This window comes from Sphaerisporangium fuscum, from assembly GCF_018531465.1.
GTDB classification, from domain to species: domain Bacteria; phylum Actinomycetota; class Actinomycetes; order Streptosporangiales; family Streptosporangiaceae; genus Sphaerisporangium; species Sphaerisporangium fuscum.
On the sequence record NZ_JAHDTF010000026.1, the window covers coordinates 111,244 to 167,952 of the forward strand.

A 56,709-nucleotide genomic window follows, 5' to 3' on the forward strand; every position below is an offset into this window, starting at 1 on the left:
GGCGACCCCTTCGTCGCGCTTGGACTGTGTGCGAAGGCCACCAGTCGCATCAGGCTGGGCATCGGCGTGACCTCACCGGCGCTGCGCTCGGCCCCTGCCGCCGCGAGCGGGCTCGCCAGCCTCAACGCCCTGGCGCCCGGCCGGATCATCTGCGGGATCGGCACCGGGAACACCGCCCGGCGCACGCTGGGCATGCGGCCGACCACAGCGGCCACGATGGAGAACTTCATCGCCGCACTGCAGAACCTGTGCACCGGACGCACCATCGAGTACCGCGAAGGTGACCGAGTCCGCGACGTCCGATTTCTGCACACCAAGGGGCACGTGAACACGGCCGAACCGATCGAGTTCGTCGTGGCCGCGCTGTCAGGACCGAAGGCCGCCGCCGTCGCCGGCCGCCGCGGCACCGGCCTGATCTCCTTCGGCCTGCTTGACCCCACCGCCTGGCACGCGCTGCACGACGCCCGCCGCCACGCCGCACGCGACACGCCACGCGACCCCGACTCCCGCACGGACTCCTACCTGGTCACCGCGCTGTACGTACTCGACCAGGACGAGGACCCCCACGGCGACGCGGCCCGGGACGCGACCGGCCACATCGTCCTGTCGCTGCTGGCCTTCGCCGCCGACGCACGCGCTTTCTCCGAGCGGCTCGGCCCCGAGGAACGCGAGGCGGTGCGGCGGCTCCTCGACCGGCGCGGCACCACCGCCATCGCACCCGACCGGCACACCAAGCTCTACCCCAACTACCTCGAACGCATCGCACCGGAGGACCGTGACCTGGTCCTGCCCTCACTGATGAACACCCTGGCCCTGGTCGGCACCCGCGACGACCTCCGCGCCCGCATCGCCACCCTGGAACAGGCCGGCATCGACGAACTGCTCATCCAGCCGGTGATCGACCCACCCACCGAGATGGCTCAGCTCGTGAAACTCCTCACCTGAACGGACCCGCCGGCCGTGCGCACGCGGTTCACCGACGACAAGACCTGGCCGTCGTAGTCGTCGCGCCCTCGCAGGTCCATCGGTTGCGTGCGGAGTTGTCGGGCTCTGGCCCGCCTTTTCCGCGCTCAACGCAGACGTCCTGGGTGTGCTCGCGCGGACTTGTGGCGCCGGCGCGTTGCCGGGCTCCAGCACTTCCAGAGGGAGGCGAAACCCTGGACGGTCTCCGAGCAGATGGGTCAGAGACGCTCCTCGAACGATGGGGGACCGGTTCTGTCCGGCGCCGCTTGTAGGTTCTGGTGGCATGACTCGGACCACGCCGCCGCGCCCGGTGGACATCGCGGCTGTCTTCCCTGAGATCGCGCCGCTGGCCCGGACCGCCACGCGCCTTCATCCGCGGCCTGGAACGCCCGACGTGCGCTCCAGCTCGATCGGTGGTCCCCTGCTTTGGCCCTCCGACGAACCTTGGCCGGTGTGCGAGGAGCCGCACGAGAACGAAGGCGACTTCACCCGGCTGGACAGCGAGCGGCGCCGCAGGCACATCTTCTCGGCTGCCTGGGGGCGGGCGTTCACCCCGGCGGAAAGGGCCGAACTCGACCGCGATGAAGAGTTCGCCGACCCCGATACCCCCACCACCATGCTCGCCGTCGCTCAACTCTTCCTGCGGGACGTGCCCGACCTGGTGGGACCGCCCGGGGCCGACGTCCTCCAGATCCTGTGGTGTCCCCGAGACCATGACCCCTTCTACTGTCCCGCGGTGATGCTGCGCTGGCGCCGTTCGGCCGACGTCACCGACGTACTCAGCGAGCAGCCTGAGCCCGTGGTGATGGAGTACGAGTACCTGCCCGAGCCGTGCGTCCTGCATCCGGAGCAGGTCGTCGAGTATCCCTACGACGAGGTGCTCGCCGACGACCTCAGGGAGCGGATTCGGATGTGGGAGGAATCCGGCGAGGATCGGTATTACCGCGAGCTTGCGATCGCCGATGGCTGGAAGGTCGGCGGTTACGCCGGCTGGTACCTCAGTGGCCCGGTGCCATTGGTCTGCGAGTGCGGTGCCGAGATGGAACTGCTCGTGAAGATCGCCAGCGGAGAGTGGGGCGGCGCGGAGATCTGGCGACCTCAGGAGGATGCTGAGGAGGGAGAGCTCCCCGAGCCCCCGAGCCGATCCAACCCGCCGCAGATCACGATCGGCCGCGGATATTCGCTATGGGTTTTCACCTGCCCGGCCTCCTTCAAGCACCCGCACGGGGTGAGCATGCAATAGGGGCAGTCGGTCCGCAGATATCGCCCGAACGTCACGAGGCTGTCGGCAAGGTGATTCCGGACGCCGAAAGGTTCGCGTGGGCCACGCCGCCCGAGCCGCCCGGCACCTGGGCGGCCGCATCAGCACACGAGCTGTCCTACACCGCGCGCAAGCACGTCACGCCGGCCGGGCTGAACAGGGCCAGTCGTTCCCGGTCCCCGGGCTCGGTCGCAGCACGCGGAACCGAGGTCCGGGCCCTCATTGGGGCGGCGGGACCACGAGAGTCACGGGTCCCGCCGCCGGCCAGGGCTACCAGTGATCCCAGTGAACGACCTCGAGGACCGGGACCCGACGGGCGGGTTTGAACTGTGTGCCGATCGTCCAGGCGATGGGGATCAGCGCGCATTGCACGGTCGTCTCGTACGGCAGGCCGAGGAGCGTGGCCGCCTGGCGTTCATAGTTGAGGTGCGGGGTGGTCCAGACGGTGCCGAGCCCTCGGCTGCGTGCGGCCAGCATGAAGCTCCACACGGCGGGCAGTACCGAGCCCCAGGTTCCGGCCTGTGTCGCCGGATCGTCGAGCTCGGCCCGCGATCCGACCTGAATACAAGGCACCAGCAGGACGGGTACCTGGTCGAGGATGTCGACGAGATGGTGCAGGCTGTCGGCGATCGCGTGCCAGCCGGCCTCGGCGGTGTAATCGTGGCGGCTGGGGCCGTCATGAGGTCGCGGAGCCGCGGGGCTGGCCAGGCCGCGTCGCCATAGGTCGGCCAGAACGCGTCGTTGGGCGGGGTCGGTGACGAAGAGGAAGTCCCAGCGTTGCCGGTTGCGGCCGCTGGGCGCCTGCTGGGCCAGGCGGGTGCAGTCGAGGAGCACTTCGCGCGGGACCGGCCTGCTCACATCCAGCCTGCGCCGGACCGCGCGGGTGGTGCTGAGTAGTTCGTCTGGGGTGAGGTCCAGCGAGGGGTGGTGTGGTTCAGGCTGGGACATCGTTGCTCCTGAGGGGATTGTGGCGGTCGCGTTCGGGGTTGACGAGCAGGGCGAACAGCACTCCGGCGACGGCGAGCAGGATGCCGCTGAGCAGGAAGGCGGTGGTGTAGCCGGCCTCGGGGGTGGCGGCGCGGTCCAGGAGCCATCCGGTGATGATGGGGCTGGCGATGCCCGCGGTGACACTGAGCCCGGAGAAGACGCCGAGAAATCCGGCGCGCTGAGCGGGTGGCACGAGTTCGGCCACGGCCGGGTTGGCGAAGGTGTTGACGGTGACGGAGATGCCGTAGCCGAGCATCAAAAGGGCGATGGCGGGAAGCGGCGTGTGGATCAGCGGCAGGCAGGTCAGCAGGATGCCGGCGCCGGTGAGGCAGGCTCCGCCGAGCAGGCCGCGGGCCCTTCTGGAGGTGACGCCGGTGCGGAGCAGCCGGTCGGTGACCGCTCCGGTGGTGACCAGTGCCACGATGCCGAGCGCGCTGGGCAGCCCGAACAGCGACCCGGCCGCCTTCGCTGAGAAGCCCAGTGCGTTCTCGAAGTAGGAGGGCAGCCAGGTGAAGATGATGGCGGCGAGCGCGTTCTGGGCGAAGTAGGCGAGGAAGCAGCCGACGAAGGTGCGGTTGAGCAGCGCGCGGCGCCAAGGGATGCGGGCGGTGTGGCCGGGCTGCGGCTGGTCGCCCCGGGCGGGGGCGGCGCCGTAGGGTCCTTGCCGCCCGGCGACCAGCCAGAGCAGCGACCAAGCCAGCGCGAGCGCTCCGACAGTGACAAAGCCTGCACGCCAGCCGAATCCGATGATGATCAGAGTCAGCACGGGCGCGAGGGCGATCTTGGCGACGGCGGCGCCCGCGGTGTAGAGCGCTTGAGGCAGCCCGCGCCGCTCGTTGGGGAACCATGAGTACAGCACGGTCATGGACAGCGGGTTGGCCGGTCCTTCCGCGGCTCCGACGACGATCCTGCTCGCGTACAGCATGCCGCCGGTGGCGGCGACGACGGCGGGCACCTGGCCGATCGCCCACAGCAGGCCGCAGACCAGCAGGACCCACCGTGGCGCGATGCGCTGCGCGGCGAAGCTGACGGCGATGCAGGTGAGGCCGAACAGTACGTAGGAGGCGCTGCCCAGAGTGCCGAACCCGGCGGCCGACATGCCGAGTTCAGCGCTCATCGGCTTGGCGACCAGGCCCAGCAGGGCTTTGTCAAGGAACACCACGACCGAGGAGAGCACCAGGACGGCGGTGATGCCCCAAGCGCGTGCCTTGTGGCGGGGTGATGACGGGGGAAGGGCGGCGCCGTACGGCGCGAGGCTTTCGTTGACTGTCACGGCTGTTGGCTTGCCTTTCTGCGGGGGGTGGAGGGTGATCAGGGAAGGGCGGCCAGCCATTGCATGAGGGTGTGGTTGATCTCGTCGGGCTGTTCCTGGTGGATGAAGTGGCCCGCGTCAGGGTGCTGCACGATCCGGCTGTGGCCGTCCGGCAGGCACAGCCGCTCCACCTTGGCGCGTTCCGGGTGGCGGTGGAAGGCCAGCACCGGTTGGCGGCGCCTGCGCAGGACGGGTTCGGCTTGGGGACGAAAGCGCAGGCTGCTGGGGCCGAAGGCGCTGTGGCGGAAGGTTTGAGCGCGTAGCCATGACGGTCGTGTCAGGACCTCCAGCAGGTGCCAGGTGCGCAGATGCTCCGGGGTGGCGGGGGTGTGGAAACGGTCGCTGATGAGGTCCTGTGCGATCTGGTCGGCGTCCGGTCCCTCCAGGTCGTCGGCCAGGCGGGTCATCCACTCCCGCTCACTGGGATCGCCGGCGTAGTCGGGGTCGACCAGTGCCAGGGCTTGGACCAGGTCGGGGTGGCGGGTGGCCAGGACGGTGGACACCGAACAGCCCATCGAATGGGCGAGCAGGACGACCGGCGTCAGATCGGCGTGCCGGATCAGGGCCGCCAGGTCCTCGGCGTGGTCGCCGAGGTCGTAGCCCGATGACGGGGCGCTGGAGCGTCCGTGTCCGCGCAGGTCCACGGCCACGGTGCGGTAGTGGGTCCGCAGGGCGGGGATCTGGTGGATCCAACCTTCGGCCGCGCCCCACAGGCCGTGCACGAGGAGCAGGTTGAGCGGCGGACCTGGGTGGGTGGCGGGCGGATATTCGGCGTAGAACAGGCGCACGCCGCGGCGTTCGAAGTAGGGCACGATTGCTCTTTCGGTACGTTGGTCGTCAGGCCGATGGTGCGAGCTGGGCACCACCGCACACGTGCAGGATCTCGCCGGTGATGAAGGCGGCCCGCTCGCCGGCCAGGAAGGCGACGGCATCGGCCACGTCCTGAGGGTGGGCCAGCCGGCCGAGCGGGGTCATCGCCAGGTGACGGGCCGCGAACTGCTCGAATTCTTCTTCGGTACGACTTGCCCTGGTCAAGGGGGTCTCCACCACACTGGGTGCCACGGCGTTGACCGTGACGCCGAGCGGGCCCAGTTCGACGGCGAGGGTCCGGGTCAGGCCGACCATGGCCGCCTTGGAGGTGACGTACGCTGTGGGGCCACCTCCTAGCCAGGTGCGGGAGCTCACGTTGACCACGCGGCCCCCGCCATGACGCTGCCACCAGGGCCGCATCGCCTGGCAGAGCAGCATCGGCCCGCGCACGTTGACCGCCATCGTCGTGTCCCAGGCGTCGGGGGTCTGCCCGGACAGCGGCAGGCGCGGATTGATGGCGGCGTTGTTGACCAGGCAGTCCAGACGCCGCCCCGCGCGTTCCAGCCGGGCGATCTGCTCGCGGACCGCATCGGGGTCGCTCACGTCCACCCGGTACCCGGCGGCGTTCGTGCCGCTGGAGGCCGACAGGCGCCTGGCCGCCTGCGTCACGGCGGCTTCGTCGATGTCGAAGAGTGTCACCGCGAAACCGTCGGCGGCCAGCTGGGCGGCGATGGCCTGGCCCAGGACGCCCGCCCCTCCGGTGACGATCGCCCCTTTCGCGCTCACGCCCGCTCTCCCGTCGTCGGCTCGAACGTGGCGTGGCCGCGCAGGTAGGCGGCGTTGAAGGCGAGGGCCTCGTGCGGTGGCCGATCGGTGCTGAAGTCCTCCACCGACACCCACCCGCGGTAGCCGGAGCTTTCGAGCAGCCGCAGGATCGCGGGCACGTCGAGCACGCCGTCGTTCATCGGCGTCCAGCGATGCCGCCACGGGCCGCCGCCCTCGGCACGTTCGAAGGCGGCGTTCTTGAGGTGCACGTGGGCCAGGTGCTCGCCAAGGATCTGCAAGGCCAGCCGGGGATCCTCCGACCCCTCCACCACGGTGTTGCCGGGATCGTAGATCACCCCCACCAGGTGCGGAGGAAGCTCTTTCACGACCTGCTTGGCCAGCGCGGCACTGGGACAGATCGTCCGCTGGTGCATCTCCAGCAGCGCCTGCACGCCGAAGCGGCCGGCCAGCTCCGCGACCTCGCCGAAGAACGCGATGGCCTGGCCGAGTGCCTGATGGAACCCGCCGTCCGTGGTGGGCGGCGCCCACAGGCGGATCCGCGGCGTGCCCGCCTCGGCGGCCAAGATCATCAACTGCTCGACCCCCCGCGAGTCGCCGACCTGGACGTAGCCGCTCAGCCCGATGACGGCCAGGCCCACTCGGTCACAGAGCTTGCGCGCGTGGCGGATGTCGTCTCGTCGCGGGCGCAGGGTGCAGCGGTTGTTACGCAGGAAGTGCGCCGGTCCTTGAGAACCGGTCTCGACGGCGACCCGCCATTCGATTCCGGCATACCCGGCTGCGGCCGCCGCCTCGGTCGCCTGGTGCGGCGTCAGCTCCGGCAGGCAGGCCGAACATACGCCAAGCCTCATCTTGCTCCTCGAAGAACGCAGCATGGAGAGCTGCTCACTGTTCCGCGTCACCATCGGTGATGGTCGTCGACACCAGTACAGGGCCGAAGACACGCCGCAGTCCAAGTCCTTCTGAGCACGCGTACTATGTCCCGCAGGTATAGCTCACTCGCCGGGTGAGGAGGGGCCGTGGAACTTCGGCACCTGCGCTACTTCGCCGCGGTGGCGGAGGAGGGCTCGTTCTACCAGGCCGCTCAGCGTCTGCTGGTCTCGCAACCGTCGCTGAGCCGGCAGATCATGGATCTGGAACGGCGGCTCGGCCAGCGGTTGTTCGAACGCACCTCCCGGGGGGTGCGGCTGACGCCGAGCGGACAGGCGCTGCTGCAGCACGCCCGGCAGATTCTGGGTCTCGCCGCGACCACGCAGGAGATCGTTTCGGAAGCCGCCCGGGCACGGCAGGTGGTCTCCGTCGGCGTGCCGCCCGCCACACCCGGTTCCTGGCTGTCCTCGGTGGTCGAGGCGGTGGACACGGTGCTGCCCCACGCCGAGCTGAACTACGTGGAGGCCACGAGCTTCGACCAACTGCGTCTGCTCCACGAGGGCAGGCTCGATCTGTGCTTGGTCCATCAGCAGCCGCCCGGCCACTACGCCTCGTGGCTGTTGCGCCGGGAGATCCTCGGGCTGGCGGTGCGGCCCGGCCATCCGCTGGCCGGCGAGCCTGACTACCGGATCGGCGATCTGCACGCACTGCGGGTGCTCGTGCACGCCCGTGAACGCGAGCCCGCCCGTGAGAGTGTCACGGCGGCCGTACTGGCCATCGGCGTCCGGCCGTACTGGCAGTTCGCTCAGTTCACCGAGCACGTCCTGGCCTGCGCGCAGGCGACGCGGTCCGATGCGGCGCTGGTCGCCTCGCACGTCGCCGCGCTGAAGCTGCCCGGCTGGCGCTGGCGGCCCGTCCAGGAACTACCCCAAGCCGTGATGACGACGTGGCTGGTGTGTCAGCGGCCCACGCGGGCCGTGGTGGAGGAGGTGGCCGGCGTCCTACGGTCCGTGCCGGCCTGACCAGGCGTGATCGTGCCTGTGCTCTGGTGAGGCCTACCAGGCCGCACCTGGGTCAGGGCGGCCTGGTAAGGCCCGCTCACCAGCGGTCCCAGTGCAGGACCTCCTGGCGCGGGATACGGGGGGCGGGCTTGAAGTCGGTGCCTATGGTGAAGGCCAGCGGGATGAACGCCGCCAGCATGACCTCCTCGTACGGCACGCCGAGCACCTTGGCCAGCTCGCGTTCGAGCGGCCCCTGCGCGGTGGTCCACACCGTGCCCAGGCCACGCGCCCGGGCGGCCAGCATGAAACTCCATACGGCCGGAAGGATCGAGCCCCACGCCCCCGCCTGGACGGCCACCGAGGCGCGGTCGGTGCGTCCCTCCACGCCCGGGATGACGAACGCGGGCACCCGGTGGATGTTGTCGGCCAGGTGGCGCAGGCCGTCGAAGACCCGCTCGGTGGAGCCGGAGTGGTAGTTCATCCGCCGTACGTCGCGTTCGGTCAGCGGCTGCCCGGTGGCCAGCGGCAGGGCGCGCAGGAAGATGTCGGCCACGGCCCGCCGCTGCTCGGGCTCGGTCACGACCATGAAGTGCCAGCGCTGCCGGTTGCGTCCGGTCGGTGCCTGCACGGCCAGGTCCACGCACTCCTCGATCAGCTCACGCGGCACCGGGCGGGTGAGGTCGAGGCGCTTGCGCACGGCGCGGGTGGTGCTCAGCAGTTCGTCGGGGGTGAGGTTCAGTGTCATGACGTGTCTCCTTCAGGTGGTGGGGGCGGGTACGGGTGTGGAGCGGCGGGGGCGCAGGCCGAAGGCGGCGGTGAGGGCGCCGAGCAGAGAGAAGCCGCCCGCGACCAGGAAGGCGATCCGGTATCCGGTCAGCGTGGAGCCGCCGAGCGTCATCATTGCCGCCAGCACCGCCACGCCGATGCCGGCGCCGATCTGGACGGCGGAGGTGATCAGTCCCGAGGCCAGCCCCTGCCGCTCGTCGGGTAGGCCGGCGACGGCGGCGATGTTGAGACTGGGGAAGGACAGCCCGTTGCCGATGCCGTGCACGACCAGCGCGGGCAGCAGCACGGTGACGTAGTCGCCGGTGGCCCCGGCCCGCAGGAACAACAGGATGCCCGCGCCCTGGACCAGCATCCCGGCGGCGGCCACCCGCCCCAGGCCGTACCGGTTGATCAGCCTGCCGGCCAGGTTGGCGGTGATGACGATGGCAAGGCCCATCGGGACGATTCCGAGCCCGGTGGCCAGCGCGGTGTAGCCGAGCACCTGCTGCAGATAGAGGACGGCGACGAACTGCCAGCCGATCGTCGCGCACGCCCAGGCCAGCGCCGCGAGGTTGGCGGCGCCCACGGTGCCGGACCTGAACACCTCCAGCGGGACCAGCGGTGCGGACCGCCGGCGCTCGATGAGGATGAAGGCGCCCAGGAGCAGCACGGCCGTGACACCGGCTGGCCAGTTCCGCTCCGTCAGCGCGAACACCGCCATCAGCACGCCGCCGGTGACCGCGAGCGCGCCGGCGGCGTCGAACCCTTCGCGCGCCCCGGGCGGCCGAACGCCGCGTGGCAGCACCGCCGGCGCCGTGGCCAGCACGAGCAGGGCGATCGGGACCGGCAGGAAGAACACCAGCCGCCAGCTGATCTCGGTCAGCAGGCCGGAGGCGATCAGCCCGGCGGTGTATCCGGTCGCCCCGGCCAGCGAGTAGACGCCCAGCGCCCGGTTGCGCTGCGGCCCTTCGGCGAAGGTGGTGGTGATGAGCGACAGCGCCGCGGGCGCGGTGAGCGCCGCCGCCACCCCCTTGATCACCCGGGTGGCCACCAGCGGCCATCCAGCCGACAGGAGCCCCCCGGCCAGGCTCGCCGCCGCGAACACCGCCAGCGAGAGCAGGAACACCCGCCGGCGGCCGAACAGGTCGGCGATGCGCCCGCCCAGCAGCAGGAAGCCGCCGTAGGCGACCGCGTAGCCGGACATCAGCCACTGCAGGGTGCTCTCCGGCAGCGACAGATCACGCCCGATGGCGGGCAGGGCCACTCCCATCAACGACAGGTCCATCGAATCCAGGAACACCGCGGCGCACAGCAATGCCAGGGCCACCTGTTGGCGGCGGTCGGGTCGGGTCACGATCACACTCCATCTGCTTGTAAACAATTGGCGGACAGACGATCGGGACCGTATGCCTGCAAATCATCTTCTGTCAAACAGTCTGCGGGGAGATGGAGTTGCGGTAGACTGACGGCCGAACGCAACAGGGAGAGTGATGGCGACAACGACCAGAACGACGGACCGCGGGACGGCGTACTTCCCGCGACTCGCCGCCGAGCGGTTGGACATCGCGCTGTGCCGGGCCTCGGCCGCCGTGGCCCGTGCCGCCGACGTTCATGCCTCCGGGGAAGGGCTCGGAGTCGGGCAGCACCTCGTGCTCCAGATGCTCGACGCCGTCGGCCCCTGCTCTCAGCAGACGCTCAGCGAGGAACTCCGGATCGACCGCAGCGTGATGGTCGGCATCTGTGACGACCTGGAGCAGGCGGGTTACGTCCGCAGGGAACGCAACCCCCGCGACCGGCGCTCCTACGCCGTCACCATCACCGACTCGGGCCGCCGACGGCTCGCCGAGGCTCAAGCCTTGATCCCGGCCTTCCTCGAGGACACCTTCCAGGTCCTCACCCCCGACGAGCGCGGCCAGTTGAGCGCGATCCTCGCCAAACTCCTGCAGGCTGAAGTCAGCGGCCCCCGCTGACCCCCCATTTCAGGGGCCCATGCGCAGGATGTGGCGCCCGCGGTCCGATCTCGTGCTACCCGCCGGGCTCCCAGTGCGCAAGCATCAGCGGATCACCTTCGGTCCGTGGGCGCCGTGCGAGACCGAGCTCCACGTCCGGCAGGGTGGGCAGGGCGTCCGCGTCGTGGCAGGCCATGTCCGGTTCGAGGTTGGCGGGGATGAGCGCCGCGGCGCCGAGCCCGTACCGCGGCGAGCACACCGACCAGGCTGTTGCTCTCGAACGCCACCCGCCAGCGCCGATCGGTCCGTTCCAGCGTTTGTGCGCCAGTAGGAGCCGGGGCTGCGCTGTGACGACGATCTCGGCGAGGTGACGGCCAGGACACGCGGCTGGTACGAGCCCGTCCCGGCGCTGCTGGCCGCCACGCCGCCCGAAGTGGTGCTGTGCCACGACATCTCCGACTGGACCCGCTGCCCTCCTACACCAAGGGCCGCATCGCGCTGCTCGGCGACGCTCGATGTGGTCGACCAGGACCTGCGGCAACGCCAGGAGACGGGGAAGGGGAGGCGCATACTGCTGCTCGGCACCGGCGACCCGCACATCGTGGACTACCTGGCCCTGGCCAAGGAGGTCTTTCCGACCTTCGACGACGAGGTGGAGGCCGAGTCCCCGCCTGCCGGCGAGGTGCGCGCCAATCGCCTGCGGCTCGAATTCTCCCCTCGGTAAGTTGACGGCGGCCTGTTCCAGCTGTACGGAAGCGCTGAGCGGCCACACCGGTTCTCAACATCCGCCTGGACGCCTGCGATCATCCGGTTCACTCCCACCGCGTCGCGCACCCGAGACAACGGTCACTGTTGACGATCGTGTTCCCTGATCGCCGCCTCCACCAGGGCGCGGGCGGCCCAGGTCATGGCGTCCTGCTCGGCCTGGGGGTCGAGTCCGCGGACGTCGCGCAGGGCTATCTGCGCCTCCCAGCCGACCACCATGGTCAACGCGGAGATGAGGCGCTGGTAGGACTGCTCGCTGAGGGTGTCGCGCAGGGGGGCGCAGGCTTTGTCCAGCCATTCGAGCCGGCGTTGGCTGCGGCGTGGGCCGATGGGCTCAGGGGCGCCGTTCAGGGGCGGGTCGACGGTCAAGCGGATCATGCGGCGTCCCAGGGGTAGCGATTGTGGCGAGTGCTTCAGGAGCGTCCGGATGAGGGCGTCGACTCGGCCTGCCGGGTCGTCGGCGAGCGCGGGATCGACCAGCGCCGCCTCGACCGGTGGCTCGTTGAGCGCGCCGGCCGTCGCGTCGATGAGCAGCTGGTCCAGGGCCGGGAAGTACATGTAGATCGTGCGTCGCGACACGTCCGCGGCGGCCGCGATCTCGTCGACGGATGGCGTCGCTCCGCCGGCGCTGAGGCGTACCGCCGCATCCACGATCGCCTTGCGGGTGCGGCGGCGCTGCGCCTCCCGGCCGCCGCTGCGGGCTGGTGTGTCAGTCGTCATCAGGCTGCTGTCCCTCCTCGGTCCGTTGGTCACCGCCGTGTTGACGGCGTTTTCGGCACGAGTATATCGTTGTGCATCAGTTGCACATCAGTGCAATAAGCGCACACGACGGCAGTCCTTGCACTGTCGTAACGATGAAGACAAGAACACACCGGAACCAGGAGCTGACATGAGAGTGCTGGTGGCAGGAGCGACCGGAGCGATGGGCAAGCAGCTGGTGCCCCGTCTGGTCGGCGCGGGGCACGAGGTCTTCGCCATGACGCGGAACGAGTCGAGCAAGGCCAGGCTGTCCGAGCAGGGCGCGGTGCCGATCGTCGCCGACGCGCTCGATCGCGGCCAGGTCGAGGCGGCCGTGCGCGAGGCGAAGCCGGATGTGCTCGTCCATCAGCTGACCGCCATCGGACACATCGACACACGCCATTTCGATCGCAGTTTCGCCGCCACCGACCGGCTGCGGATCGAGGGCACCGACAATCTCCTCGCGGCAGGGCGCGCGGCAGGTGTGCGGCGGTTCGTGGCGGCGAGCAACGGAGCGTTCACTTATGCCAGGACGGGCGGGCCGGTCAAGACCGAAGAGGACCGGCTGGACCCGTCGCCGGTCAGGCAGATGGCCCCGATGATCGCCGCGATCCGGCATCTGGAGAAGGCCGTGCTGGACGCCGACTGGACCGAGGGGATCGTGCTTCGCTACGGCGCGTTCTACGGGCCGGGCACCTCCATGGAGCCGGGTTCCCAGCAGCTCGAGGCGATCCGCAAGCGCAAGTTCCCGATCGTCGGCGACGGCGGCGGGGTGTGGTCGTTCATCCACATCGCCGACGCGGCTGAGGCGACGGTCGCGGCGATCGAGAACGGCGCCCGCGGTGTCTACAACATCGTCGACGACGACCCCGCCCCGGTCGCCGAGTGGCTGCCGGAGCTGGCCCGCAAGCTGGGCGCCAAGAAGCCGATGCGCGTGCCGCGGTTCGTCGGGCGGCTGGCCGCCGGGGAGGCCGGCGTCGTGCTGATGACCGAGCTCCGCGGCGCGTCGAACGCCAAGGCCAAGCGCGAGCTGGGCTGGCGCCCGGCACACCCGACCTGGCGGCAGGGCCTCCAGGTGTCATGACTGCAGGCCGATCCTGGCAGCGCTTCGTCCTCGACCTCGGATACCGAGGGTCTGCCGCTCGGGCTCGATCACGCCCGCGACGCGCTCCTGCCCTCCGGCGGATCGACCGGCCGCTGGAACGCGCCGCGGGTCTCGGCCACGGGAGCGACCTCCTGCGGGCTCCACGCCCTCGACCATGCCGGGCGTGATCAGAAACGGTTCGGCCGACCATGGCCGACGTGAGACTCCTCGCCTCGGCCGAGGCACGCAGCGGGGCGGCGCCTGGCGGGCCGTGGTCCGGACCAGTAGGCCCGCCATCCCGCACCGCGCCCAGATCGACGTCCGCTCACCGCAGCCGAGTCTCCTGCGGGACGCCCCGGGTGTCAGCGGCCGAACCGAGCAGCCCGTAGGCGACGGTGACCGGCAGGTCGCGTGAACGATGAACGCTGCGGTAGCGCAGTCCTCACGATCCCCCTCGGCGAGCGGCTTCGCCGCGTCCGTCGTCACGTCGAGTGGCTCGCCGGCATCTCTGTGCGTCATGACGCCGCGTCAGCCAACCGTACGGCACACACCTCCACGACACCGACCCCCTCGGAGAGGAGCCAGACCATGAACGAACCCACCACCCAGAAGGTGGCGATGATTACCGGGGCGAACAAGGGCATCGGCCGCGCGACCGCCGAGCAGCTCGCCAGGCTGGGCATGACGGTCCTGGTCGGGGCCAGAGACCTGCGGCGCGGTGAGGAAGCCGCTGCGGCGCTGCGCGCGGCGGGCGGCGATGCCCACGCGGTGACCCTGGATGTCACCGACCCGGCCACCGTACGGGAGGCCGCGAGGTGGATCGAGGAGCGCTTCGGTCACCTTGACGTGCTGGTCAACAACGCCGGCATCACCGGCTCCGGGCAGGTCTCGCCGGAACATGCCCATGACCAAGTCCCAAGCTCGGTCGACCTGGACATGGTCCGGGCGGTGTTCGAGACCAACGTCTTCGGAGCGATCGTGGTGATCAACGCCATGCTGCCGCTGCTGCGGCGGTCACGAGCGCCGCGAATCGTCAACGTCAGCAGTCACGCCGCGTCGCTGACCCTCACCAGCGACCCGAACGGCCCCTTCGAAGCACTGCCGCCCTCGGCCGCGTACACGCCGTCAAAGACCGCGCTGAACGCGCTGACCGTGCAGTATGCCAATGAGCTGCGCAAGGACGGAATCCTTGTCAACGCCGCCGCTCCGGGCTATGTCGACACCGACAGCAACGACCACACCGGCCACCTCACCCCCGCGCAGGGCGCCGCGGTCGTGGTGCGCCTGGCGACGCTGGGAGCGGACGGCCCGACCGCCGGGTTCTTCAGCCAGGACGGCCCGCTGCCCTGGTAGCGGTCAGGCGGAGAGATCTGGGCTCGAAGAGAACCTGAACAGGACGATTCCAAGATCACTGCGGGGCCGTCGCGATCAGAGCGGCCCGGGTCGGGCCGAGAACGGCCGCCGGGCGCGCCGGCGCACCCCGACGGCTTCGGTGCCGGGCACGTCCGGCCACGGGACGCGTGCCGCGGCGCGGAACACGTGATGCCAGGGAGGGACGGGGCCGGCGGCCGCGATGTAGTGGCGCAGCAGCCCGGCCGCCGCCCGGGCGTCGGAGAGGGCCTCGTGGTGGCCGTCCAGCGGGACGCCGGCCGCGGCGCAGCAGTCGGGCAGCGTGCGCGGGTCGCCGCGCAGGAAGTGCGCCGCCCACGACATCGTGCAGACCCCCTCCCTGTGGTCCACCGGCCGGTCCACGCCCGCGCGGGCGAACTCGTAGGTGAGGAACCGGGCGTCGAACGGCAGGTTGTGCCCCGCCACGATCCGCCCGCGCAGCAGCCCGGCGACGGTCCCCGCGATCCGCTCGAACGTCGGCGCCAGGAGGGCCTCCTCGGCGGTGATGCCGTGGACGTCCTCGGGGCCGACGCCGCGCTCGGGGTTGACGAGAGTGGCCCACTCGCCGGTGACCTCGCCCGCCGGGTCGAGATGCACGACGGCGATCTCGATGACGCGGTGGTCCTCCGAGGTGCGGAATCCGGTCGTCTCGACGTCGACCACCGCGTACCCCGGACCGCGGGCGTCCGCCGCCCCGGGATGTACCGGTGATCGCGCGAGGGGAACCGTGCGGCGTGCCGGGGATCTTGAACCCATGGGCGGAACCTACGGGGAAGGCCTGCGTGGTGACACTCGCCCTGACGGTTAGAGGTTGCTTCTCGCCGCGGCCGCCTTTCAGGCCGACAACTTACATAGTCTTGACAATTCGGATTGTCGGTGAGACCGTTTAATCACGGAAGAACGGTCGCCTTCCCGAGCGGGACGGGCCCTCGGTGACGGCTGGAAGGAGGAGTACGAAGCGTTGAACAGAGGCTGGGACATGTATCTGCACACACTCGACCAGTACCTGACCCATTTCCCGGGGCAGTTCGCGCTGGTCATCTTCACCGCGCGACCACAGGTCGGCGGGAGCGGCCCCGCGTGGAGCGTCCTGCATCAAGGGCTCGGGCTGACCGGCGAGGTGGTGCAGGGCGATCGTGTCCGGCTGACCCCGGAGGGCTTCGACCCGATCGAGGGCGTCGCCGACTACGTCGTTCCCGGCTTCCTCGGCGTCCGCACCGGCAACGGGCTCTACCGGTTCATCCAGGGGGTCAACGACACCATCGTCGTCGGCCACCACATCTTCTCCAACGAGGTCGACCCCAGGAAGGCCGAACAGGCCTGGCAGGACTGGCTCACCAAGCTGTTCGGCTGACACCCCGACCGGTCGCCCGCCCCCGGTCCCGGTCCGCTCACCACTCGCGCGCTGGATCGCGAGGCCACCCCGCAGGAAAGGACGGCGCGCGCCGGCCGGCCGGAACGCCAGTGAAGGTCACCATGGGAATGGACGATAGAACGCACTCACGACACGAAGATCACGGCAATGCTGCCGACACCGACTCCCAGGCGGTCGAGCCGCGCGGCCGCCTGGGCCCCCAACCCCACCACGGCCCAGCAGGTGCCGGGACGAACGGGGAAAAGCGCGACCCCCGATCCGCCTCGAGCCCGGGAGGGAACGGGGCGCACGAGCCCCATGACACCCCGGCTCCGGGCGGCAACGGGAGCAACGGAGCGCGCGACGAAGGTGAGCGCGACCCGGACGACCCCCGGGGGCCGGAGGGCAACGGGACCAACGGCAACGGCAAGGGAGAGGAACCGGGGTCGGGCAAGTCGTTCCTGCTCGGCCTCGCCTGGTGGCCCTGACGCTCAGACGACGGCCGCCCGGACGCAGAGCACGTCGGGCAGATGGGAGGCCACCCGGCTCCACGAGTCGCCTTCGTCCCGGCTGGCGTAGACCTCACCCGAGCGGGTGCCGAAGTAGACGCCGGCCGGGTCGGCGTCGTCGGCGCACATCGCGTCGCGCAGCACCGACGGGTAGAACGGCTCCGCCGGCAGGCCGTCGGACAGGGCCTCCCAGGTGCCGCCGGCGTCCTGCGAGCGGTAGACCCGGCAGCGCCGGTCGGCCGGGAAGCGCATCGAGTCGGCGACGAGCGGGAAGTTGTAGATCACGCCGGCACGCCGCGGATGGGCGACCATGGGGAAGCCGAAGTCGCTGGGCAGGCCGTCGGCGATGGAGTCCCAGTGGCCGCCGCCGTCGTCGGAGCGGTAGACGCCGTGGTGGTTCTGGGCGTACAGCCGGTCGGGGTTCACCGCGTCACGGCCGACCTTGTGCACGCACTGCCCGAACTCGGGGAACCGGTCGGGCATGAAGGTCGCCTGGATGCCGGCGTTGTCGGCCTTCCACGAGGCCCCGCCGTCGGCGCTGCGGTAGACGCCCCCGGCCGACATGGCCACCAGGAGCTCGGACGGGTTGCGCGGGTGGGGGAGGACGGTGTGGACGGCCTGGCCCCCGAACCCCGGCTGCCAGTGAGGGCGATGGGGGTGGTCCCACAGGGCCCGCACCATCTCGAAGGTGACACCGCCGTCGTCGGAGACGAACAGCGCCGAAGGCTCGGTGCCGGCCCACACCCGGCCGGGGACGACGGGATCGGGAACCAGCTGCCACACCCGCTCCAGCGCCGCGCCGGTGTCGGCCGGGAAGGCCACGGGCCGCCGCTCGGGCTCCTGCCAGGTGGCGCCGAGGTCGTCGCTGAAGGCCACGCTCGGCCCGAAGTGGGAGCTGGTCACTCCGGCGATCAGACGGGGTGTGCCGCCCCGCTTGTCGACGCACAGGCCGTAGACGCCCGTCATCGGGAAGTGAGGGCCGCTGATCCGCCACGACCGGCGGTCGTCGCTGAGGGCGAGGAACAGCCCCTTGGCGGTCCCCAGGGCCAAAAGGACGGTCATCGAGATCCTTCCCACTGCGCTCGGCACGGTCGACGCGGGCCAGTATCCATCCGGCCCCGCCGCCGAGGAAGGGTTGGCGCCCAGCTTTTTTGAAACATTTGTTTGGATGTCGACGAGGTCATCGACATCGTCTCCATGAGAGCGTGCCGAGTTCGGATGCTCGCGCCGCGTGCCGGTCCCGCCCGCCGTACAGCGGGCAGGACCGGCGGTGCGGTCAGGGAAGGCTGAGGGTGAGACGGGCGACGCGGCCCTGCTCGCCGGCCGCCCAGCAGCTCAGGTCGGGTGTGCAGGCGACCGTGTCGAAGGGTCCGCCGTCGAACTTCTGCCACTTCCTGCCGCCCGAGAGGGTCACGTCGCTTCCGGCAGGGCCGACCGCGATGGCGGCGAAGGGCAGGTGCGGGAGCCAGGCGACGCCCGAGCGGTAGGCCTCCGGCGGTGTCGCGGAGGGCTCCCAGGTCGTGGCGCCGTCCTTCGTGACCGCCGCAGCCGAGGGGGAGGCCTGGTCGGGACGGTAGTCGCCGCCCACGGCGATGCCCTGGCGCGGGTCGCGGAACGCCAGCGCGAACACGCCGCGGGCCGGGTCGCCGGCGGGTACCGGGGTGTCGGAGACGGTCCAGGTCAGGCCCCGGTCGCGGGAGTGGAACACGCGTGAGCGCTCGCCGCCTCCGGTCGCCAGCCACGCGTCGCGGCCGCCGACGGTGACCAGGCACTGGCCGCTCGCGGCGAACCCCGCCTCGCCCGGCAGTGCCTCGGGCATCCCGGCGGAGGGCAGGACGTGCCAGCTGCGACCGCCGTCGTCGGTGGCCAGGATGCGGAACTTCCCGTCGACCGGGTCGCTCATCGCCAGCCCGTGGCGGCGGTCGAAGAAGGCCATGCAGTCGTAGAACGCCCGGGGGTCGTCGTTGCGGAAGGTCTGTGCCCAGCTCCGGCCGCCGTCCTCGGTGCGGTAGACGCGGGAGTCGTCGCCCTCGCCGATCGACATGATCACCGCGGTACGGGAGTCGAAGGCCTCGATGTCGCGGAACTGCAGGCCGGAGGTGCCGGGCGGGGCGACGCTGCTCCAGGTGCGCCCGCCGTCGCCCGTGCGCAGCACGGTGCCGAGGCTGCCGGAGGTCCACGCCACGTCCCGGTTCACGGGTGACAGGCCGCGCAGGCGCGCCTCGACGCCGGTCGGCTTGAGGTCCCACGTCAGGGCCGGGGCCGCGGGCGCCGGCTGGGCGAGGGCGGGGGCGGCGGTCGCCAGGACGCCGACGGCCGACAGCATGCTCAGTGCGGTTCGCAGAATCATGCGTGGCAACGTAGCCAAACAGATCAGTTGAGTCCATGGTGCCCGGATCGCCGGGGTTGCGTGCGAACTCGTTGACAGTTGTACCAACCAAGCGCATGCTTCGGAAGCGGCGCATGGGCGCGAGGCGCCATCGCGGGGTTCCCCCGAACATCTCCCGGCGAGGTCTCACCGGCCTCGTGACAGCCCACGCACGTCGAAGGGATCCACCATGGCCGTCCCGTCCGGAACGTCCTCCGCCCCCGCCCGCTACAGCCGCCGCACCGTGCTGCGCGGCGCCGCCGTCACCGGCGCGGCCCTGCTCGCCGGCGGGGCGCTCGGCGGCCTCGCCCACGCCGACTCCGAGTACGACGTCGTGGTGGTCGGCGCCGGCGCGGCGGGCATGACGGCCGCGCTGACCGCCGCCAGGCGTGGGCTGCGCGCGCTGGTCGTCGAGAAGGCCCCCACCTTCGGCGGCTCGGCCGCGCGGTCGGGGTCGGGGATCTGGGTGCCGTGCAACGAGGTCCTCCTGGCGGCCGGCGTGCCGGACACACCGGACAAGGCCGCCGCCTACCTCGCCCGCGTCGTCGGGAGCGAGATCCCCGCCGCGCGGCAGGCGGCGTACCTGGCGAACGGCCCCGCCATGATCTCGTTCGTCATGCGGAACAGCCCGCTGCGGTTCCGCTGGATGGAGGGGTACTCCGACTACTATCCCGAGCTGCCCGGCGGCATGCCCAACGGCCGCTCCATCGAGCCCGACCAGTTCGACGGCAACCTCCTCGGCGCCGAGCTCGCCCACCTCAACCCCTCCTACATGGCCACCCCCGACGGCCTGGTCGTCTTCAGCGCCGACTACAAATGGCTCACGCTCACCGCGGTCAACGCCAAGGGCCTGGCGGTCTCGGCGGCGTGCCTGGCCAGGGGCACCGAGGCCGCGCTGCGCGGCCAGAAACCGCTCACCATGGGCCAGGCCCTGGCGGGCGGCCTGCGGGCGGGACTGCTCGCGGCGGGCGTGCCCGTGTGGCTGAACACCCCCCTGGTGGACCTGCGCGTCGAGGCCGGGCGCGTGACCGGCGTCGTGGTCTCCTCCGGCGGGCAGCAGGTGACGGCCGGAGCCCGGCGCGGCGTCGTCGTCGCCACCGGCGGCTTCGAGCACAACGCCGACATGCGCCAGGAGTACCAGCGCCAGCCCATCGGGACGGCCTGGACGGTGGGAGCCAAGGAGAACACCGGCGACGGGATCCGGGCGGGCGGCCGCGCCGGCGCCGCGCTGGACCTGATGGACGACGCGTGGTGGGGGCCCGCCATCCCCCTGCCCGACCAGCCGTACTTCTGCCTGGCCGAACGCACCCTGCCCGGTTCGATCATGGTGAACGGCCAGGGCGCGCGCTTCGTCAACGAGGCCGCCCCCTACAGCGACGTGGTGCACGTGATGTACTCGCTCAACACCCCGTCGTCGCCGCACATCCCCGCCTGGCTCATCACCGACCAGAACTACCGCGACCGCTACCTGTTCAAGGACATCGCCCCGCTGCTGCCCCTGCCCGACTCCTGGTTCGCGAGCGGCGCCGCCTTCAAGGCGCTCACCCTCGACGAACTGGCGCGCAGGATCGGAGTGCCGCCCGCGGCGCTGCAGTCGACCGTGACGAGGTTCAACGGGTTCGCGCTGACCGGCAAGGACCTGGACTTCCACCGCGGCGACAGCGCGTACGACCACTACTACACCGACCCCGCTGTCAAGCCGAACTCCTGCCTGGCCCCGCTGTGGCTGCCGCCCTTCTACGCGTTCAAGATCGTCCCAGGCGACCTCGGCACGAAGGGCGGCATACGGACCGACGCCCGGGCACGCGCGCTGCGGGCCGACGGCACGGTGATCCCGGGCCTGTACGCGGCGGGCAACGCCAGCGGGGCCGTCATGGGGCACAGTTACGCGGGCGCCGGGTCCACCATCGGACCGGCCATGACCTTCGGCTACGTCGCCGCCAACGAGATCGCCGGCTCCGGGGGTGCCTGACGCCCTTCCGGTGGAGAGGTGGGGATAGCGGACGGTGAGCATCACATAGCTCTGAGGAGTATTGACCGGGCGGTCAATCAGGAAGACCGTCGAAGTCCACGAACCTCTCCCATGGCTGGAGGCAGGGATGGACCTCACCAAATCGTGGGCCGACGTCGTCGCGTTCCTCGCCGGGGCGGCGGCGGTGCTCGCGCCGTTCTTCTGGGCGGGCGGCTCCCACGCCGCCGCCCAGCCGCTGCTCGTGCTCGGCGCTCTCCTGCTGGTCTCGGCGCTCTGGACGCTGCTCGGAGCCGGCGGTGCCGCCTCCTGGGTCACCGCGGCCTTCGGTGCCCTGCTGCTGGTCTCGCCCTGGGCGTTCGGCTTCGACGGGGACGGCGCGGCCGCCTGGACGGCGTGGATCGCCGGGGCCGTGACGGTTATCGTCGGGCTGTGGACGGCCCTCCAGACCCGCAGCGGTGTTCTCACGAGAGCGTGATCAAACCCCCCGCATGGTCGCGGGGCGCCCCCCCGCGGCCCGCGCCCCGCGGCGCCCCCGGCCACCCCGCCCCACGGCTTAGGGCGCCCGGAGCCGTCGAGCCCGCCGCCGGTGGCACCCGGCGGCGGCTCGCGGTGGAGGGCGCCGGCGACGCCCGTACGCGGATCCTCGACGCCGCGGAAGAGCTGTTCGCCGGGAGCGGGTACGACGGCACCGCCACCGCCGAGATCGCCAAACAGGCGGACGTGCCGAAGGGGCTGGTCTTCCACTACTTCCCCCGCAAGATCGACGTGTTGATCACCCTGGTCGACGAGCGCATCGGGATCGAGGAGTTCGGGGACGCGCCCGTCGAGGCGCTGCCGGACGACCCCGCGGGCGCCCTCGCGCGGCTCGCACGCCGTGTCCCGCTGCACGCGTCCCCGGCGATGCGGCGCATCCTGTTCCGCGAGGCCGACACCCACGGCTCCGTACGCGACAGGCTCCGGCACCTCAACGCCGAGATCATCCGGCGGGCCCACTTCGCACTCGAACTCACCATGCCGGGCGCGCGCGGCGACGCCGCCCGCCTGGAAGCCGCCGCCGCCACCTTCGCCGCCGTGCTCCTCTACCAGGAGAATCTGTGCCTGCTGACCGGCCACCACATCGACGCCGACCTCGTGGCGGACCTCATCGTCAGAGCCCTCACCTGACCGTCCGGCCCGGCAGGTGGGCGGTCGCGGTATCCGGGCCTGCCCGTGGCGCGGTCTCGTCGTCGGAGCCCTCGTGTAACCGTTGAGTTCCCCGGTGACCGTTCGGTCGCGGGGCTCATCGTGGGAGCTTTGACATGACCGTCGGGCACTGGGCGGCCTTCCGGGTTTCGCCAGTCGCGGTCTCTGCGGCTCGCTGTCGGAGTTTCCACGTAACCGGCGAGCGGCGGACCAGGCCCGTCCGGGCTTTCCCACGCGGCCTGCGAAGGCGGTGAACGGGGCCGGCGTTGTACCTATGCCATATTCCCCCCTGCGCCCTCGCTCACGAACTCGGCGTCCGATGTGTCCGTCTTTGTGCGGTGAGCACCGGGTCCTGCCGCCTGAGGGTCTATGGGGCGTTCGTTCGGAATTTGGCGCCGGCACGGATGTCGCCGATTCCACGTCCATCCACAGATCGCCCGGCCGCCCGAGGTTATCCACAGGCGAGGCCGGAGGCGGCCACGAGGTCGCGATCTTCGTGTATCCATGTCTGTGATCGATAGTGTGTTCGCACAGAGATCCGCCGCATGTCGCGGCGGCGTGCGGCGAGAGGGCGGTGGGAGCCGTCCTCGCGCCGTCACGGGGCGCTGATCGCCGACCGAGGTCGTTTCTCCGAGCGACCTCACGGCCGCCGGGGGAGTGGGGATGACGGAGAGAGCTGTCACGGGAGGGTCGCGGGCGTTCGGCCTCGACGCGCTCGCGGTGAGCGACCGCTTCAGGTTGTTCAACTTCACCCGGCGCGACGACCACCTGGTCTACCTCTGGGTGCTGCGCGCCATGGACCGCCTGCGGGCCGTCCACCAGCTCCAGGCGCATCCCGACGACGTCGCCCGGGTGCTCGCCGAGCTCGGCGCGACGTACGAAGACGCTCCACAGGCCGACGACAACCTTCGCTCGCGCCTCGACGCCCTCGCCGAGGACGGCGTGGTGCACCGGCTCGAGGACGCCTCCCGCGCGGGCAGCCTCGTCAGATACCGCAACCGGCAGTCGGTCTACCAGTTCAGCGAGCTCGGCTACCAGGCGTTCACCGCAGTCGAAGAGGTCCTCGCCGCCCGCCTGCAGGACGCCAACCTCTCACGGCTGGTGTTCTCCGACATCCTCGAAGACCTCAAGGCGCTGGCGGCCGCCAACCGCTCGAGCCACGGCGAGCAGGTGTGGCGCCGGCTGTCCCGCCTCGACACGGTGATGGAGGACATGGCGCGTCGTTCGGCCCGCTTCCACCTCACGCTGGCCGAGATCACGCGGTCCACCGACGCCTCGCCCGAGACCTTCCTGCGCCACAAGAACACCTTGCTCGCCCACATGACCGACTTCATGGCCGAGCTCGACCGCTACCTTCCCCGGCTCGACAAGGCGGTGCGCGAGGTCGAGCAGACAGGGGTCGAGACGATGCTCGGCCGCGCCGCGGCGGCCGACGAGCGGCTGTTCATGGGATACGACGAGCGCCTGGAGGACTGGCGGCGCCGCTGGCAGGTGCTGCGCGCGTGGTTCGCGGCCGACGGCGGCGAGTCGTCCCGGGCCGCGCAGCTGCGCGCCGCCACCCGCACCGGCGTGTCGGGTGTCATCGCCTTGCTCAGGCAGATCGCCGAGGCCCAGCGCGGCGGCGTCAACCGGTCCACCCAGCTGCGCCACCTGGCCGAATGGGTCTTCAACACGCCCGACGAGGGGGCCGCCCACGCCCTGATGACCGCCGCGTTCAACGCCCGCACCGCCCGTCACCTGGGCGGCGCCCACGACGACGCCGAGGTCATCTCCGTCCGCTCCACCTGGTGGGACTCCCCGGGCGTCGAGATCTCGGTGCCGCTGTTCCGCCGGGGCAAGGCTCCCACGCCCGGCGTCCCGCAACCCGTCCGAGGGCGCGCCGGCATCCGCGGCGAGCTGCGCCGACGCCAGGCGTCCCGGCGAACGGCCGAGCGTGAGGCCGCCTACGGCCTCATGGAAGCGGGAGTCCACGGGCGTGTCCTCGACGAGGCCGAGACGCGGGTGGTGCTGAGGCTCCTCACCCGGGCGATGGAGTCCCGCACCATCGTCGCGGGGCGCCTGAGGCCTGCCTCGGGCGGGAACGAGCTGATCACCGTCCGCCTCGTCCCGGCGCCCGGCGGCAGCACGGTCCGCACCGTCCACGGCGCCCTCCACCTACCGGGCCTGAGGCTCGACCTCCAGCCGTCCACCAACGCCAGAGCACCCCTGTGGAACTCCCCACCGAACCCCCAGGCGGCCCCAGGTGAGCCCTCGCGCCGTTCCGAGAGCGCAGGGGGTGTCCCTGCCGGCCCTCGGCCGGGGGAGCCGTCTCCCGAGCTGAAGGGTGCCGCCGCTGGGGCCCGGCCGGGGGAGTCGTCGCGGGATTCCGGGGTGGCCGTCGAGGGTGTCCCTGCCGGTCCTCGGCCGGGGGAGCCGTCTCCCGGGCTGAAGGGTGCCGCCGCTGGGGCCCGGCCGGGGGAGTCGACTCGCGGGGGCAAGGGGGCCGCTGCCGGCGTCCGGGGCGTGGGAGAGCCGCCGTCCGGTTCGGGAGCGAACGGCGTCGGTGATCTGGGTGTGGAGGCGTCGGCCGATGAGGGAGGAGACCGATGAGGGAGCGTGGAGCGGCCGCCGGGGTGCTGCCGAGCGACCTTGGGTCCTACCAGCAGGCGGTGCGGCTCGCCCTGACCAACGACCTCATCACGCAGACCAGGCCCCGGCCGGGCGCCCTGGAGCAAGTCCTGCAGTGGGCCGACCAGCTCACCCACGACTTCCGTGAGCTGTTCGGCTACACCGTGATCGCGACGACGCGGCAGGTCCGGGTGGTGCGCCGCCTCGACGCGTTCGACGACACCCAGCGGCTGCTGTTCGCCAAGAAGGGCAAGTCCTTCGACCGGCGTCGCCTGGCATATCTGTGCCTGGTGCTCGCGCTGTTCCAGCGGTCCCGCGTGGAGATCAGCCTGGCCGACCTCGTGCGGGCCTTCGCGCCGACCGCCAACGCCATCGACGGGCTCGGATTCGACCCCACCGTCACGGCCCACAAGGCGGCGGTCGTCGACTGCCTCGACTGGCTCGTCGAACGCGGCGCGCTGCGGGTGTCCGACGGCTCGCTGGACGCGTGGGCCCACGACACCGAGCACGGCGACGCCCTGTTCGACATCGACCACGACATCTGCGCGATCCTGTTCAAACCCGCCCGGCCCGTGCAACACCTGACCAGCGCGGCGGGCCTGCTCGAAGGCGGCGAGTCACGGGACCGCCCCGACGACGTCGCACGTCGGGCGCGGCGCGCCCTCGTCGAACACCCCGTCGTCTACTTCGCCCAGGTCGAGCCCGAGGTCGCCGACGCCCTGCGCCGGCCCGACCTCACCGCCGACCTGGCGCGGCTCACCGGTCTCGCCGTGGAGTGCCGGGCCGAAGGCGTACTGCTCGCCGACGAGGGAGGGCGCTTCACCGACAAGCCCTTCCCGGGGCGCGGCGGCGCGGTCAACCGCGCGGCCGGCCTGCTCCTGGCCAAGATGGCCGACCTGCTCGAAGATCCCGACGAGCGTGCCACGGTGACGTTCCTGGAGCCGCCCGGCGACGCCGACGACCAGCGTGACCTGCTGGCGCGCATCGACTCCGCGCTCCCACAGGCCGGGGTCGTCCGTGAGCTGGCGTGGGCACCATCCGCCGTCCGGCCTCCCGGCCCCGGTGGCGCCTCGCCGCCGCAGGTCGCGCTGGTGGAGTGGTCGCGGCTGACCGCGATGATGGGCGAGTTGTACGAAGAGCTGGGGGCGGCATCCTTCTCCAGCGCCTGGCAGCACGATCCCGATGGGCTGCTGGACGCCGCGGTGACGCTTCTGGCCGAGCTGCGCCTCGCACGGCGGCATCCCGGCGGGGTGCTGCTGCTCCCGGCCTTCGCCCGCTACCGCAACATCACACTGGCGCTGCCCGACAGGCGTCACAATCAAGGCCAGCTCGGCCTGCAGCTCTCGTCGTCTCTACCGGAGGACTCCCCTTCATGACACCCGCACCCGGCCGCTTCAAACCGTCCCGCGCAGGTGTGATCAATATCTGGGACTACAGCGACGAGGAGTTCGTCTTCGCCGACGGACGACTGGTGCTGCGCGGCCACAACGGTTCCGGCAAGACCAAGGCCCTGGAGGTGCTGTTCCCCTTCGTGCTCGACGGGGTGAGCGACGCCCGGCGCCTCGACCCCTTCAGCGGCGAGAACCGCACCATGAAGTCCAACCTGCTGTACCGCGGCGAGGAGGCCGGGTACGGCTACGTGTGGATGGAGTTCGTCCGCGACGGCGTCCCGGGTGCCACCGCGAGCACGGAGATCCACGGCGAGGACCACGGCCACCCGTCCACGCAGAACGGCGAGCTGAACGGGGCCGATCGCGGTGTCCCCGCCGAGGACGGTGAGCTGGGTGGGGCCGATCGCGGTGTCCCCGCGGAAGGGAGTGAGCCGGGTGGGGCCGGCCGCGCTCTCCCCGGCGCAGCGGATCGCGCTCCCCGCGCGCAGGGCGCTGAGCTGGGCGGAGTAGGTCGCGACCTGCGCGCGCGGAACGGTGAGCCGGGCGGGGTCCATCGAGACCTAAATGTGAACGACGGTGAGCCGAGCCCCGAGGCCGGGGACGGTCACGATGCGCCGGGAGAGGTGGGGCGGGAGGAGCCCGAGGCGGTCACGCTGATCATCGGGCTGCGCGCCCACCGGCACCGCGACGGCGTGACCTCGTCGTTCTTCGTCACCGCCAAGCGCGTGGGTGTCGACTTCGGCCTGCTGTCCGCCGACTCCAGGCCCCTCACCGAGAAGCAGCTCAAGGCGGTGCTCGAACCCGGAGCCCGGTTCAAGACCGCCACCGACTACCGCGCCGCCGTCGACGCCCGCCTGTTCGGGCTCGGCAAGGAGCGCTACGCCCAGTTGCTCGACCTGCTGCTCGCGCTGCGCCGCCCGCTGCTGGCCAAGGACCTCGACCCGGTCAAGGTCTCCGACACCCTCAGCGCCGGGCTCAGCCCGGTCGACCCGGTGCTCGTCGAACAGGCCGCGCGCGACTTCGAGAACCTCGCCGCCGTGCAGCGGCTGTTCGACGACCTGAGCCTCGCCGACGGCGCGGTCAAGGAGTTCCTCGTCCACTACACCGCGTACCTGCGGGCCCACATCCGCCACCAGATCGACCGGATCGCCGAGCGCGTCGAGGGCGCCGCCGGCTCCGCCGACCGCATTCGCCAGGCGGCCGCGGAGCTGCGCCGCGCACAGTCGGCACGCGAGGAGGCCAAGCAGCACCAGGAGGCCGCCGAGACCGAGCTCGACCGCTACGACGGCAGGCTCGCCGTCCTGAAGCAGCACGACGCCTACAAGGCCGCCGGAGAGCTCGACGGGCTCCGCCGCCGCATCGCCGACGAGAGCGCCGCCATCGCCAGGGAGCGCAAGCGCCTCGACCAGGGGCGCGGCCACATCACGAAGCTCGGCGCCGAGGCCGCCAAGGTCACCGAGCGTCTCGAGGACGCGCGTGCGAAGGCCGACCGCCATCTCAACGAGCTCGCCGACGCGGCGGGCAGGGCCGGCGTCGCCGAAGGCGGCGAGATCCTCGGCGCGACCGCCGAGGAGGGCGTCACGCTCGCCCGGGCACGGGTGACGGCCCGGCGCGGCGACGTCGAGGCGGTCCGCGCGCGCATCGCCGAGCTGGCGGCCACGGAGGCCAAGCGCGCACGGGCCGAGACCGCGGTCGACGACGCCGACCGCGCCGTCACGACGGGCGAAGCCAAGCTGTCGCAGGCCGAGGACGGCCTCGGCCAGGCGCGCCGTTCCACCCTGGAGGCGCTCGAGCAGTGGGCCCGTCGCTGGATCATGGCGGGGGAGCATGCCGTGCTCACCGACGGCGACCTCGTCGTCATGACAGAGACCCTCGAGACGGCCGGGGAGCCGGGCGCCCGCAGCCTGCCCGAGGTGTTCGGCGAGCTCACCGAGGAGCGCCTCGCCCAGGTCATCGAGACCAAGGCCCGCGTCGAAGCCGAAGACTCCCGCGTCGGGGCCCTCGTCCGAGAGTTGCGTGCCGCACGCAAAGCCGTCGCGGCCGAACGCGACGACGCGCCGCCGGGGGACGAGGCTCGTGAAACGGCCCGCGAGGGGCGTCCCGGCGCGCCGCTGTGGCGGCTCGTGCGCTTCGCCGACGACGTCGGCGACGGCACCGCGGCAGGGGTCGAGGGCGCGCTGTACGGCGCGGGGCTGCTCACCGCCTGGATCCACCCCGACCCCGGGCTCACCACGGCGGCGCTGGAGGCGGGCGAGGCCGACGGATACCTCGTCGCGCTGCCCGAGGAACGGCGCCCCCGGGGACGCACCCTCGCCGACGTCCTCGTCGCCGAGGACCAGGAGATGGTCGCGTCGTCGGTCGTCGAGGCCGTCCTCCGCTCCGTGGCCCTCGACGACGACGTGACCGGGGCGGTCCATGCGAGCCCGGTGGTCAGCGAGGACGCGCGGTTCGGCTACGGCCCCCATCTCGGCGCCCTTCCCAAGCCCTCAGCCGAGTACATCGGCGCCACCAACCGCGCCACCCGCCGCCGCCTGCGCATCGCCGAATACGACCGGCTCATCGCCGGGCACGAGGAGACCCGCGAGGCGCTCACCGAGGAGACCGAACGCCTCAACGCGCTGGTCGCCGACTTCCGGCGTGCCCGTAAGGAGCTTCCCGAGACCAAGGCGATCGTCACGGCGGCGCGCGCGGTGGCCGACCAGGCGAGCAGGCTGGCGGTGGCTCGGTCGGCGTTGGAGACGGCCCGCAAGTCCCTCGACGTCGTGGTGGCCGAGGTCGGGGCGGCCGGCAGGCGCCTTCGCCAGACCGCCGCCGAGCTGTCCATGCCACGTGACCCCCGGGAGGTCGACGCGGTCGCCCAGGCGCTCGACGACGTGCTGCGCGCGGCCGAGGCGCTGCGCACCGAGCGCGAGAAGGCGGCCACGGCCGAGAGCGACCTCGCCGACCGGCAGGAGACGATCGGGCGGCTGACCGAGGAGCAGGCCGAGGGCGAGATGGTGCTCGGCGAACGTCAGGCGGCCCACGCGGTGCTGGTCGAACGGCTGGAGACGCTGGAACGCACCTTCGACGCCGATCTGAAGGAAGTGCTCCAGCAGATCTCCGAGACCGAACGGCTCATCGCCCAGGCGCGCAGGGCCCGCTACGACCAGGAGAAGATCGCGGCGAAGGAGCGTGAGGCCGAGGTCGTGGCCGGCAAGGACCTCGAACACGGCCGGGAGTCCCTCACGGCGGCGTTCGCGAGCCTGTCGGAGCAGATCGCCGAGTTCGTCCCCTACACCCAGGCCGATCTGCGGCCTCTGGCCGGCGTCGCCGACCTCAGCCCCTGGCCTCTGCAGGACGACCCGCACGGTCCGGAGCAGGCGGGCAAGATCGTCGCCGACCTCATGATCGCAGAGACGCCGCCCGACCCGCTGGAGGCCGTCCGGTCGACCCTCCCGGCCGGTGCGCTGGCGATCATCGACGCGTACGACGCCGCCACCCAGGGAGGGCGGGCGGTGACCCCCTCCACCCTGAAGACGACCCTCGACCGGCTGTCCAACGCCCTGCGCGACTTCCAGGCGGCGCTGGAGAAGTGCCAGGAGGACTATCGGCTCGACTGGGAGCCGGGTGCCGTGCTGACCGTCCACGTGATCGACGCGGACGGGCGGGCCCCCGTCTCGGCGTTCGCGCGCAACGTCGCCGAGCGCGCGGAGGAGCAGGGGGTGCTGCTCGAGGAGCGCGAGCGCACGGTCCTCGAAGACGAGCTGCTGACCGGCCTGGCCCAGCAGATCCACTCGCGGGTCCTCGCCGCCAAGGACCTCGTGCGCGGCATGAACGCCGACACCCGCTCCAAGCCCATGTCGTCGGGCACCACCATCGGCATCCGCTGGGTGCAGTCCGACAAGATCGACGACCGGCAGCGCGCCGTGGCGGCGCTGCTGGTGCGCGACGCCGCGGCGCTCGGCCGGCAGGGGCTCACCGTGCTCCGCGGGCACCTACGGCAGATGATCAGGGACTACCGGGGCAGGAATTCCCGGGCCACCTACAAGGAGGCGCTCGGCGCTGTTCTCGACTACCGCTCGTGGTACACCTTCGAGCTGCTGATGGCCCGGCGGGGCGAGCCGGAGGCGCGCCTGACGCGGGCGAAACACTCGCAGATGTCCGGTGGGGAGAAGTCCGCCTCGATCCACCTGCCGCTGTTCGCCGCCGCCAACGCCCTCTACTCCTCCGGGCGCGCGTCCTGTCCTCGCATGATCGCGCTCGACGAGGCCTTCGCCGGCATCGACGACAACTACAAACCCGAGCTCCTGGGGCTCACCGTGCAGTTCGACCTCGACCTGTTCATGACGGGCCACGATCTGTGGTGCACGTATCCCACCATGCCCATGATCGCGCACTACGACCTGCTCCACGACAGCGAGCTGCGGACGGTGTCCACGATCCTGGCCCTGTGGGACGGCGCCCAGGTGTTCGACGCCGACGCCGGATACTCCGGCAACGACGAGCTGGTCAGGGAACTCCTCGGCTTCACCCCCCGCCGCCACCTCCCACCCGGCACCCTCCCCGACACTCTTCTCACCTCTCCCGACGACGATGACGACCTCGAGGAGCTGGAGATCCCCATGTGAAGCATTCGAACGTGATGCGGCCGGGCGAATGAGGCCCGGCCGGTCAGGGACGGCAGAGTCGGCCGGCTGCGGCAGCACGTCTTCCAGCCGCCCAGGCGTCCATCGCGGCCGAGCGGGCGGCCCGCACAGGAGCCGGAAACCGGGGCGGGATCCTGCGCGTACGGTCGGAGCCGCTTGGAGAATGCCGGAGGATGGCGGCGTGCCGGCCTCGCGCGGTGTCGGGACCGGTGGTGAGAAACGGGAGGTGGCGGCGCGTCGCCCTTGCGGGATGACCCCGGCATCAGAGCCGGACGCTCGTCGTCGACCCCGTGGGGGTGGGCCCACGAGGTCGAGGGGATCCGCGTGCGGTTGTCGGAGTTCGACGTACTCCACCCGCACACCTTGATCACCTGCACTCCCCATCAATGCAAGATCGACGTAGCTGACTTGCTGTGCGGCGGGAGCGTTCAGAACAGGGCTTGATCCCGATCGGCGGCCGCTTCTGCGACCCTCTCGACGACAGCCAGGACCTGCTGATGCCTCGACGGTCCTCGGTGGCCGGCCGGCGTTGGTTGGCGGGATCGGTCGAAGTGCGTCATTCGATCGGCCGCCGCTCCTGCGACCCTCTCGACGACAGCCAGGACCTGCTGATGCCTCGACGGTCCTCGGTGGCTGGCCGGCGATGGTTAGCGGGGTCGGTCGAAGTGCGTCATCCGATCGACACGCATCCCGTCGCTCCCGTCCAGCGGTGTCCGTCTCGAACCTTCATCGAAGTTGGGGTCGAGTGGCGGGGGAGTGGTGGCCGGTCAGACGCGGCGTGCGCCGATGATCTTCATCCAGTTGTCGCAGTTGCCGCAGGCACTGCGGGGCTGCCAGATCCTTTTGTCCCAGTTCCACGTCTCGGCGTGGAAGTACAGGTTCTTGCCGTGGACGTCGGTCATGAGCTGCGCCTTGATCGCGTAAAGGTACTTGTTCATCGCGTCGACCTCGGCGCAGTTGTCCACTGTCCACGCCTCGCCCTGCCCGGTCCTGGCGAGGAGCGATTCCATGATCGGATGCTTCCCGTTGGCGGGGAGGTACGGATACGCGCCGCTCGTTCCGGTGAAAGTCTGCTGCGTGGCGATGTCGGCCAGGCCGGCGACCACCGTGCCCAGCCCGCCCTGTGTCTTGGTCGCCTTCTGGGCCTCGGTGCGGGCGGTGGCGATGAAACGCTGGATGGCTTCATCGGCCTTGCGCCTGTTGGCCTCGGCGACCACCTTGGCCTTTTCCTCCAGATACCACGCGAACCCGCCGTTCCAGTCATTTTCGGCGACCCACGTGACAAAGGCCGTTCGCGCTTCCGTCTCGGATTGCGTCTTGTTCACGAGGGCGCTCTCCAGCGCGCCGAGCTTCTTCCACACCGCCTCGGCGGCTTCCCTGAGCTCGCTGCTGAGCTTCAGCGTCTTGATCCACTGGCCGAGCTCGATGCGGGTCGCGCTGGCCCACTCCTTGACCTTCGTCGTGGGTACCGCTTCTTCGGCGGGGTTGTGCGAGGCGTGCGTCGTCTCTGCCATCGTGCTTCCTTCGTCGGGGGTCTTCGCCCGTGGTGGCGGGGGCCTCGACTACGGTCGCCGGGGGCCGTCTACGTCGGATTGCCGCGTGATCCGGATCCGATTGCCGGCGTGCTCACGGCGATTACGGCGCGGCCTCAAGCGGAAATCGTCCCTGAGAAATCAGGACGGCACGACGGCAGCTCGCCGGAGCCGCGCGCGATCAGGCAGGGGGGGCAGGGAGGCGTTCGGCGGAGCCGTCTCGCCGGACAGCCGGTGAAACAGGCGTTCGGCGGCGACCACTCCGAGGTTCGCCGGGTCTTGGCCGGCCGCTTCGGCGATGGCCCGTCGCACGAACAGCGACTGCGGGGACCGCCGTCCGTCACCGGAGCATCCGGACCGCGTCGGTGGCAAACGCATGGATCGACGGGGCCATCACCGAACTCATCCACCGCATCGCCTGGTGCGCTTCCCATCCCGTCGGCCGTACCGGCTGTGCGCGTCCCATCCCGTCGGCCGTACCGGCTCACCCCGCACTCGCTGCGACGCTCTTTCGCCCTCTTTCGGTTGACGCCGGCGCCGCCCTTCGTGACCTGCGAGACGCCATGGGCCACGCCAGCCCAGGCACCACACGCACGGCTACGACCAGGCCCGCCACCCCTCGAACGCCAGCCCGCCACCCCTCGAACGCCAGCCCGCCACCCCTCGAACGCCAGCCCGCCACCCCTCGAACGCCACCCCGCCACCCCTCGAACGCCATCCGCCAGCCGCGACCGTCAAGGCGGCGATCGCAGGGCGTCATCGGCCACCTGGGATCACTTCCAGGAGGTAGCCGACGATGTCGTTGAAGGCGCGAAGTGTCATAAGTGCGGATTTGTCCTGGTCCAGCAGGGCGCGGAACTCGCCAGCCAGCTGTTCGACGGCGTGATCCCTCGTGCCGTTCCCCGTACCGGCGGCCAGTGCGGCCAGCCGCCTGTGCAAGGCCTCCTCCCGCAAGGTGTCGCCCTTGCCGAGGATGCGGACGGCGCGGTCCCGAGCCACGGGCCACACCGAGGTGGTGCTGGCCTTTATCAAGATCTCGGCCGCTCTGCGCGGAGCCTCGTCCGTCACCGGCAGCCCGCGTCCACTCCTCACCGTCGCGGACGCAGATTTCCCCGTCGTGGTCAGGGCTGGGGATGCTCCCGTGGCGGTCGGAGACGGAGGTGTTCCAGGCTCTGCTACGGGCGGAGATGCCCCGGTCCGACGTGGAGATGCCCCGGTCCGACGTGGAGATGCCCCGGTCCGACGTGGAGATGCCCCGGTCTGAGGTGAAGGTGCTGCGGTCTGAGGTGGAGATGTTTCTGTCCGAGGTGAAGGTGCCTCGGTCCGGGGTGGAGATGTTGCCGTCGCCATCGCGGACAGAGGTGTTGTCGTCGCCGTCGCGGACATCTCCGCCCCCGTCTCCGTCGAAGGTGGAGGTGACCCTGTCGCCGTCGCCGACGGAGATCTCTCCCGTTGCCGTAGCGGGCCCTCCGGGGACGACCATGCCGGGTAGCGGCGTCCGGACAGTCGGTTGACCGTGAGGAGGACGGCGGCGGTGGCGGTTACCGCGGTCATGAGGACGGACAGCTGCCCAGGCGTACGCAGGAACCCGAGAGCGACGATGAGCGTCGTCGCGCCGCCGGGTGGGTGCCACACGTCACCGAGCCGCATGCCCGCGCAGGCGAGCACCAAGGCCACGGTGACGGCGGTCACCCGGTGCCCGTCGGGATGGGACAGATCGGGCGGCGTGCGGGTGAGGCCGGTCAGCGCCAAGGCGGTGTATCCGGCGGCCGCACTGACCAGATGCCCGAGCACCGTGTTGCGCGGGCTGGCCGTGGAGGCGGATGTCGCGGTCAGGGCCAGGAAGATGGTCGGGCCCAGTGAGGGGAAGACGAACGGCTGCGCGGTCAGCCATGCGACCCCGGCGGGTACCGCGATGCAGGCACCCGCCTGGGCCGCCGTCACGGCTGCCTGGCCCGTCCGCTGCCACCGTGACCCTCTCCATGCGGGACCCGGAGCCATGGCTGTCATCGCGACCGCCGGGACGTGGGGCCGGATTCCATGGCTGTCACCGCGTTGCGCCGTGGTCGGCGGGTGTGTTGCCGCCGCGTGACCGGTAGACGATGTACGGACGTAGCAGATATCCGACAGGAGCCGCGAACGCGTGCACCAGGCGGCTGAAGGGCCAGAGCGTGAACAGCGCCATGCCGAGCATGGTGTGGAGCTGGAACACCAGCGGTGCGTGCGCCATGGCGGGGACGTTCGGTTGCAGTGTGAACAGGCTGCGGAACCACACCGAAACCCCCAGACGGTAGTCATAGGCGCTGGTCGCCGATCCCACCAGCGTCGTCCACAACCCGGCCAGCAGGACGGTCCCGAGTACCGGATAGAGCACGCCGTCGCTGCGACTGGTGGCCCGGCGGACGGCCGGCACCCCCAGCCGCCGCCACAGCAGGATCGCCAGGCCGATGACGGTGGCCAGGCCGGCCAGTCCGCCGACCAGCAACGCGTTGAGCCGGTAGGCGGACTCCGGCACGTGCAGCCTCTCGGTCACGCCCTCCGGCACCAGCATGCCGACGACATGCCCGGCGATGACGAACAGCAGCCCGAAGTGGAAGACGGGGCCCCCGACGCTCAGCAGGCGGCTCTCGTGCAACTGGCTGGAGCGGGTCGTCAGCCCGAAACGGTCGTAGTGGTAACGCCAGGCCGTCCCCGCCACGAAAAGGACGAGCACCAGGTAGGGCAGGACTCCCCACTCGGCGATCTGCAGATGCCTCATGCGTGCGCTCCTCGTTCGGCATGTCCCGCTGTCGGCGGGTAGGGGGCCAGCCCCACGCTCTCGGTGGGCGGACCGGCCTCGGCCACCGCCCGCACCCGGCGGAGCTGTGCCGGTGTCGGCTCCGGCAGGGTGGACAGCACGGCACCCAGGACGTCGGCGTAGGGGCTGCCGAAGTGCTCCAGGGCCGACGCGAGCAGCCGCAGGCCCGGGGCGTGCTCGCCGAGCAGCCGCTCACCGGGACCGGGACAGCGGGCGGAGAACTCCAGCATGAGCGGCAGGAAGTCGGGCAACTCCTCCGCGCCGCACAGCCAGCCGTGAGCTCGGTACAGCTCCTTGATCCTGGCGAGCGAGGCGCCCCGCCGGCGGGTGTCCCCGTCCAGGTAGTACGTCATGTGCAGGGTGCGCCGGCGGCTGCGGTCGAAGGTGGACACGTAGTCCGCGGCCAGCTGGAGCGGGTCCGCCGGGCCGGTGCGGGTGCAGAACTCGCGCAGGGGTGCGGCGGGGCCGGGCAGCGGGGCGAGCGCCTGCTCCACCAGGCGGATCCGCTGCGGCCAGTCGTCGCCGGGATAGAGCAGCAGCAGCGAGGCCGCCTGGCGCACGGAGGCGTGCACCCCGCCGGCCTCCGCCCGGCCTTTGGATGCCGGGCCGTTGGTCTCTGTCTGGTCTTCGGAGACGGGGCCGTTCGGTGCTTGCCGGCGCCAGGGGGCGGGGATCGGGCCGCTCATCGTGTGCCCTCGGCGCGGGGTGGGAAGAGGCCCGCGGGCGTCCCCTGGCCGTCCCAGTTCAGCAGGTTCACCCGTCCCCGTAGCCGGTCGTCGCCGCTCACCGCCACCGGGGCGTGGAAGGCGTCCGCCTGCTCCAGCATGCCGGGTCCGCCGGGACCGTCCAGGCTGCACCCGCCGGCGAGGTCGTCGCCGGCGCCGTGCCCCGCGGTGTACGCCGTCGGGATGACGTACCGCTCGTCGTACTTGGCCAGCGCGAGCAGCCGGTACATCTGCTCGATCTGCGCGGGCTCCATGCCCACCGCGGCGGCGATGCGCGGGTCGGCCTCCTCCCCGAGGTTCAGCCTGCGCATGTGCGCCCGCATCGCGGCGAGCCTGCGCAGCGCCGCCTCGACCGGCGCGGTGTCCCCGGCGGTGAACAGTCCGGCGAGGTAGCCGAGCGGGATGCGCAGGCTCTCGATCGCGCCGAACAGGTTCGACGCGTCCTCGCCGTCGTGCCCGGTCTCGGCCAGGGCGTCCACGATGGGCGACAGCGGGGGCACGTACCAGACCATCGGCATGGTGCGGTACTCCGGGTGCAGCGGCAGCGCCACGCGGTGACGCGCGATGAGCGCGTACACCGGGGATCTCCTGGCGGCCTCCACCCACTCGTGCGGGATGCCGCCGGCCTCGGCGGCCGAGGCGACGGCCGGGTCCGCCGGGTCCAGGAAGCAGCCGAGCTGGGCCGGGTAGAGGTCCTGCTCGCGGGGCACGGCGGCGGCCTGGCCCACCTTGTCGGGGTCGTAGAGGATCACGCCGAGGTAGCGCAGCCGGCCGACGCAGGTCTCCGAGCACACCGTGGGCTCGCCCGCCTCCACCCGCGGGTAGCACATCGTGCACTTCTCGGCCTTGCCGGTGTGGTGGTTGAAGTACACCTTCTTGTACGGGCACCCGGTCACGCACATGCGCCAGCCGCGGCACCTGTCCTGGTCGACCAGGACGATGCCGTCCTCCATCCGCTTGTACAGCGCGCCGGAGGGGCAGGCGGCGACGCATGACGGGTTGAGGCAGTGCTCGCAGATACGTGGAAGGTAGAACATGAACGACTGCTCGTACTGCAGGCGCACATCCTCGCCGACCTTCCGCAGCACCGGGTCGCCGGCCAGGTGATCGGGCCCGCCGCCGAGGTCGTCGTCCCAGTTCGGTCCCCAGGTCACCGCCGTCGGCCGGCCGTCCACGAGTGAGCGGGGCGGCGCGGTGGGCACGTCCTCGCCGAGCGGCGCGGAGGTCAGGAGGTCGTAGTCGTAGGTCCACGGCTGGTAGTAGTCGTCCAGCAGCGGGAGTTCGGGGTTGGCGAACAGCCGCGCCAGCCGGCGCACCCGGCCGCCCGCCCTCGGCACCAGCCGGCCGTGCCGCAGGCGCCAGCCGCCCTTCCAGCGGTCCTGGTCCTCGTAGCCGCGCGGGTACCCCTGCCCGGGCCGTGTCTCGACGTTGTTGAACCACACGTACTCCGTGCCCACCCGGTTGGTCCAGGTCTGCTTGCAGGTCACTGAGCAGGTGTGACAGCCGATGCACTTGTCGAGGTTCATCACCATCGCGATCTGCGCCATGACCCGCATCAGTACTCCACCTCCTGGGACCGGCGGCGGACGACGGTGACGGCGTCACGCTGGTTGCCGGTGGGCCCGTAGTAGTTGGGCGCGAAGCACAGCTGGCCGTACCCGCCGATGAGGTGGCTCGGTTTGACCAGGAGCTTGGTCAGCGCGTTGTGGACGCCGCCGCGGCGGCCGTTCGCCTGGGACTTCGGCACGTTCACCAGGCGTTCCTGCACGTGGTACATCAGCACGGTGCCCTGGGGGATGCGGTGGGAGACCACGGCCCGGGCGACGACCACGCCGTTGGCGTTGACCGCCTCGATCCAGTCGTTGTCGGCGACTCCGATGGCCTCGGCGTCCGGGACACTGATCCAGATGACCGGGCCGCCTCGGGCCAGGGTCTGCATCAGCAGGTTCTCCTGGTACTCCGAGTGGATCGACCACTTGGAGTGCGGCGTCAGGTAGCGGACGCGCACCGAGCGTTCCCCGCCGGGCGTGCCCGGCCCGCACTCGCCGAGGGCCGCCATGTCCAGCGGCGGGCGGTAGACCGGCAACTGCTCGCCGAGTTCGGCGATCCAGTCGTGGTCGAGGTAGAAGTGCTGCCGCCCGGTGAGGGTGTGCCACGGCTTGGCGTGCTCCACGTTGAGGGTGAAGGGGGCGTAGCGGCGGTCGGCGGATTCCTTGCCGGACCATTCGAAGCTCGTGCCGGCGGCGACGGGGCGGTCCTGGGTGTCGGAGAACACCACCCGGTGCTCGGCGACGGACGCGCCCAGCTCCGCCAGGCCCGACGCGTGCCCGCACCGCCGGTCGAGTTCGGCGAACCCCTCCGCCGCGACACGCCCGTTCGTGGTGCCGGACAGCGCGAGGATCGCCTCGCAGAGCTTCACGTCGGTGTCCAGCAGGGGGCGCCCGGCGACCGGCGCCGCCTCCGCGCGCCCGCACCGCGCGGCCAGCCAGGCCACCTCGGGTTCCGCCTTGACCGTCACCCCCTTCACCGTCATGCCCGGTTCCTCCGGCAACGGCCCGAGTGCCGCCAGCTTGTCGGCGACGGCCGTGTAATCCCGTTCGACCACTGTCAGCACCGGCAGGTTCCGGCCCGGCAGGGCGTCGTGCCCCGGTTGCCGCCAGTCGGGCACGCCACCGCCCGGCTGGGCGGTCTCGCCGGGCGTGTCGTGCTGCAGGGCCGTCGCGACCAGGTCGTGGGCGACGTCGAGGCGGCCTGCCGCCAGTTCGCTGAACCTGCGCGCCAGGCCGTGGAAGATCTCGAAGTCGGTGCGGGCCTGCCACGGCGGGCTGATGGCCGGGGAGAAGGCGTGCACGTACGGGTGCAGGTCGGTGCTCGACAGGTCGTGTTTCTCGTACCACGTGGCGGCGGGCAGCACCAGGTCGGCGAACAGCGTGGTCGAGGTCATCCGGAAGTCCAGCGCGAGCAGCAGGTCGAGCTTGCCGCGCGGCGCGTCGTCCCGCCAGGTCACCTCGCGCGGGCGCGCCTCGGGAGGCGTCTCCTCGGCGCTCGCGCCGTCGCGCGCCCCCAGCAGGTGACGCAGGAAGTATTCGTTGCCCTTGGCCGAGGACCCGATCAGGTTGGCCCGCCACACGGTCAGCACGCGCGGCCAGTTCTCCGGCGCGTCGGGGTCCTCGCAGGCGAAGTTCAGCCGGCCCGCCGCGATCTCGCCAGCCACCCAGCGGGCGGGGTCCTGGCCGCCGGCCCGGGCCTGCTCGCCGAGCTTCAGCGGGTTGGCCGAGAACGTGGGATAGGAGGGCATCCAGCCGAGCCGGGCCGACTGCGCCACCAGGTCGACGGTGTGGCGTCCGGCGAACAGCCCGCGACCCACCGCGCTGGACAAGGCGCTCGCCGGGTAGCTCTCGTAACGCCACTGACCGGTGTGCAGGTACCAGTACGGCGTGCCCGCCATCTGCCGGGACGGGCGCACCCAGTCGGCGGCCGTCGACAGCTGCTGCCAGCCGGCCAGTGGCCGGACCTTCTCCTGGCCCACGTAGTGCGCCCAGCCGCCGCCGTTGACGCCCTGGCAGCCGGTCAGCAGCAACAGGGAGAGGAACGACCGGTAGATCGTGTCGGAGTGGAACCAGTGGTTGGTCCCGGCCCCCATCACGATCATCGCCCGGCCTCCGGTCTTCTCCGCCGTCACGGCGAACTCGCGGGCGATGCGGATCACCTGCCGGGCGGGCACCGAGGTGATCTGCTCCTGCCATGCCGGGGTGCAGGGGTCGGACGCGTCCTCGTATCCGTCCGGCCAGGCCCCCGGCAGGCCGGGCCGGGGAACGCCGTACTGGGCGAGCAGCAGGTCGAAGACCGTGGTCACCAGGCGCCCCGCCACCCGCCGTACCGGCACCCCGCGCCGGACCGAACCGGTGTCGTCGTCGAACCGCGGCAGCAGCACCTCCGCGCTCTCGCCGCCCTCTTCGTACAGGGTGAGCAGCGGGTCGACCTCGCCCAGGCGCAGGTTCCACCGCCCGGCGCCTTCCGGGTCCCATCGGTCGCCCAGCGTGCCGCCGGGCACGACCGGGACGCCCAGCCGCGCGTCCATCAGCACCGGGCGCCAGGCGTGACGCCCGCCGGCGTCCTCGCCGCCGCCGAGCCCGGCGTCGGCGGCGGTGACGAACTTGCCCGGCAGGTGGCAGCCGTCCCCGTGTTCGTCCAGGGCCACCAGGAATGGCAGGTCGGTGAAGCGTTTGACGTAGTCGAGGAAGTAGGGCACCGTCCGCCGGACGAAGAACTCCGTCAGGATCACGTGCCCCATCGCCATGGCCGCCGCGCCGTCGGTCCCCGGATGAGGGTGCAGCCACTCGTCGGCGAACTTCGCGGCGTCGGAGTAGTCGGGGGAGACCACGACCACCTTCTGACCGCGGTAGCGGGCCTCGGCCATCCAGTGGGCGTCCGGGGTGCGGGTGACCGGCACGTTCGATCCCCACAGCAGCAGGTACGCCGCGTCCCACCAGTCGGCCGACTCCGGCACGTCGGTCTGGTCGCCGAACACCTGAGGCGAGGCGATCGGCAGGTCGGCGTACCAGTCGTAGAAGGAGAGCATCGGCGCGCCGATCAGCGACATGAAGCGCGCTCCCACCGCGTGCGACGCCATCGACATGGCAGGGATGGGGGAGAACCCGGCGACCCGGTCGGGCCCGTACGTCATGATCGTATGTACGTGCGCCGCGGCGGCGATCTCCAGAGCCTCCTCCCAGCTCACCCGCACCAGGCCGCCCCTGCCCCGCGCCGACTGGTAGCGCCGCCGCCGGTCCGGGTCACCGGTGATCTCGGCCCACGCGGCCACCGGGTCCCTCAGCCGGGCCTTGGCCTCGCGGTACATCTCCACCAGCACGCCCCGCGCGTGGGGGTAGCGGATCCGGGTGGGGGAGTAGGTGTACCAGGAGAAGGACGCGCCGCGGGGGCAGCCTCGCGGCTCGTACTCGGGCCGGTCGGGGCCCACGCTGGGGTAGTCGGTCTGCTGCGTCTCCCAGGTGATCAGGCCGTCCTTGACGTACACCTTCCAGGAGCACGACCCGGTGCAGTTCACCCCGTGGGTGGAGCGTACGACCTTGTCGTGGGCCCACCGCTCGCGGTACGGGGCGTCGTTGACGTCCTGGTCGGTGCGGTAGAGAACGCGTAGGTCCGGTGTCGTCTCGGCCCGCCGTAGCAGCGTGCCGGCCCGCAAGAGCCGGTCCGCGGCGGCGGCCGCCGCCCGCTCCACCGTCTGCCGTCGTCTGCGGTCGAACATGTCAACGACCTCCCTGTGCGCCGGCGTCGCGCGAGGCCGTTCTCGTGCCCGACGGCCCCGCTCACCGCACCGATCGACCTGAATATGGCCTCTGACTCCGATGGCCACACGCGTGTCAGGGACGATTTCTACCATGAAACAGTGTCCACATGGAATCTATTAGCCGAGCTACGATTTCCGCTCCTCCGTAAACTCGTCGAAGGAGGGGTCATAAATATGGCTATAGCGGCAAAATATGGGCGCCAGCCCCTGCTGTGACCGCATCTGAGCTGGGGCGACGGCGTGCAAAGGGGTTATACGGCTGCGACGCGGGAGTGTCGCCTGCCGTTAACTCGACGCTAACTTTTCTTCCGTAGAATGCCTGGAGGGTCGAGGTCTCGGCATTCGGCGATGACGGCGAATGCCTTTAAGGCAGTGGCCGGTATATCTGTCAGAAAGTGAGGTCGTCCCCGGTCTCCGCGGCAGCGCTGAACCCCAGGAGGACGCGGGCGAGCACCTGCCTGTCGGCGGGCTCCATGCGTTCCAGCACCTCGCCGATGCGCCGCCGCCGCGCCGAGCGTAGTCGTTCGAGCACCCGCCGCCCCTGCCCGGTCGTCTCGATGCGGATCTCGCGCCTGCTGTGCGGGGCCGGGAACCTGCTCAGCAGGTCCGCGCCGTCGAGCCGGTCGACCAGGCGCCCGGCCGCCGAGAGCGTCATACCGAGGTGCGCCGCGAGCGTGCTGAGATTCAGCGGACCGTGACGGTCGACCGCCAGCATCGCCCGTAACTGGGTCAGCGACAGCTCTCCGACCTCGGCGAGGGCGGTCAGGGTGACCTCCACCAGGACCAGGGACGCCTCTTCGACCAGCCAGGCCGAGCCGTACGGACCCTCGTCGCCCTGCGCGGGCACGGCGGCCTCCGGCCGGCTTCCGCGTAGGTCGTCCCCGCCGTCGTACGCAGCCCCCACCACCACTTCCAGCGCACCCCTTCGACCATCGGTGACCCCAAGTCAGGGGCGGCGGCGAGCGCGGCCGTGGGAAGCGGGAGAGGCGACCCGGCGAGCGACGCCGAGCCGGGCCGGGCCGAGTGCCTGCCATCCCTATCTGCGGGAGAAGCACTCTACCCTTCCCCGATCGATCATGGCGAGTCCCTGACCATGTGACACGGGCGGGTGTCCCGTCCGCCAGCCGGCGCCAGGGGGTGAGTAAAGGGGGGCGAAACGGGTATGACGGAAACGGCAAAATAGGGTTGGTTATTTATCCCCAAACAGGTGTCAAGCCATCGAGAGCGGGCACGCGACTTGTCGGCTGAGCTATGAGGCCGTCACAGATCGCTCACTCTCATGGGACTGTCATGATCACCCAGAACATCGTGCTACCAGCCGTTTCGTGGCTGCGCCGTGCCGCCTGCCGCGGTGAGGACCCTGAGCTTTTCTTCCCGATCAGCGCCAAGGGCCCCGGCCATGTCCAGCACGAACGCGCCAAGGCCGTGTGCCGCCGGTGCCCCGTGCGGACACCCTGTCTCGATTACGCCCTGACGACCGGCCAGGAGCACGGCATCTGGGGAGGCACCGACCCCGACGAGCGCAGGACGGTCACAGTGCGCCGGCGGGAGTGGCACTACAGCACGGGGTAACTGTCGTGTCATGAGAGACGATCATTCCGCTCCCGAGCGCCGGCCCGCCGGGGTCGATGACGCCACCGTCGACGCCCTGAGCAAGCTGGCCGACGCGATGGAGACCGTCGAGCGGGCACGCGGCCACCTGTACACCTTCCACCAGCTGACCGGGCGGGCGCACCGGCAGCTCGCCGAGGCGACGGAACTGCTGCGCCGGGCCGGGCACGACGAGCAGGCCGACGCGTGCGCCGCGATGTCCGGCGCCGCGGTGTTCGCGGACATGTGGACGTACGAGGTGGTCGAGGAGTACGACGACGGCTACCACCGCCGCTTCACCGAACTGGAGGAACGGGTCAGGGACGACCTGGTGGAAGGCCGCCGGCACATCGCCGAGGCGGAGCAGAAGCGCCGCCTCCACGGGTGACCGGCGGGGGGTGGCGGTCGTGTGACGGGGCTACTTCAGGGCGCCCGCGGTGAGGCCCGCCTGGATCTGGCGTTGGAAGATCGTGTAGATGACCAGCATCGGCAGGATCGCCATGCTCAGCGCCGCGAACAGCGCCGACCAGTCGGCGTCGTAGCCGGCCGAGGTGGAGATGTCCGCGATGCCCTGGGTGAGCACCCACTTGTCCTTCGCCTGGCCGCTGAGCAGCACCAGCGGGATCTGGTACTGGTTCCACTGTCCCAGCACGTTGAAGATCGTGATGCTCACGATGCCCGGCCGGGCCATCGGCAGCATGATCTGGAAGAACACCCGGCTGTGCGACGCCCCGTCCACGAACGCCGCCTCCGCCACCGCCTGCGGGAGCGTGCGGAAGAACGCCGACAGGAAGAACACCGTGAACGGCAGCGAGTAGGCGATGTACACCAGCACCAGCCCGCCCCTGGTGTCCAGGCCGATGAACTGGCCGATCAGCGGGAGGTGTCCCATGTTGTCCACCACGAAGAACAGCGGCGTGAGCGCCAGGTACACCGGGAACGCCAGCCCGGACACGAACAGCAGGTAGATCGCCCGGTTGCCGCGGAAGCGGTACCGGGCCAGCACGTACGCCGCCATGGACCCCAGCAGCATCGTGCCGAACGTGCCGAACGCCACCACGACGACGCTGTTGAGCATGTACTGCCCGATGTGGGCGTGCTCCCAGGCCCGCGCCCAGTTGTCCCACCGCAGCGTGGCGGGGAGCGACCAGGCGCTGCCGAAGATCTCGTCCTCGCTCTTCACCGAGGCCAGGAACGTCCAGAGGATCGGGACGACGACCAGCACGGTCCACACGACCAGCGCCACGTGGGACAGGCCCGACAGCGGGCCGAGCCTGACCCTGCGCTGCTCGCGCGCCGCGCTCCGGCTGAGCCGCACCTTTCCCGCCTGCGAAACCATCGCACGGCCCCCTTAGAACTCGATCCGCTCGCGGCGGGACAGGCGCATGGCCACCACCGCGAAGGCGACCGTGAAGAAGAACAGGACCACGCCCATCGCCGAGGCGTAGCCGAACCTGAAGTACTGGAACGCGTTGCGGTAGATCTCGGCGGCGATCACGGTGGTCGAATGGTCGGGGCCGCCCTGCTCGGCGGTCATGACCCAGACGATGGCGAAGACGTCCAGCGCGGCGATGCCGAGATAGATCCAGCCGACCTGCACGGTGTCCCACAGCAGCGGCAGCGTGACCCGGAAGAACATCTGGCCCCGCCCCGCCCCGTCGATCTGCGCGGCCTCGTACATCTCGCGGGGGATGGAGGCCATACCGGCCGAGAAGAGCACGACGTAGAAGCCGACGGCCTGCCAGACCAGCACGCCGAGGATCGACCAGAACGCCACGTCCGGGTTGGACAGGAACCCGACCGGCTTCAGCCCGAGGGCCATCAGCGGGGCGTTCAGCATGCCGCTCTTGTCGGGCCGGAAGACCTGCTGGAACAGGACGGCGACGATCGCGACGGCCAGGACCTGCGGGAAGAAGAACACCACCCGGTAGAACCCCGACCCCCAGATGCCGGCCACGCCCCCGCTCGCGCCGCCCGCGTTGAGGAGGAACGCGAAGAACAGGGCGATCACGATGGTGAGCAGCGGCAGCAGGACCAGCAGGAGGCCGTTGTGCCCGACGGCCTTCCAGAAGACGTCGTCGGACAGGAGCCGCCCGAAGTTCTCCAGCCCGACGAACTGCGGATCGGCGCTGACACCGCGCCAGTTCGTCATGGCGATGTAGAACGCCTGCGCGTAGGGCGAGATGACGTAGATCAGGTAGAGCAGCACCGGGGCGGCCAGGAAGCTCACGATGAACCGCGCCCGTGTGAACGCCGTCCGGTTGATGGCGAGTGATGTCCTGCCGGTCATCCGAGCTCCCGTGCGACCTCTGCGACCGTGGCGACGTCCCGGCGGGCCGGGAGGGCCGAGCGCGGCATGTGGGTTCTGCTTTCTGTCGGGGACGGCCGGGGCCGGGGAGCGCCTCGGTGGCCTCCCCGGCGCCCGCAGGTCAGCGGGTGAACTTCTTGACCGAGGAGTCGTTCTTGATCTCGTCGGCCTTCTTCTGGCAGCGGTCGGCCCACTCGTCGACCTTGAGGCGGCCCGACATCAGCTGCCCGGTGGCGGCGGCCACTTCGTCGTGGAGAGGCTTGTACCACCAGCGGAACCGGAAGTAGACGATGTTGGGGCCGGCCGCCTGCAGGGCCGCCGCGGCGCTCTGCAGGCCGGGCTTGAGGTTGTGTCCCTCGGTGGCGCCCTTCACCACCGTGAGCGTGCTGAGGAGCTCGCTGAACTTGCTCGCCCCCTCCTTGGAGAGCATCGCACGGATGTACTCCATGCCGGCCCGCGGGTTGGCCGACTTGGCGGCGACGAAGAACTCCTCGCCGGGCCGGGAGTGCACGGTCCCGTACGGCAGGGCGTCGGAGTCGGAGAAGGAGGGGAGCGGGAACATCGCGTACCCGAAGTCGGCGGGTGTGGAGTCCTTCTGCTCGTTCTCCAGCCAGGAGCCGCAGGGCAGCATGGCGACCTCGTACTTGTTGTGCGCGGTCTGGGTCTGGATGTGGTCCAGGCCCTCGGTGCCCTGGAGGAGGTACTTCGAGCCGATCTCGGCGAAGGCGGTCGCCGCCTTGATGACCGGCTCGGCCTTCCACGCGCCGTCGGCCAGGTTGTCGATGTTCTTCAGCACGTCGACACCCGCGATCTTCGCGGCGAGGGTGAGGATCGTCTCGTAGATGTAGAACGGGTGCTTGCCGGCGTAGGTGAACGGCGCGCACTTGCCCGACTTCTTGATCTTCTCGCAGAGGGCCGTGAACTCGTCCCAGGTCTTCGGCACCTTCCAGCCGTTGTCGTCGAACAGCTTCTTGGAGTACCAGATGCCCCAGACGGTGTTGGCGTACTCCAGCACGCAGTACTTGCCGTCGTAGGTGCCGAGCTCGATGGCGGAGGGCAGGATCGTGTCGCGCACCTTGACGTTCGGGTCGTCCCAGCTCGGGGCGTCGAGCAGCTCGGTGAGGTCCTGCAGCTGGCCGTCCTGGGCGAGGGCGCCGAACTCCATGGAGTTGTCGCCGGAGTTGTTGACGAACTCCGGCGGGTTGCCCCCGGCGAAGCGGGGCTGGAGCGTCTTGGAGATCTCCTTGGTCGCCGAGTGCTTGATCTCGACCTTCGGGTGCCTGCTCTTGAACAGCGGCTCGTGGATGGTCCTGGCGTACGCGTCGCCGTACCCGCCGTCGAAGATCACGACTTCGAACGGCTTGTCCTCGGCTATGCCCAGCGGGTTGGTGGCCGTCTTCGGCCCGGTGGGCACCACCTTGGGACCGGTGGAGCCACCGCCGCCGGCCGGGGACGCGCACGCCGCGAGCGCGCCGGCAGAGGGCAGGAGCAGTCCCGCGAGAGCGGCGCTTCGCAGTAGCTCTCGCCGGGAAAAGGAGTTGTCCGCCATGAATCCTCCTGGGGGGCTGGAGCGTCCGCCGCGCCCGGGCCCCCTGTGCGCGGGGGCCCGTACGGGCGGGTGGTCTGTGTCGGAAGTTGTGGTGCGCGGTCAGGCGCCGCGGCGGATCCGTCCCGCGTAGCGGTCCTCGAGCTCGCGGTTGTGCTCGTCGCCGCCGACGACGTTGACCGACCGGTAGATCGGCGGCACCTCCCCGGCCTCCAGCAGCTCCCTGACGACCTCGGCGACCGTCATCTGGGCCAGCAGGGCCGAGGTGATCGTGGAGACGGCTCCGAACGTGCCGCCCTCCGGGAGCGGCATGACGGCGTCGCCGTAAGGGGCCCCGTTGTCGAGGACCACGTCGGCGAGGTCGAGGAGCTTGAGCCCCGACGGGTGCCGGGACCTCATCTCGGTGCTGTGCCGGACCGATGTCAGGGCGACCAGCGCGTGGCCGCGCTGCTTGACGATGGAGGCGAGCTCCACGACCGAGCCGTTCACCCCGGAGCTGGAGACGAGGACGAAGGCGTCCTGCGGCCGGACGGGCGCGAGGTCGTAGATGCGGTGGGCGATCGACGGGTCGCGCTCCAGCTCGGGACCGAGCACGCTCGGCGGCTCCCCGCCGTACAGCACCAGGTCGCGGGGCGACATGCGGTTGGTGGGCACCAGCCCGCCCGCGCGCCCGGCGATCTCCATGGCGATCGCCTCGGAGTGGCCGGAGCCGAACGCCTGGATCACTCCGCCGTCGCGCAGCGAGGCGCACAGCAGGGCGGCCGCCTCACGGACGGCCCCCGCCTGGCTCGTGGCGACCTCGCGCACCAGCCCCTCGACCTTCTGGACGTAGGCGGCGGCACTGATGTCCAATTCGTCTCAGCTCCTCTCCACGCGGTGGCTCTCAACGGCCCTGATCGTCAGCTCGAACGCCTCGCCCGTGCGTTCGAAGGTGCGCTGCGCGACCGCGACGTACACCACGTCGAGGACGAACAGCTGCGAGTGCACGGCGGCGAGCCCGCCGGGCCGGAACGTCGTCGCCCTGCTCGCGGTGGTCAGCACCAGGTCGGCCGCCTCGGCGAGCGGGGAGCGGGCGAAGGAGGTGACCGCCACGGTCGTCGCGCCGTGCGCCCCGGCCTCGGCGAGCGACTCCAGCACCTCCCGGGTGCGTCCGCGGTGGGAGATGCCGATGGCCACGTCGCCCGCCGAGAGCAGTGCGGCGTCGGCGAGCGCGTCGTGCGGGTCGGTGAAGCTCCAGCACGGCACGCGGATGCGGCGCAGCCGGCCCTCCAGCATGGCGGCCACCGCGCCGCTGGTGGAGACGCCGAACATCAGCACCCGGCCCGCGCCCAGGATGGCGTCGGCGACCTTGCCGACGACGCCGAGGTCGAGCTGGGCGGCGGTCTCCTGGATGAGCCGGGCGTCGGCCGTGGCCATGACCTCGACGACCGAGGTGAGCGGGTCGTCCGGGCCGATCTCGCGCCCGACGCCCGCGCCCCAGTGGGCCTGGGCCGCGCGGCCGGTCTCGGTGGCGATCGCGACGCGCAGTTCGGCGTACCCGGCGAAGCCGAAGAACCTGCAGAACCTCGTGACCGTGGCGGGCGAGCTGCCGCTGCGCCGGCCGAGTTCGGTGATCGTCGAGCGTGCGGCGACCGCGGGATCGGCGATGATCGCCTGGCCGACGCGGCGCAGGGCCTCGGGCAGGCCGGGCAGCTCCGTCTGGATACGACCCAGCGCGCCTCCGGCCACAATCATTCCTTTCACGTTCGGGTGATCGGATGAAAATAATTGCCCAGGCGGGCGCGCTTAGCAAGACCGGCTTCGTTACATTTCGGCCAGCAAGCGGCCACGCCACGGCCACCGTGCGGCCATACGGCGACGGGGCGAGTGGTGGCGGCTCTCGCGGGAGGTGTCAGGGGCCCGCCGTTCGCGTCCCGTGCGGGGACGGCGGTGGGTCGTCAGGCCCGGGCGAGCCGTTCGCGCTGGGCGGCGTCGGCGTGCAGGACGGTCTCGAGGAGCCGGGGGAAGAGCAGGTCGAGGTCGTCGCGGCGCAGGCTGGTCATCTTGGCGGTGCCGCGGTAGGCCTGGTTGATCACCCCGGCCTCGCGGAGCACCCGGAAGTGGTGCGTGGAGGTGGACTTGGTGACCGCCAGGTCGATGGCCGAGCAGGGGGCCTCCTCGCCCTCGCCGAGCCCGGCAAGGTGGCGCACCACCTGCAGGCGCATCGGGTCGGACAGGGCGTGCAGCACCGATTCGAGCCGGATCTCCTCCCGGGCGGGGTGGTCCAGCGTCCTTGCGGGTGTGGGCGGCACGGGCTTCCTCCTGGTCGATCTCTCCTATTGTACGAGGACCTTCGTAGTTTGACATATGGCGTACTACGTCAGTTATCGTACTAAAGTCCGCCCAGGGCCGAGTCGACCACCAGAAGGAGCGCCGCCGTGAGCGCGTTGTTCGAACCCCTGACCCTGCGGGGCCTCACCATCCCGAACCGGGTCTGGATGGCGCCGATGTGCCAGTACAGCGCGGCGCCCGAGGGGCCCGGCCAGGGCGTTCCCAACGACTGGCACTTCGCCCACCAGGCCGCCCGCGCCGCCGGCGGCACCGGACTGATCATCACCGAGGCGACCGCGGTGTCGCCCGAAGGGCGGATCAGTCCCTACGACCTGGGACTGTGGAACGAGGCCCAGCAGCAGGGGTTCACCCGCCTCACCGCCTTCCTGCGCCGGCAGGGCGCCGTCCCGGGCATCCAGCTCGCCCACGCCGGCCGCAAGGCCTCCACCGAGCGCACCTGGCGCGGCGGCGGGCCCGCGGGGCCCGACCGGCACGGCTGGCAACCGGTCGCGCCGAGCCCGGTTCCCTTCACCGAAGCCCATCCCACCCCCGACGAGCTGAGCGTCGCCCGCATCGAGGAGCTCGTGGAGGCCTTCGCCGCCTCGGCGCGGCGCGCCCTGGAGGCGGGCTTCCAGGTGGCCGAGGTCCACGGCGCGCACGGTTACCTGATCAACCAGTTCCTCTCGCCGTACACCAACCGCCGCACCGACGCCTACGGCGGCTCCTACGAGAACCGCGTGCGGTTCCCGCTCGCGGTCGTGGACGCCGTCCGGGCGGTGTGGCCCGGCCACCTGCCCGTCTTCTTCCGCATCTCGGCCACCGACTGGCTGACCGAGAACCCCGAGGACGAGCGGGAGGGCTGGACCGCCGACGACACCGTCCGCTTCGCCAAGGAGCTGCTCGCCCACGGCGTCGACCTCCTGGACACCTCCACCGGCGGCAACGCCCCAGGGGCCCGCATCCCCACCGGCCCCGGGTACCAGGTGCCGTTCGCGGCCCGCGTGAAGGCCGAGACGGACCTGCCCGTGGGCGCGGTCGGCGAGATCACCGACGCCCGGCAGGCGGAGCGGATCGTCGCCTCGGGGCAGGCCGACGCCGTCCTGCTCGGCCGCGAACTGCTGCGCAACCCGTACTGGCCGAACCTCGCCGCCCGCGAGCTCGGCGCCGAGCCCCGCTGGCCCGACCAGTACCACCGCGCCGTCTGACCCCGCACGGGACCTCGCCGAGATCTTCACCGGACGGCGGAGATCATGTTGACTGGGCGGGTACGTTCCGGGCGAGCGGGTCCGTCAGGGGAGGTCACGATGAGGTTCGTGGGAGAGGGACAGGTCAGGTCCACCAGACCGGGGCCGGAGAGGTTCACCGGCGGCGTGTGGGAGACGCGGATCCTGGAGGAGGTACGGCCGGAGGGCCTGCGGGCGCAGCGGTTCAGCTACGAGCCCGAGGCCCGCTCCGGCTGGCACACCCACGACGGCGAGCAGGCGCTGTACGTCATCGCCGGGCGCGGCGTGATCACCCGCGAGGGCGAGACGAAGGGCACCGAGGTCGGGCCGGGCGACTGGGTGCACGTCGAACCGGGGGAGAGGCACTGGCACGGCGCCACCGCCGACGACACCTTCGTCCACATCGCCGTCACCGCCAGCGGCGCGACCCACTGGCACGGCCCGGTCTCCGACGAAGAGTACCGCGCCAGCCACGACCGGCGCCCGGAGCGGTGACCGGCGGCCCCGCGGCGCTCACCGCCTGACGCCCACCCCGACCAGGCCGGCGAACTTCTCGGCCGACAGGGCCAGCTCAGGGGCGTTCCACTCGGTGGGGCCGACCAGGCCCGGCTCGAGGAGCTCGAAGCCGTCGAACAGCGCCAGGATCTCCTCCCGCGAGCGAGCGCCGAGCCGGGCGCTGGCGCCCTCGTACACCCGCTCGGTCGCGGCCATCCTGTCGGGGAAGTCGTCCTTGGCCAGGTGGGACAGGATCAGGTGGCTCCCCGGCACCAGCGCGTCGCGGTACTCGCCCACGATGCGCCGGGGATCGTCGGCGTCGTCCACGAAGTGCAGCACCGAGACGAACATCACGGCCACCGGCTCGGCGAAGTCGATCAGCCTCCGGACGGTGGGGTGGCCGAGGATCTCGCCGGGCCGCCGCAGGTCGGCATGGACGAAACCGACGTCCTGCGACGTGGCGAGCAGTGCCCGCCCGTGGGCGGCCACCACCGGGTCGTAGTCGACGTACACCACGCGGGCGTCCGGGCCGGCCACCTCGTGGACGTTCTCCCGCGTCGGCAGCCCGGAGCCGAGGTCGAGGAACTGGCGGACGCCGGCGCGGGCCGCCGTCCTGACCGCCCGGCCCAGGAAGTCGCGGTTCAGGCGTACGCCGCGCAGCACCCGGCCCTGTGAAATCTTCACGACCTCTTCCGCGCTCTCGCGGTCGACGGCGAAGTTGTCCTTGCCGCCCAGCCAGTAGTCGTACATCCGGGCGATGTTGGCGGTGCCGGCCCCCACGCCCGCGGGGGTGATGTCGTCGGCCGGCACGGTGCTCCCTGGGTCCGGATCGGCGGTGCGATGATCGATCCTACGGCGGGAGCGGGCGGCGGCGTCGCGTCCGGCCGGGAGAGATAGGGATCATAGAGGTGTCGGCGTCCGGCGGGCACCGCGATCCCACCGGCTGAGGCGATTGCTGAGGAACGATGAGCGAGCAGGAGATCAGGCAGGTCCTCGGGCTGCTGTACCAGGAGGACACCCTGCGGGTGCTGTCGGCGCTGGTGCTGAACGGCAAGCCGGAGGACGCGGGCCTCGCGCACGACGCCGTACGGCGCGCCCTGGAGCGGCTGGAGCGCGGCGGGCTCGCCGTGCGGGGAGAGGACGGCTGGCACGCCCGGCGGGAGCGGTTCCGCGAACTGCTGCACGCCACCGCCAAACCGGTCGTGCCGGTCTCACCGGAGGACCGCGTCGTCCAGACCTTCCTGGTCGGCGGGCGGCTGCGGGCCATCCCCTCGCGGCGGGACAAGAGGCTGGTCGTGCTCGACTACATCGCCCGTCTCTTCGAGCCCGGCGTCCGCTACCCCGAGAAGGACGTGAACGTCGTGCTGCGCGCCTTTCACGACGACTACGCCGCGCTGCGCCGGTACCTCGTGGACGAGGGCCTGCTGAGCAGGGAGAACAACGTCTACTGGCGCAGCGGCGGCTCGGTGGAGGTCTGAGTCAGGCCTTCACACCCTGGTCGGCGGACGGCAGGAGCTCCTGGCGGCGCACCCGCGACCCTCCGAGCGCCCAGGTGGCGGCGAAACCGAGGACGAGCGCGGCCAGCACCCCGAGGTTGGCGAACGCCCACGCCCCCTGCGTGCCGCCGAGCCCGAGCGGGCCGAGCAGATAGCCCTGCCAGCTGAGCCAGCTCGCGCTGGTGTTGGTCACCAGCCCCCAGCCGACGGCCGTGCAGACGGCCATCACCGCGATGGGCAGCGGCGGGACGTCGCCGTAGCGGCCCGAGGGACGGTAGAGGTCGCCCTCGTCGTAGTCGCGGCGGCGCAGCGCCAGGTCGGCGAGCATGATGCCGCACCAGGCGGCGATCGGCACGCCGAGCGTGGTGAGGAAGCCGATGAACTGCCCGAGGAAGTCACCGGAGACGAAGACGATGTAGATCGTCCCGGCGACCATGAGGACGCCGTCGACCAGGGCGGCCACCGGGCGCGGCGCCCGCAGGCCGGTGGCGAGCAGCGCCAGGCCCGAGGAGTAGATGTCGAGGACGGCGCCGCCGACCAGGCCGAGGACGGCCACGGCCGCGAAGGGGATGAGGAACCACGTGGGCAGGATGGTGGTGAGCGCCCCGATCGGATCCCCCTCGATCGCCTTGTTCAGGCTCTGGGACGAACCGGCCAGCAGCAGGCCGAACAGCAGCAGGACGACCGGCGCCACCGCCCCGCCGAAGGTCGTCCAGCCGACGACTCCCGCGCCGGAGGAGCGTCTCGGCAGGTAGCGCGAGTAGTCGGCGGCGGCGTTCACCCAGCCCAGGCCGAAACCGGTCATCATGAAGACCAGCGCCCCGATGAACTGCTGGGCCGATCCGGAGGGGACGGCGGTGACCGCGTCCCAGTGGATGTGGCCGAGCACCAGGGCGATGTACACCACGGTGAGCGCGCCGGTCACCACGGTGATGACGGTCTGCATCCGCATGATCAGGTCGAAGCCCATGACGCCGCCGGCGACGATCAGCAGGGTGACGACGATCAGGGCGACGACCTTGGTCGAGGTGCCGCCTCCCCAGCCGAGCCGGTCGAACACGGTGGCCGTGGCGAGCGTGGCCAGCGCGGTGAGCACGGTCTCCCAGCCCACCGTGAGCAGCCAGGAGACGGCCGACGGCAGCCGGTTGCCGCGCACGCCGAACGCCGCGCGGCTCAGCACCATCGTGGGCGCCGCCCCCCGCTTGCCCGCCACGGCGACGAACCCGCACAACAGGAAGGACGCGACGATGCCGGCCAGCCCGGCGACGAGTGCCTGCCAGAAGGAGATGCCGAATCCGAGCGCGAAGGAGCCGTAGCTCAGCCCGAGCACCGACACGTTCGCGCCGAACCACGGCCAGAACAGCTGCCTGGGCCGCCCCTTGCGCTCACCGTCGGCGATGATGTCGAGGCCGTGCGTCTCGACCTTGAGCGCCCCGCCACCCTTTAGCCGTTCGTCCTGAATGTCGGACATAAACCCCACCTGTCTGGATCGATCCGGGGGAATGTACGACCCGGCGCCCGGCACCGTCAACACCCCGCCCCAGCGGCGCCGTACGGCGAGGGGCCGCGGGGCTACAGCGACAGCGGGGGAGGGACGGCGTGGTCGGGGAGGAGGGCGGCGAGCTGGGCGGCGTTGCGCTGGGCGTTGTCGGCGCAACAGTTGTTCATCAGCACGTGCACCGTGTCCGCCTGCCCGGCCAGCCCCGCGATCTCGACCGCCCACTTCCGGAGCTCCTCCTCGGAGTACAGGTAGGCGAAGCGCTCCTCGATGTTCTTGCTCGTCCACTTCTCCGAGTGCCCGTGGAAGCGGACCACGGCGAGGTCGGCGGTGACCGCCGTCACCGGGGGGACCGAGGAGGGGTGCCCCTGCGGCATGTCGACGATGACGTACGGAATGTGATGGGAGGCGAGGAAGTCCAGCGTCTCCTCGCGCCGCTCCTCGCTCATCCATGCCGCGTTGCGGAACTCCACGCACGCCCGCATCGGGCGGCAGCGGCGCACGCATTCGAGGATGTACTGCCTGCTCCGCTCGCCGGGAGGGAACCACGGCGGGAACTGGAACAGCACCACGCCCAGCTTGCCCGCCTCGTGCAGCGGCAGCAGGGTGGTCACGAAGCGCCTCCAGACCTCCTCGGCGATCTCGTCGCCCACGTCGCGCAGGTAGACCGACTCCCGCCAGGTGGCCAGCTTGTCGCGCAGGTCCTTGTACAGCGACTGGACACGGGCCGGATGCCGGGTCAGCAGCGAGAACGCCTTGATGTTGAACACGAAGTCCGGGGGAGTGCGGTCGCGCCAGGCCTCGACGGTCCGCAGTGACGGCGGGTGGTAGTAGGTCGAGTCCACCTCCACCAGCGGGAACCGCGAGGCGTAGTAGGTGAGCCGTAACGCCGGGGTCGAGGCGTACCCGGGGTACCAGCCGGAGGTGAGCAGGCTCTTGTCGGTCCAGGACGCCGTGCCGACCAGGACGCGTCCGCGGTGATCGTCATGAGGCATCCCACCCCTTTACCTCGGGGCGGGATGCCAAACCCCGGCACGGTACAGCCGCAGGTCAGCGGCACCGCCGCCTCAGCCGCCGCCGGAGGCGTGCGCGCCGGCCTTGTGCGACTCGCCGGTCTCCTCCTCCGATGCCGGGCCGCCGGGCCCCTCCGCCTTCCGCCCGGGCGGCGGCGGCGTGCCGGCCCCCGCGGAGACGTGCGGGCGCTCGGGCGTGGCGGAGGTGAGCGGCACCGCCCCGCCCCTGACGAGGTCCAGCTGCACCGTCTGCCGGGGCAGCAACGCGTCCAGCAGCCAGTTGCCCGCGATCCGCGCCCGGCCGCTCGGCACGGCCAGCAGGTGGTACCCGCGGGTCACCGCCTTGGCCGCCACCCCCGACAGCGGGACGCCGAGCGGGTTGGCGGCCGCCTTCGCGCCGCCGAGGTCGACCACGAAGCCGAGGTCGCTGTGCCGGTACGGACGGCGGACCGCCCGGCCGTAGGAGGCGGCGATGTTCTCGGCGACCCGCTTGCCCTGCCGCGTGGCGTGCTGCGCCGTCATGGTGGTGTACTCGCCGGGCCGCGTCAGGTCGGGCACCGCCGCCGCGTCGCCGCAGGCGAAGATCTCCGGATGCCCCGGCACCGTGAGGTACTCGTCGACCAGGAGCCGGCCCTTCTTCGTCGGCAGCCCGAGCGACTCCACCAGCGGGTCCGGGCCGACGCCGACGCACCAGATGAGGGAACGGGTCGGCACGAACTCCCCGTCGGAGAGCCTGACCCCCTCGGCGGTGGCCTCGGCCACCGTGGTGCCCGGCCGGATGTCGAGGCCGCGGCCGGTCAGGGTGTCGTGCGCGGTTCGCGACAACCGTTCGTCCAGCTCGGGCAGGATGCGCGGCGCCTTGTCCACCAGCAGCCACCGCACTCTCTGGTCGCGCAGGCCGGGCCGCCGGCGCAGCGCGTCGAGGGTGAGCAACTGGCCCTGGGCGGCGACCTCGGTGCCGGTGTAGCCGGCGCCCACCACCACGAACGTGCACCGTGCGTCCCGCTCGGCGGGGTCGTCCTCGGCGTCGGCGAGCTCGATCTGGCGGATGAGGTGGTCGCGCAGGTACAGCGCCTCGGCGACGCTGCGGAAGCCGTGGGCGTGCTCGGCGACCCCGGGGACCGGCAGGAGCTTGTTGACGCTCCCGACGGCGACGACCAGCCGGTCGTAGGTCAGCTCACGGCTCTCGCCCTCGGCGTCGACGCACGTCACGCGCCGCCCCTCGACGTCCACCTTCTCCACACTGGCCAGCAGATGGCGGACGCCGGGGAGGTTGCCGGCCAGCGGGACGGCGACCTTGCGCGGGTCGAGGACCCCGGCCGCCACCTCCGGCAGCAGGGGAAGGTAGAGGAAGTAGTCGGTCGGGTTGACCAGGACGATCTCGATGGCGCCTCTGGCGAGCCGGGAGAGACGGCGCGCGGCGGTGAACCCCGCGAAGCCTCCGCCGACGATGACGACTCGTTGCCGGTCTGCCATGGACGATTCCTTTCCGCTCGATTCAGGCCTGCGAACCGCACAGGCCCAGATCTGTCGCGTACCCGTCCTGGCCATCGGAAACCTGTCGCGGGGGCCCCGGACCCCGGCTCGTCGTCAGCCGGAGGAGCCGGCGGCGGGGATGCGGGCGGCCAGGCCGGCGTGAAGGTCGCGGAGCTCGCGCTTGAGGATCTTCCCGCTGGGGTTCTTCGGCAGCGCGTCGACGAACGCGACGGCCTTCGGCACCTTGAACGCCGCCAGGCGCGCCCGCGTGTGGGCCCGCAACTCCTCCTCGGTGACCGATGTGCCGGGCTTGGTGACCACGATCGCGACCACCGCCTCGATCCAGCTCGGATGCCGGACGCCGACGACCGCGACCTCGGCCACGGCCGGATGCTCGTAGACGACCTCCTCGACCTCGCGGCTGGCGACGTTCTCACCACCGGTCTTGATCATGTCCTTGATGCGGTCGACCACCGTGAGGTAGCCGTCCTCGTCCATCACCCCGAGGTCGCCGGAGTGGAACCAGCCGCCGCGGAAGACCTCGGCCGTCTTGCCCGGGTCGTCGAGGTAACCCAGGATCGCGTGCGGGCTGCGGTGCACGATCTCGCCGATCTCGCCGGGCGGCACGTCGTTCCCGTCGGCGTCGACGACGCGGGTCTCGACGTGCAGGGCGGCCCGCCCGGCCGACCCGGCCTTGCGGATCT

The 56,709-nt window shown here is 71.2% G+C and carries 50 protein-coding genes and 1 pseudogene (2 of these 51 cut by a window edge); 20 read left to right on the plus strand and 31 right to left on the minus strand.

Annotated elements, in window-relative coordinates; translation table 11 throughout:
• Together KIK05_RS31165 and KIK05_RS31170 are read left to right on the plus strand one after the other, a co-directional pair.
• Positions 1-945: the 3' portion of an LLM class flavin-dependent oxidoreductase gene (locus KIK05_RS31165; protein WP_214414461.1), read on the plus strand. It extends 111 nt beyond the left edge of the window; the window shows 945 of its 1,056 coding nt (coding positions 112-1,056); its start codon lies off the left edge, out of view; its stop codon occupies positions 943-945.
• 301 nt (positions 946-1,246) lie between these two features.
• Positions 1,247-2,206 (plus strand): hypothetical protein, encoded by a 960-nt coding sequence (locus KIK05_RS31170; RefSeq protein WP_214414462.1) that lies wholly within the window; start codon positions 1,247-1,249, stop codon positions 2,204-2,206.
• Positions 2,207-2,494: 288 nt separating this feature from the next.
• Here the strand turns inward: KIK05_RS31170 and KIK05_RS31175 are convergent, their stop codons facing one another.
• From KIK05_RS31175 to KIK05_RS31195, 5 genes are read right to left on the minus strand one after another with little or no spacing between them, the layout of a single operon-like run.
• Positions 2,495-3,172, minus strand: a complete 678-nt coding sequence (locus KIK05_RS31175) for a nitroreductase family protein (RefSeq protein WP_214414463.1) — start codon at positions 3,170-3,172, stop codon at positions 2,495-2,497.
• Entirely contained in the window at positions 3,159-4,484 is a 1,326-nt protein-coding gene (locus tag KIK05_RS31180) for an MFS transporter (RefSeq protein WP_214414464.1), read from the minus strand. Before KIK05_RS31180 ends, KIK05_RS31175 begins: the two co-directional genes overlap by 14 nt.
• A gap of 38 nt (positions 4,485-4,522) precedes the next feature.
• Positions 4,523-5,335, minus strand: coding sequence for an alpha/beta fold hydrolase (locus KIK05_RS31185; protein ID WP_214414465.1), 813 nt, complete (start codon positions 5,333-5,335; stop codon positions 4,523-4,525).
• A 25-nt stretch (positions 5,336-5,360) separates the two neighbouring features.
• On the minus strand, positions 5,361-6,119 hold the full coding sequence (locus KIK05_RS31190; RefSeq protein WP_214414466.1) for an SDR family NAD(P)-dependent oxidoreductase: 759 nt from the start codon (positions 6,117-6,119) through the stop codon (positions 5,361-5,363).
• On the minus strand, positions 6,116-6,967 hold the full coding sequence (locus KIK05_RS31195; RefSeq protein ID WP_214414467.1) for a sugar phosphate isomerase/epimerase family protein: 852 nt from the start codon (positions 6,965-6,967) through the stop codon (positions 6,116-6,118). The genes KIK05_RS31190 and KIK05_RS31195 overlap by 4 nt, the downstream gene beginning before the upstream one ends.
• Before the next feature lie 168 nt (positions 6,968-7,135).
• On the opposite strand from KIK05_RS31195, the gene KIK05_RS31200 reads away from it, so the two are divergent.
• Positions 7,136-8,008, plus strand: coding sequence for a LysR family transcriptional regulator (locus KIK05_RS31200; protein WP_214414468.1), 873 nt, complete (start codon positions 7,136-7,138; stop codon positions 8,006-8,008).
• Positions 8,009-8,084: 76 nt separating this feature from the next.
• On the opposite strand, the gene KIK05_RS31205 is transcribed toward KIK05_RS31200, so the two are convergent.
• On the minus strand, positions 8,085-8,732 hold the full coding sequence (locus KIK05_RS31205) for a nitroreductase family protein (RefSeq protein WP_214414469.1): 648 nt from the start codon (positions 8,730-8,732) through the stop codon (positions 8,085-8,087).
• A 12-nt stretch (positions 8,733-8,744) separates the two neighbouring features.
• Complete coding sequence (locus tag KIK05_RS31210; RefSeq protein WP_214414470.1) at positions 8,745-10,106, minus strand: MFS transporter; 1,362 nt, start codon at positions 10,104-10,106, stop codon at positions 8,745-8,747.
• Between the two features lie 136 nt (positions 10,107-10,242).
• Between KIK05_RS31210 and KIK05_RS31215 the strand changes: the two genes are divergently transcribed.
• A complete protein-coding gene (locus tag KIK05_RS31215; protein ID WP_214414471.1) occupies positions 10,243-10,722 on the plus strand; it encodes a MarR family winged helix-turn-helix transcriptional regulator in 480 nt (159 codons plus the stop codon).
• Positions 10,723-10,777: 55 nt separating this feature from the next.
• On the opposite strand, the gene KIK05_RS31220 is transcribed toward KIK05_RS31215, so the two are convergent.
• Positions 10,778-10,960, minus strand: a complete 183-nt coding sequence (locus KIK05_RS31220; protein ID WP_214414472.1) for a hypothetical protein — start codon at positions 10,958-10,960, stop codon at positions 10,778-10,780.
• A gap of 108 nt (positions 10,961-11,068) precedes the next feature.
• Here KIK05_RS31220 and KIK05_RS31225 point away from each other — a divergent pair, with 108 nt between their 5' ends.
• Positions 11,069-11,425 carry a hypothetical protein gene (locus tag KIK05_RS31225; RefSeq protein WP_214414473.1) on the plus strand — a complete coding sequence of 119 codons (357 nt, stop codon included), beginning with the start codon at positions 11,069-11,071 and terminating at the stop codon, positions 11,423-11,425.
• A 122-nt stretch (positions 11,426-11,547) separates the two neighbouring features.
• On the opposite strand, the gene KIK05_RS31230 is transcribed toward KIK05_RS31225, so the two are convergent.
• The gene (locus KIK05_RS31230) at positions 11,548-12,186 is read right to left on the minus strand and encodes a TetR/AcrR family transcriptional regulator (protein ID WP_214414474.1); all 639 of its coding nucleotides are present in this window, start codon (positions 12,184-12,186) and stop codon (positions 11,548-11,550) included.
• Positions 12,187-12,355: 169 nt separating this feature from the next.
• Here KIK05_RS31230 and KIK05_RS31235 point away from each other — a divergent pair, with 169 nt between their 5' ends.
• Together KIK05_RS31235 and KIK05_RS31240 are read left to right on the plus strand one after the other, a co-directional pair.
• The gene (locus tag KIK05_RS31235; RefSeq protein WP_214414475.1) at positions 12,356-13,288 is read left to right on the plus strand and encodes an NAD-dependent epimerase/dehydratase family protein; all 933 of its coding nucleotides are present in this window, start codon (positions 12,356-12,358) and stop codon (positions 13,286-13,288) included.
• A 588-nt stretch (positions 13,289-13,876) separates the two neighbouring features.
• The gene (locus KIK05_RS31240; protein WP_214414476.1) at positions 13,877-14,641 is read left to right on the plus strand and encodes an SDR family NAD(P)-dependent oxidoreductase; all 765 of its coding nucleotides are present in this window, start codon (positions 13,877-13,879) and stop codon (positions 14,639-14,641) included.
• Between the two features lie 75 nt (positions 14,642-14,716).
• Here KIK05_RS31240 and KIK05_RS31245 read toward each other — a convergent pair whose 3' ends face one another.
• The gene (locus tag KIK05_RS31245; protein WP_214414477.1) at positions 14,717-15,433 is read right to left on the minus strand and encodes a 3'-5' exonuclease; all 717 of its coding nucleotides are present in this window, start codon (positions 15,431-15,433) and stop codon (positions 14,717-14,719) included.
• Between the two features lie 223 nt (positions 15,434-15,656).
• Here KIK05_RS31245 and KIK05_RS31250 point away from each other — a divergent pair, with 223 nt between their 5' ends.
• Both KIK05_RS31250 and KIK05_RS31255 read left to right on the plus strand, forming a co-directional pair.
• Positions 15,657-16,031 carry a hypothetical protein gene (locus tag KIK05_RS31250; protein ID WP_214414478.1) on the plus strand — a complete coding sequence of 125 codons (375 nt, stop codon included), beginning with the start codon at positions 15,657-15,659 and terminating at the stop codon, positions 16,029-16,031.
• 128 nt (positions 16,032-16,159) lie between these two features.
• A complete protein-coding gene (locus KIK05_RS31255) occupies positions 16,160-16,519 on the plus strand; it encodes a hypothetical protein (protein ID WP_214414479.1) in 360 nt (119 codons plus the stop codon).
• A 3-nt stretch (positions 16,520-16,522) separates the two neighbouring features.
• Here KIK05_RS31255 and KIK05_RS31260 read toward each other — a convergent pair whose 3' ends face one another.
• Positions 16,523-17,602, minus strand: a complete 1,080-nt coding sequence (locus KIK05_RS31260) for a WD40/YVTN/BNR-like repeat-containing protein (protein ID WP_214414480.1) — start codon at positions 17,600-17,602, stop codon at positions 16,523-16,525.
• 214 nt (positions 17,603-17,816) lie between these two features.
• The gene (locus KIK05_RS31265; RefSeq protein WP_214414481.1) at positions 17,817-18,890 is read right to left on the minus strand and encodes a beta propeller repeat protein; all 1,074 of its coding nucleotides are present in this window, start codon (positions 18,888-18,890) and stop codon (positions 17,817-17,819) included.
• A gap of 208 nt (positions 18,891-19,098) precedes the next feature.
• Between KIK05_RS31265 and kstD the strand changes: the two genes are divergently transcribed.
• The 6 genes from kstD to KIK05_RS31295 all read left to right on the plus strand — a co-directional run bounded on the left by kstD (position 19,099) and on the right by KIK05_RS31295 (position 30,667).
• Positions 19,099-20,880 (plus strand): 3-oxosteroid 1-dehydrogenase, encoded by a 1,782-nt coding sequence (kstD, locus tag KIK05_RS31270; RefSeq protein WP_214414482.1) that lies wholly within the window; start codon positions 19,099-19,101, stop codon positions 20,878-20,880.
• Between the two features lie 127 nt (positions 20,881-21,007).
• Entirely contained in the window at positions 21,008-21,355 is a 348-nt protein-coding gene (locus tag KIK05_RS31275) for an SPW repeat protein (protein ID WP_214414483.1), read from the plus strand.
• Positions 21,352-22,044 (plus strand): TetR/AcrR family transcriptional regulator, encoded by a 693-nt coding sequence (locus tag KIK05_RS48370; RefSeq protein ID WP_308250190.1) that lies wholly within the window; start codon positions 21,352-21,354, stop codon positions 22,042-22,044. Before KIK05_RS31275 ends, KIK05_RS48370 begins: the two co-directional genes overlap by 4 nt.
• A 681-nt stretch (positions 22,045-22,725) precedes the next feature.
• Positions 22,726-24,651 carry a TIGR02677 family protein gene (locus tag KIK05_RS31285; protein ID WP_214414484.1) on the plus strand — a complete coding sequence of 642 codons (1,926 nt, stop codon included), beginning with the start codon at positions 22,726-22,728 and terminating at the stop codon, positions 24,649-24,651.
• A complete protein-coding gene (locus KIK05_RS31290; protein ID WP_214414485.1) occupies positions 24,648-26,045 on the plus strand; it encodes a DUF2398 family protein in 1,398 nt (465 codons plus the stop codon). Before KIK05_RS31285 ends, KIK05_RS31290 begins: the two co-directional genes overlap by 4 nt.
• A complete protein-coding gene (locus KIK05_RS31295; protein WP_214414486.1) occupies positions 26,042-30,667 on the plus strand; it encodes an SbcC/MukB-like Walker B domain-containing protein in 4,626 nt (1,541 codons plus the stop codon). Before KIK05_RS31290 ends, KIK05_RS31295 begins: the two co-directional genes overlap by 4 nt.
• Before the next feature lie 785 nt (positions 30,668-31,452).
• On the opposite strand, the gene KIK05_RS31300 is transcribed toward KIK05_RS31295, so the two are convergent.
• The 8 genes and pseudogenes from KIK05_RS31300 to KIK05_RS47355 form a co-directional block, all read right to left on the minus strand.
• Positions 31,453-32,199: a hypothetical protein gene (locus KIK05_RS31300; protein ID WP_214414487.1), complete on the minus strand. Its 747-nt coding sequence runs from the start codon at positions 32,197-32,199 to the stop codon at positions 31,453-31,455.
• A 774-nt stretch (positions 32,200-32,973) separates the two neighbouring features.
• Positions 32,974-33,216, minus strand: a complete 243-nt coding sequence (locus tag KIK05_RS47350) for a hypothetical protein (RefSeq protein ID WP_250563759.1) — start codon at positions 33,214-33,216, stop codon at positions 32,974-32,976.
• Positions 33,217-33,714: 498 nt separating this feature from the next.
• Positions 33,715-34,227, minus strand: a pseudogene (locus KIK05_RS49485) (HPP family protein); the annotation flags it as partial.
• Between the two features lie 37 nt (positions 34,228-34,264).
• Complete coding sequence (gene narI, locus KIK05_RS31310) at positions 34,265-34,975, minus strand: respiratory nitrate reductase subunit gamma (RefSeq protein ID WP_214414489.1); 711 nt, start codon at positions 34,973-34,975, stop codon at positions 34,265-34,267.
• Positions 34,972-35,700 (minus strand): nitrate reductase molybdenum cofactor assembly chaperone, encoded by a 729-nt coding sequence (gene narJ, locus KIK05_RS31315; protein WP_214414490.1) that lies wholly within the window; start codon positions 35,698-35,700, stop codon positions 34,972-34,974. Before narJ ends, narI begins: the two co-directional genes overlap by 4 nt.
• Complete coding sequence (narH, locus tag KIK05_RS31320) at positions 35,697-37,295, minus strand: nitrate reductase subunit beta (protein WP_214414491.1); 1,599 nt, start codon at positions 37,293-37,295, stop codon at positions 35,697-35,699. Before narH ends, narJ begins: the two co-directional genes overlap by 4 nt.
• A complete protein-coding gene (locus tag KIK05_RS31325; protein ID WP_214414492.1) occupies positions 37,295-41,008 on the minus strand; it encodes a nitrate reductase subunit alpha in 3,714 nt (1,237 codons plus the stop codon). The genes narH and KIK05_RS31325 overlap by 1 nt, the downstream gene beginning before the upstream one ends.
• Before the next feature lie 430 nt (positions 41,009-41,438).
• Entirely contained in the window at positions 41,439-41,960 is a 522-nt protein-coding gene (locus tag KIK05_RS47355) for a MarR family winged helix-turn-helix transcriptional regulator (RefSeq protein WP_214414493.1), read from the minus strand.
• Between the two features lie 380 nt (positions 41,961-42,340).
• Between KIK05_RS47355 and KIK05_RS31335 the strand changes: the two genes are divergently transcribed.
• On the plus strand, positions 42,341-42,622 hold the full coding sequence (locus tag KIK05_RS31335) for a WhiB family transcriptional regulator (protein WP_214414494.1): 282 nt from the start codon (positions 42,341-42,343) through the stop codon (positions 42,620-42,622).
• 10 nt (positions 42,623-42,632) lie between these two features.
• Positions 42,633-43,028 (plus strand): hypothetical protein, encoded by a 396-nt coding sequence (locus KIK05_RS31340; protein ID WP_214414495.1) that lies wholly within the window; start codon positions 42,633-42,635, stop codon positions 43,026-43,028.
• A gap of 30 nt (positions 43,029-43,058) precedes the next feature.
• Here the strand turns inward: KIK05_RS31340 and KIK05_RS31345 are convergent, their stop codons facing one another.
• From KIK05_RS31345 to KIK05_RS31370, 6 genes are all read right to left on the minus strand, one after another.
• Positions 43,059-43,979, minus strand: a complete 921-nt coding sequence (locus tag KIK05_RS31345) for a carbohydrate ABC transporter permease (protein ID WP_214414496.1) — start codon at positions 43,977-43,979, stop codon at positions 43,059-43,061.
• A 12-nt stretch (positions 43,980-43,991) separates the two neighbouring features.
• A complete protein-coding gene (locus KIK05_RS31350) occupies positions 43,992-44,930 on the minus strand; it encodes a carbohydrate ABC transporter permease (protein ID WP_214414497.1) in 939 nt (312 codons plus the stop codon).
• 139 nt (positions 44,931-45,069) lie between these two features.
• Positions 45,070-46,497, minus strand: coding sequence for an N-acetylglucosamine/diacetylchitobiose ABC transporter substrate-binding protein (ngcE, locus tag KIK05_RS31355; protein WP_214414498.1), 1,428 nt, complete (start codon positions 46,495-46,497; stop codon positions 45,070-45,072).
• Positions 46,498-46,596: 99 nt separating this feature from the next.
• On the minus strand, positions 46,597-47,346 hold the full coding sequence (locus KIK05_RS31360; protein WP_214414499.1) for a sugar isomerase domain-containing protein: 750 nt from the start codon (positions 47,344-47,346) through the stop codon (positions 46,597-46,599).
• 6 nt (positions 47,347-47,352) lie between these two features.
• Positions 47,353-48,228 carry a MurR/RpiR family transcriptional regulator gene (locus KIK05_RS31365; protein ID WP_214414500.1) on the minus strand — a complete coding sequence of 292 codons (876 nt, stop codon included), beginning with the start codon at positions 48,226-48,228 and terminating at the stop codon, positions 47,353-47,355.
• 203 nt (positions 48,229-48,431) lie between these two features.
• On the minus strand, positions 48,432-48,785 hold the full coding sequence (locus KIK05_RS31370; protein ID WP_308250191.1) for an ArsR/SmtB family transcription factor: 354 nt from the start codon (positions 48,783-48,785) through the stop codon (positions 48,432-48,434).
• Between the two features lie 126 nt (positions 48,786-48,911).
• Between KIK05_RS31370 and KIK05_RS31375 the strand changes: the two genes are divergently transcribed.
• Together KIK05_RS31375 and KIK05_RS31380 are read left to right on the plus strand one after the other, a co-directional pair.
• Positions 48,912-50,009, plus strand: coding sequence for an NADH:flavin oxidoreductase/NADH oxidase (locus KIK05_RS31375; protein ID WP_214414501.1), 1,098 nt, complete (start codon positions 48,912-48,914; stop codon positions 50,007-50,009).
• Between the two features lie 99 nt (positions 50,010-50,108).
• Positions 50,109-50,522: a cupin domain-containing protein gene (locus KIK05_RS31380; RefSeq protein ID WP_214414502.1), complete on the plus strand. Its 414-nt coding sequence runs from the start codon at positions 50,109-50,111 to the stop codon at positions 50,520-50,522.
• Positions 50,523-50,540: 18 nt separating this feature from the next.
• Here the strand turns inward: KIK05_RS31380 and KIK05_RS31385 are convergent, their stop codons facing one another.
• The gene (locus KIK05_RS31385; RefSeq protein WP_214414503.1) at positions 50,541-51,332 is read right to left on the minus strand and encodes an SAM-dependent methyltransferase; all 792 of its coding nucleotides are present in this window, start codon (positions 51,330-51,332) and stop codon (positions 50,541-50,543) included.
• Positions 51,333-51,487: 155 nt separating this feature from the next.
• Between KIK05_RS31385 and KIK05_RS31390 the strand changes: the two genes are divergently transcribed.
• Positions 51,488-52,000 carry a DUF2087 domain-containing protein gene (locus tag KIK05_RS31390; protein ID WP_214414504.1) on the plus strand — a complete coding sequence of 171 codons (513 nt, stop codon included), beginning with the start codon at positions 51,488-51,490 and terminating at the stop codon, positions 51,998-52,000.
• A gap of 1 nt (position 52,001) precedes the next feature.
• Here KIK05_RS31390 and KIK05_RS31395 read toward each other — a convergent pair whose 3' ends face one another.
• From KIK05_RS31395 to KIK05_RS31410, 4 genes are all read right to left on the minus strand, one after another.
• Entirely contained in the window at positions 52,002-53,489 is a 1,488-nt protein-coding gene (locus KIK05_RS31395) for a purine-cytosine permease family protein (protein WP_214414505.1), read from the minus strand.
• Positions 53,490-53,590: 101 nt separating this feature from the next.
• Positions 53,591-54,511 carry a DUF72 domain-containing protein gene (locus tag KIK05_RS31400; RefSeq protein ID WP_214414506.1) on the minus strand — a complete coding sequence of 307 codons (921 nt, stop codon included), beginning with the start codon at positions 54,509-54,511 and terminating at the stop codon, positions 53,591-53,593.
• Between the two features lie 72 nt (positions 54,512-54,583).
• Complete coding sequence (locus KIK05_RS31405) at positions 54,584-56,005, minus strand: NAD(P)/FAD-dependent oxidoreductase (RefSeq protein WP_214414507.1); 1,422 nt, start codon at positions 56,003-56,005, stop codon at positions 54,584-54,586.
• 114 nt (positions 56,006-56,119) lie between these two features.
• A protein-coding gene (locus KIK05_RS31410) for a fatty acyl-CoA synthetase (RefSeq protein WP_214414508.1) crosses the window boundary here: on the minus strand, positions 56,120-56,709 show its final stretch. It continues 1,033 nt past the right edge of the window; only the last 590 of its 1,623 coding nucleotides appear in the window; its start codon lies off the right edge, out of view; its stop codon occupies positions 56,120-56,122.

What these genes read in the sequence shown, in the direction of transcription:
- KIK05_RS31275 (WP_214414483.1), top strand. Translation starts at nt 21,008, where the DNA reads ATGGACCTCACCAAATCGTGGGCCGACGTCGTCGCGTTCCTCGCCGGG.
- KIK05_RS31325 (WP_214414492.1), bottom strand. Translation starts at nt 41,008, where the DNA reads ATGTTCGACCGCAGACGACGGCAGACGGTGGAGCGGGCGGCGGCCGCC.
- KIK05_RS31235 (WP_214414475.1), top strand. Translation starts at nt 12,356, where the DNA reads ATGAGAGTGCTGGTGGCAGGAGCGACCGGAGCGATGGGCAAGCAGCTG.
- KIK05_RS31250 (WP_214414478.1), top strand. Translation starts at nt 15,657, where the DNA reads ATGTATCTGCACACACTCGACCAGTACCTGACCCATTTCCCGGGGCAG.
- narI (WP_214414489.1), bottom strand. Translation starts at nt 34,975, where the DNA reads ATGAGGCATCTGCAGATCGCCGAGTGGGGAGTCCTGCCCTACCTGGTG.
- kstD (WP_214414482.1), top strand. Translation starts at nt 19,099, where the DNA reads ATGGCCGTCCCGTCCGGAACGTCCTCCGCCCCCGCCCGCTACAGCCGC.
- KIK05_RS31195 (WP_214414467.1), bottom strand. Translation starts at nt 6,967, where the DNA reads ATGAGGCTTGGCGTATGTTCGGCCTGCCTGCCGGAGCTGACGCCGCAC.
- KIK05_RS31405 (WP_214414507.1), bottom strand. Translation starts at nt 56,005, where the DNA reads ATGGCAGACCGGCAACGAGTCGTCATCGTCGGCGGAGGCTTCGCGGGG.
- KIK05_RS31350 (WP_214414497.1), bottom strand. Translation starts at nt 44,930, where the DNA reads ATGACCGGCAGGACATCACTCGCCATCAACCGGACGGCGTTCACACGG.
- narJ (WP_214414490.1), bottom strand. Translation starts at nt 35,700, where the DNA reads ATGAGCGGCCCGATCCCCGCCCCCTGGCGCCGGCAAGCACCGAACGGC.
- KIK05_RS31170 (WP_214414462.1), top strand. Translation starts at nt 1,247, where the DNA reads ATGACTCGGACCACGCCGCCGCGCCCGGTGGACATCGCGGCTGTCTTC.
- KIK05_RS31335 (WP_214414494.1), top strand. Translation starts at nt 42,341, where the DNA reads ATGATCACCCAGAACATCGTGCTACCAGCCGTTTCGTGGCTGCGCCGT.
- KIK05_RS31205 (WP_214414469.1), bottom strand. Translation starts at nt 8,732, where the DNA reads ATGACACTGAACCTCACCCCCGACGAACTGCTGAGCACCACCCGCGCC.
- KIK05_RS31340 (WP_214414495.1), top strand. Translation starts at nt 42,633, where the DNA reads ATGAGAGACGATCATTCCGCTCCCGAGCGCCGGCCCGCCGGGGTCGAT.
- KIK05_RS31245 (WP_214414477.1), bottom strand. Translation starts at nt 15,433, where the DNA reads ATGGGTTCAAGATCCCCGGCACGCCGCACGGTTCCCCTCGCGCGATCA.
- KIK05_RS31395 (WP_214414505.1), bottom strand. Translation starts at nt 53,489, where the DNA reads ATGTCCGACATTCAGGACGAACGGCTAAAGGGTGGCGGGGCGCTCAAG.
- narH (WP_214414491.1), bottom strand. Translation starts at nt 37,295, where the DNA reads ATGCGGGTCATGGCGCAGATCGCGATGGTGATGAACCTCGACAAGTGC.
- KIK05_RS31345 (WP_214414496.1), bottom strand. Translation starts at nt 43,979, where the DNA reads ATGGTTTCGCAGGCGGGAAAGGTGCGGCTCAGCCGGAGCGCGGCGCGC.
- KIK05_RS31380 (WP_214414502.1), top strand. Translation starts at nt 50,109, where the DNA reads ATGAGGTTCGTGGGAGAGGGACAGGTCAGGTCCACCAGACCGGGGCCG.
- KIK05_RS31390 (WP_214414504.1), top strand. Translation starts at nt 51,488, where the DNA reads ATGAGCGAGCAGGAGATCAGGCAGGTCCTCGGGCTGCTGTACCAGGAG.
- KIK05_RS31285 (WP_214414484.1), top strand. Translation starts at nt 22,726, where the DNA reads ATGACGGAGAGAGCTGTCACGGGAGGGTCGCGGGCGTTCGGCCTCGAC.
- KIK05_RS31290 (WP_214414485.1), top strand. Translation starts at nt 24,648, where the DNA reads ATGAGGGAGCGTGGAGCGGCCGCCGGGGTGCTGCCGAGCGACCTTGGG.
- KIK05_RS31260 (WP_214414480.1), bottom strand. Translation starts at nt 17,602, where the DNA reads ATGACCGTCCTTTTGGCCCTGGGGACCGCCAAGGGGCTGTTCCTCGCC.
- KIK05_RS31265 (WP_214414481.1), bottom strand. Translation starts at nt 18,890, where the DNA reads ATGATTCTGCGAACCGCACTGAGCATGCTGTCGGCCGTCGGCGTCCTG.
- KIK05_RS31215 (WP_214414471.1), top strand. Translation starts at nt 10,243, where the DNA reads ATGGCGACAACGACCAGAACGACGGACCGCGGGACGGCGTACTTCCCG.
- KIK05_RS31255 (WP_214414479.1), top strand. Translation starts at nt 16,160, where the DNA reads ATGGACGATAGAACGCACTCACGACACGAAGATCACGGCAATGCTGCC.
- KIK05_RS31400 (WP_214414506.1), bottom strand. Translation starts at nt 54,511, where the DNA reads ATGCCTCATGACGATCACCGCGGACGCGTCCTGGTCGGCACGGCGTCC.
- KIK05_RS31175 (WP_214414463.1), bottom strand. Translation starts at nt 3,172, where the DNA reads ATGTCCCAGCCTGAACCACACCACCCCTCGCTGGACCTCACCCCAGAC.
- ngcE (WP_214414498.1), bottom strand. Translation starts at nt 46,497, where the DNA reads ATGGCGGACAACTCCTTTTCCCGGCGAGAGCTACTGCGAAGCGCCGCT.
- KIK05_RS31365 (WP_214414500.1), bottom strand. Translation starts at nt 48,228, where the DNA reads ATGATTGTGGCCGGAGGCGCGCTGGGTCGTATCCAGACGGAGCTGCCC.
- KIK05_RS31240 (WP_214414476.1), top strand. Translation starts at nt 13,877, where the DNA reads ATGAACGAACCCACCACCCAGAAGGTGGCGATGATTACCGGGGCGAAC.
- KIK05_RS31300 (WP_214414487.1), bottom strand. Translation starts at nt 32,199, where the DNA reads ATGGCAGAGACGACGCACGCCTCGCACAACCCCGCCGAAGAAGCGGTA.
- KIK05_RS31230 (WP_214414474.1), bottom strand. Translation starts at nt 12,186, where the DNA reads ATGACGACTGACACACCAGCCCGCAGCGGCGGCCGGGAGGCGCAGCGC.
- KIK05_RS31295 (WP_214414486.1), top strand. Translation starts at nt 26,042, where the DNA reads ATGACACCCGCACCCGGCCGCTTCAAACCGTCCCGCGCAGGTGTGATC.